At 64.6% G+C, this 56,793-nt stretch carries 52 protein-coding genes and 1 pseudogene (2 of these 53 cut by a window edge); 27 read left to right on the top strand and 26 right to left on the bottom strand.

The annotated features are described in order from the left end of the window. From XH90_RS32165 to XH90_RS32180, 4 genes are all read left to right on the top strand, one after another. Nucleotides 1-154, top strand: partial view of a GMC family oxidoreductase gene (locus XH90_RS32165; RefSeq protein WP_194478240.1) — the end only. 1,442 nt of this gene lie to the left of the window's left edge; only the last 154 of its 1,596 coding nucleotides appear in the window; its start codon lies off the left edge, out of view; its stop codon occupies nt 152-154. Nucleotides 155-350: 196 nt separating this feature from the next. After that, on the top strand, nt 351-863 hold the full coding sequence (locus XH90_RS32170) for a CvpA family protein (protein ID WP_194478241.1): 513 nt from the start codon (nt 351-353) through the stop codon (nt 861-863). A gap of 128 nt (nt 864-991) precedes the next feature. Continuing rightward, entirely contained in the window at nt 992-1,774 is a 783-nt protein-coding gene (locus XH90_RS32175; RefSeq protein WP_194478242.1) for an SDR family oxidoreductase, read from the top strand. After that, nucleotides 1,771-2,760: an NADPH:quinone reductase gene (locus XH90_RS32180; RefSeq protein ID WP_194478243.1), complete on the top strand. Its 990-nt coding sequence runs from the start codon at nt 1,771-1,773 to the stop codon at nt 2,758-2,760. The genes XH90_RS32175 and XH90_RS32180 overlap by 4 nt, the downstream gene beginning before the upstream one ends. Here XH90_RS32180 and XH90_RS32185 read toward each other — a convergent pair whose 3' ends face one another. Then, complete coding sequence (locus XH90_RS32185; RefSeq protein WP_194478244.1) at nt 2,761-3,192, bottom strand: DUF3775 domain-containing protein; 432 nt, start codon at nt 3,190-3,192, stop codon at nt 2,761-2,763. Nucleotides 3,193-3,386: 194 nt separating this feature from the next. On the opposite strand from XH90_RS32185, the gene XH90_RS32190 reads away from it, so the two are divergent. From XH90_RS32190 to XH90_RS32215, 6 genes are all read left to right on the top strand, one after another. Next, complete coding sequence (locus XH90_RS32190; RefSeq protein WP_194478245.1) at nt 3,387-4,238, top strand: MBL fold metallo-hydrolase; 852 nt, start codon at nt 3,387-3,389, stop codon at nt 4,236-4,238. A 126-nt stretch (nt 4,239-4,364) separates the two neighbouring features. Continuing rightward, entirely contained in the window at nt 4,365-5,207 is an 843-nt protein-coding gene (locus XH90_RS32195) for a fumarylacetoacetate hydrolase family protein (protein ID WP_194478246.1), read from the top strand. A 140-nt stretch (nt 5,208-5,347) separates the two neighbouring features. After that, nucleotides 5,348-5,959, top strand: a complete 612-nt coding sequence (locus tag XH90_RS32200; RefSeq protein ID WP_194478247.1) for a glutathione S-transferase family protein — start codon at nt 5,348-5,350, stop codon at nt 5,957-5,959. 14 nt (nt 5,960-5,973) lie between these two features. After that, the gene (locus XH90_RS32205; protein ID WP_194478248.1) at nt 5,974-6,843 is read left to right on the top strand and encodes an MBL fold metallo-hydrolase; all 870 of its coding nucleotides are present in this window, start codon (nt 5,974-5,976) and stop codon (nt 6,841-6,843) included. Between the two features lie 36 nt (nt 6,844-6,879). After that, nucleotides 6,880-8,031, top strand: coding sequence for an alpha/beta hydrolase (locus tag XH90_RS32210; RefSeq protein ID WP_194478249.1), 1,152 nt, complete (start codon nt 6,880-6,882; stop codon nt 8,029-8,031). 82 nt (nt 8,032-8,113) lie between these two features. Beyond that, nucleotides 8,114-8,479 (top strand): hypothetical protein, encoded by a 366-nt coding sequence (locus XH90_RS32215; protein WP_194478250.1) that lies wholly within the window; start codon nt 8,114-8,116, stop codon nt 8,477-8,479. Between the two features lie 59 nt (nt 8,480-8,538). Here XH90_RS32215 and XH90_RS32220 read toward each other — a convergent pair whose 3' ends face one another. Next, a complete protein-coding gene (locus XH90_RS32220; RefSeq protein ID WP_194478251.1) occupies nt 8,539-9,261 on the bottom strand; it encodes a hypothetical protein in 723 nt (240 codons plus the stop codon). A 155-nt stretch (nt 9,262-9,416) separates the two neighbouring features. Here XH90_RS32220 and mbfA point away from each other — a divergent pair, with 155 nt between their 5' ends. From mbfA to XH90_RS32245, 5 genes are all read left to right on the top strand, one after another. Further along, nucleotides 9,417-10,388: an iron exporter MbfA gene (gene mbfA / locus XH90_RS32225; protein WP_194478252.1), complete on the top strand. Its 972-nt coding sequence runs from the start codon at nt 9,417-9,419 to the stop codon at nt 10,386-10,388. A 9-nt stretch (nt 10,389-10,397) separates the two neighbouring features. After that, entirely contained in the window at nt 10,398-11,258 is an 861-nt protein-coding gene (locus tag XH90_RS32230) for a hypothetical protein (protein WP_194482882.1), read from the top strand. Between the two features lie 29 nt (nt 11,259-11,287). Beyond that, entirely contained in the window at nt 11,288-11,818 is a 531-nt protein-coding gene (locus XH90_RS32235) for a cytochrome b (RefSeq protein ID WP_194478253.1), read from the top strand. Between the two features lie 90 nt (nt 11,819-11,908). Next, on the top strand, nt 11,909-13,381 hold the full coding sequence (locus tag XH90_RS32240; protein ID WP_194478254.1) for an amidase: 1,473 nt from the start codon (nt 11,909-11,911) through the stop codon (nt 13,379-13,381). A gap of 28 nt (nt 13,382-13,409) precedes the next feature. Then, complete coding sequence (locus XH90_RS32245) at nt 13,410-13,763, top strand: nuclear transport factor 2 family protein (protein ID WP_194478255.1); 354 nt, start codon at nt 13,410-13,412, stop codon at nt 13,761-13,763. A 45-nt stretch (nt 13,764-13,808) separates the two neighbouring features. On the opposite strand, the gene XH90_RS32250 is transcribed toward XH90_RS32245, so the two are convergent. Both XH90_RS32250 and XH90_RS32255 read right to left on the bottom strand, forming a co-directional pair. Next, complete coding sequence (locus tag XH90_RS32250; RefSeq protein ID WP_194478256.1) at nt 13,809-14,897, bottom strand: Zn-dependent alcohol dehydrogenase; 1,089 nt, start codon at nt 14,895-14,897, stop codon at nt 13,809-13,811. Between the two features lie 44 nt (nt 14,898-14,941). Further along, nucleotides 14,942-16,726, bottom strand: a complete 1,785-nt coding sequence (locus tag XH90_RS32255) for an acyl-CoA dehydrogenase family protein (RefSeq protein WP_194482883.1) — start codon at nt 16,724-16,726, stop codon at nt 14,942-14,944. 233 nt (nt 16,727-16,959) lie between these two features. Here XH90_RS32255 and XH90_RS32260 point away from each other — a divergent pair, with 233 nt between their 5' ends. After that, nucleotides 16,960-17,661, top strand: a complete 702-nt coding sequence (locus XH90_RS32260) for an SDR family oxidoreductase (protein ID WP_194478257.1) — start codon at nt 16,960-16,962, stop codon at nt 17,659-17,661. A gap of 110 nt (nt 17,662-17,771) precedes the next feature. Further along, nucleotides 17,772-18,602 (top strand): enoyl-CoA hydratase, encoded by an 831-nt coding sequence (locus XH90_RS32265; protein WP_194478258.1) that lies wholly within the window; start codon nt 17,772-17,774, stop codon nt 18,600-18,602. Between the two features lie 60 nt (nt 18,603-18,662). On the opposite strand, the gene XH90_RS32270 is transcribed toward XH90_RS32265, so the two are convergent. Together XH90_RS32270 and XH90_RS32275 are read right to left on the bottom strand one after the other, a co-directional pair. After that, complete coding sequence (locus XH90_RS32270; protein WP_194478259.1) at nt 18,663-19,286, bottom strand: GNAT family N-acetyltransferase; 624 nt, start codon at nt 19,284-19,286, stop codon at nt 18,663-18,665. A 79-nt stretch (nt 19,287-19,365) separates the two neighbouring features. Further along, nucleotides 19,366-19,569: a DUF1127 domain-containing protein gene (locus XH90_RS32275; protein WP_194478260.1), complete on the bottom strand. Its 204-nt coding sequence runs from the start codon at nt 19,567-19,569 to the stop codon at nt 19,366-19,368. A gap of 110 nt (nt 19,570-19,679) precedes the next feature. Between XH90_RS32275 and XH90_RS32280 the strand changes: the two genes are divergently transcribed. Together XH90_RS32280 and XH90_RS32285 are read left to right on the top strand one after the other, a co-directional pair. Then, entirely contained in the window at nt 19,680-20,573 is an 894-nt protein-coding gene (locus XH90_RS32280) for a transcriptional regulator GcvA (RefSeq protein ID WP_194478261.1), read from the top strand. Between the two features lie 145 nt (nt 20,574-20,718). Further along, complete coding sequence (locus tag XH90_RS32285; protein WP_194478262.1) at nt 20,719-22,065, top strand: MFS transporter; 1,347 nt, start codon at nt 20,719-20,721, stop codon at nt 22,063-22,065. Nucleotides 22,066-22,137: 72 nt separating this feature from the next. On the opposite strand, the gene XH90_RS32290 is transcribed toward XH90_RS32285, so the two are convergent. From XH90_RS32290 to XH90_RS32300, 3 genes are read right to left on the bottom strand one after another with little or no spacing between them, the layout of a single operon-like run. Then, nucleotides 22,138-22,551 (bottom strand): Rieske (2Fe-2S) protein, encoded by a 414-nt coding sequence (locus XH90_RS32290; protein WP_194478263.1) that lies wholly within the window; start codon nt 22,549-22,551, stop codon nt 22,138-22,140. Beyond that, nucleotides 22,551-23,660, bottom strand: a complete 1,110-nt coding sequence (locus XH90_RS32295; RefSeq protein WP_194478264.1) for an amidohydrolase family protein — start codon at nt 23,658-23,660, stop codon at nt 22,551-22,553. The genes XH90_RS32290 and XH90_RS32295 overlap by 1 nt, the downstream gene beginning before the upstream one ends. Nucleotides 23,661-23,685: 25 nt before the next feature. Further along, the gene (locus tag XH90_RS32300; RefSeq protein WP_194478265.1) at nt 23,686-24,744 is read right to left on the bottom strand and encodes an amidohydrolase family protein; all 1,059 of its coding nucleotides are present in this window, start codon (nt 24,742-24,744) and stop codon (nt 23,686-23,688) included. 167 nt (nt 24,745-24,911) lie between these two features. Between XH90_RS32300 and XH90_RS32305 the strand changes: the two genes are divergently transcribed. Next, nucleotides 24,912-25,394: a CinA family protein gene (locus tag XH90_RS32305; protein ID WP_194478266.1), complete on the top strand. Its 483-nt coding sequence runs from the start codon at nt 24,912-24,914 to the stop codon at nt 25,392-25,394. A gap of 189 nt (nt 25,395-25,583) precedes the next feature. On the opposite strand, the gene XH90_RS32310 is transcribed toward XH90_RS32305, so the two are convergent. The 11 genes and pseudogenes from XH90_RS32310 to XH90_RS32355 all read right to left on the bottom strand — a co-directional run bounded on the left by XH90_RS32310 (nt 25,584) and on the right by XH90_RS32355 (nt 42,819). After that, nucleotides 25,584-25,859, bottom strand: a complete 276-nt coding sequence (locus XH90_RS32310) for a DUF1488 family protein (protein ID WP_194478267.1) — start codon at nt 25,857-25,859, stop codon at nt 25,584-25,586. Between the two features lie 125 nt (nt 25,860-25,984). After that, nucleotides 25,985-26,599: a M48 family metallopeptidase gene (locus tag XH90_RS32315; protein WP_194478268.1), complete on the bottom strand. Its 615-nt coding sequence runs from the start codon at nt 26,597-26,599 to the stop codon at nt 25,985-25,987. 120 nt (nt 26,600-26,719) lie between these two features. Then, a complete protein-coding gene (locus XH90_RS32320) occupies nt 26,720-28,189 on the bottom strand; it encodes an AMP nucleosidase (protein WP_194478269.1) in 1,470 nt (489 codons plus the stop codon). 110 nt (nt 28,190-28,299) lie between these two features. Further along, nucleotides 28,300-29,634 (bottom strand): HlyD family type I secretion periplasmic adaptor subunit, encoded by a 1,335-nt coding sequence (locus tag XH90_RS32325; protein ID WP_194478270.1) that lies wholly within the window; start codon nt 29,632-29,634, stop codon nt 28,300-28,302. After that, the gene (locus XH90_RS32330; RefSeq protein ID WP_194478271.1) at nt 29,631-31,379 is read right to left on the bottom strand and encodes a type I secretion system permease/ATPase; all 1,749 of its coding nucleotides are present in this window, start codon (nt 31,377-31,379) and stop codon (nt 29,631-29,633) included. Before XH90_RS32330 ends, XH90_RS32325 begins: the two co-directional genes overlap by 4 nt. A gap of 252 nt (nt 31,380-31,631) precedes the next feature. Then, complete coding sequence (locus XH90_RS32335) at nt 31,632-31,901, bottom strand: GlsB/YeaQ/YmgE family stress response membrane protein (protein WP_194478272.1); 270 nt, start codon at nt 31,899-31,901, stop codon at nt 31,632-31,634. Nucleotides 31,902-32,152: 251 nt separating this feature from the next. Beyond that, complete coding sequence (locus tag XH90_RS32340; protein ID WP_194478273.1) at nt 32,153-33,568, bottom strand: amidase; 1,416 nt, start codon at nt 33,566-33,568, stop codon at nt 32,153-32,155. Then, entirely contained in the window at nt 33,565-33,762 is a 198-nt protein-coding gene (locus XH90_RS32345; protein ID WP_194478274.1) for a hypothetical protein, read from the bottom strand. The genes XH90_RS32340 and XH90_RS32345 overlap by 4 nt, the downstream gene beginning before the upstream one ends. Then, nucleotides 33,759-33,899, bottom strand: a pseudogene (locus XH90_RS39205) (dipeptide/oligopeptide/nickel ABC transporter ATP-binding protein); the annotation flags it as partial. The gene XH90_RS32345 and the pseudogene XH90_RS39205, both read right to left, overlap by 4 nt. 65 nt (nt 33,900-33,964) lie before the next feature. Then, the gene (locus XH90_RS32350) at nt 33,965-36,196 is read right to left on the bottom strand and encodes a CHASE2 domain-containing protein (protein ID WP_194478275.1); all 2,232 of its coding nucleotides are present in this window, start codon (nt 36,194-36,196) and stop codon (nt 33,965-33,967) included. 155 nt (nt 36,197-36,351) lie between these two features. Beyond that, nucleotides 36,352-42,819 (bottom strand): FecR domain-containing protein, encoded by a 6,468-nt coding sequence (locus tag XH90_RS32355; RefSeq protein ID WP_194478276.1) that lies wholly within the window; start codon nt 42,817-42,819, stop codon nt 36,352-36,354. A 615-nt stretch (nt 42,820-43,434) separates the two neighbouring features. Between XH90_RS32355 and XH90_RS32360 the strand changes: the two genes are divergently transcribed. Both XH90_RS32360 and XH90_RS32365 read left to right on the top strand, forming a co-directional pair. After that, the gene (locus XH90_RS32360) at nt 43,435-44,166 is read left to right on the top strand and encodes a transglutaminase-like cysteine peptidase (RefSeq protein WP_194478277.1); all 732 of its coding nucleotides are present in this window, start codon (nt 43,435-43,437) and stop codon (nt 44,164-44,166) included. Between the two features lie 81 nt (nt 44,167-44,247). After that, on the top strand, nt 44,248-45,372 hold the full coding sequence (locus XH90_RS32365) for a lysozyme inhibitor LprI family protein (RefSeq protein ID WP_194478278.1): 1,125 nt from the start codon (nt 44,248-44,250) through the stop codon (nt 45,370-45,372). 87 nt (nt 45,373-45,459) lie between these two features. Here the strand turns inward: XH90_RS32365 and XH90_RS32370 are convergent, their stop codons facing one another. The 6 genes from XH90_RS32370 to XH90_RS32395 all read right to left on the bottom strand — a co-directional run bounded on the left by XH90_RS32370 (nt 45,460) and on the right by XH90_RS32395 (nt 52,234). After that, nucleotides 45,460-46,659 carry an ABC transporter substrate-binding protein gene (locus XH90_RS32370; protein WP_194478279.1) on the bottom strand — a complete coding sequence of 400 codons (1,200 nt, stop codon included), beginning with the start codon at nt 46,657-46,659 and terminating at the stop codon, nt 45,460-45,462. An 86-nt stretch (nt 46,660-46,745) separates the two neighbouring features. Beyond that, on the bottom strand, nt 46,746-48,584 hold the full coding sequence (locus XH90_RS32375) for a long-chain fatty acid--CoA ligase (protein WP_194478280.1): 1,839 nt from the start codon (nt 48,582-48,584) through the stop codon (nt 46,746-46,748). Nucleotides 48,585-48,654: 70 nt separating this feature from the next. Beyond that, nucleotides 48,655-49,443, bottom strand: a complete 789-nt coding sequence (locus XH90_RS32380) for an ABC transporter ATP-binding protein (RefSeq protein ID WP_194478281.1) — start codon at nt 49,441-49,443, stop codon at nt 48,655-48,657. Between the two features lie 4 nt (nt 49,444-49,447). Continuing rightward, nucleotides 49,448-50,206 carry an ABC transporter ATP-binding protein gene (locus tag XH90_RS32385; protein ID WP_194478282.1) on the bottom strand — a complete coding sequence of 253 codons (759 nt, stop codon included), beginning with the start codon at nt 50,204-50,206 and terminating at the stop codon, nt 49,448-49,450. Beyond that, nucleotides 50,203-51,354 (bottom strand): branched-chain amino acid ABC transporter permease, encoded by a 1,152-nt coding sequence (locus XH90_RS32390; protein WP_194478283.1) that lies wholly within the window; start codon nt 51,352-51,354, stop codon nt 50,203-50,205. Before XH90_RS32390 ends, XH90_RS32385 begins: the two co-directional genes overlap by 4 nt. Nucleotides 51,355-51,358: 4 nt before the next feature. Further along, nucleotides 51,359-52,234, bottom strand: a complete 876-nt coding sequence (locus tag XH90_RS32395; protein ID WP_194478284.1) for a branched-chain amino acid ABC transporter permease — start codon at nt 52,232-52,234, stop codon at nt 51,359-51,361. Nucleotides 52,235-52,493: 259 nt separating this feature from the next. Here XH90_RS32395 and XH90_RS32400 point away from each other — a divergent pair, with 259 nt between their 5' ends. From XH90_RS32400 to XH90_RS32420, 5 genes are all read left to right on the top strand, one after another. After that, nucleotides 52,494-53,243: an ABC transporter ATP-binding protein gene (locus XH90_RS32400; protein ID WP_194478285.1), complete on the top strand. Its 750-nt coding sequence runs from the start codon at nt 52,494-52,496 to the stop codon at nt 53,241-53,243. After that, nucleotides 53,240-54,766: a permease gene (locus tag XH90_RS32405; protein ID WP_194478286.1), complete on the top strand. Its 1,527-nt coding sequence runs from the start codon at nt 53,240-53,242 to the stop codon at nt 54,764-54,766. Before XH90_RS32400 ends, XH90_RS32405 begins: the two co-directional genes overlap by 4 nt. A 106-nt stretch (nt 54,767-54,872) precedes the next feature. Then, nucleotides 54,873-55,688, top strand: coding sequence for an MBL fold metallo-hydrolase (locus XH90_RS32410; RefSeq protein ID WP_194478287.1), 816 nt, complete (start codon nt 54,873-54,875; stop codon nt 55,686-55,688). A 66-nt stretch (nt 55,689-55,754) separates the two neighbouring features. Continuing rightward, entirely contained in the window at nt 55,755-56,276 is a 522-nt protein-coding gene (locus XH90_RS32415; RefSeq protein WP_194478288.1) for a hypothetical protein, read from the top strand. 112 nt (nt 56,277-56,388) lie between these two features. Then, nucleotides 56,389-56,793, top strand: the 5' portion of a protein-coding gene (locus tag XH90_RS32420) for an amidohydrolase (RefSeq protein WP_194478289.1). Its footprint extends 648 nt past the window's final position; 405 of the gene's 1,053 nt are visible here — the first part of the coding sequence; its start codon is at nt 56,389-56,391; its stop codon lies beyond the right edge, outside the window.

A 56,793-nucleotide genomic window follows, 5' to 3' on the forward strand; every position in this document is an offset into this window, starting at 1 on the left:
GGTCGATCCGAAGCTGAAAGTGCATGGCGTTGAGGCCTTGCGCGTCGTCGACGCCTCGATCATGCCGACGCTGATCGGCGGCAACACCAATGCGCCCGCCATCATGATCGGGGAGAAGGCGGCGGACATGATCCGGGCGGAGGTGCGGGCGTGAGGCGGCGCTGTCTCCACATTGTCGTCCCGGCCTTCGTCGGGCTGACAACCAAAAGTTGCCTTTATCGCTGACGTTGAATAGTCATGGAATGGGCGCAGTATTTGAGCCTCTGGAGCAAAAAATACAGACGATTTTAGCGATCTGAAACCGAACGACCGGTTCGCCGTTCATTCGTTCCATTGGCAGGGTTTCGCGCATGAACAGTTTCGATCTCGCCGTCTATGCGGCGCTCGCAATTGCGATCGGCTTCGGTTTCCGGACCGGTCTGCTCGGCAGCGCCATGACCATCCTCGCTTATCTGCTCGCCGCCCCCATCGCTGTCGCGCTGATGCCGCTGATCGTGCCCCAGGTCGCCGCCAATCCGAACGCGCCGCTGTTTCAGAACTGGATCTGGTTCTTCGGCATCTTCCTGGTCGTCGGCATGTTGTTCGGATATCTCGGCCGCCTCGCGCTGAGCGACACGATCCGCGACGCCGGGATCGGCGACCGCCTCGGCGGCGCCGCGCTCGGCGCCATCAGGGTCGGGCTCGTCGCCACGACGCTGGTGCTGGTGTTCGACCAGATCGTGCCGCCGAACCGGCAGCCGCCGTTCCTGGCCGGCTCGCATCTGCGGCCGCTGTTCTCGATGGTCGGGCAGATGGGCTTCAAATCGCTGCCGCCGGAGGCCGCGGCCGCGATCGACCGCCTGAAGCAGGAGCGGCGAATCTAACCCGCGCATTTGCATCGCCGCGCCGCGCGCCATGCATTTTGACGCGGGCCTGTCCCTTATCAGGGCCGCCGAGGTTGGCTAGAGTGCCGGCCATCCAAAACCTGCCTGCTATTTTCGGGAGTGAAACTGTGGATCTTGGGATCAAAGGCCGCCGCGCCATCGTCTGCGCATCCAGCAAGGGCTTGGGGCGCGCTTGCGCCATCTCGCTGGCCGAAGCCGGTGTCGACGTCACGCTGACCGCGCGCGGCGCCGAAGCGCTGAAGAAGACGGCCGACGACATCCGCAAGGCCTATCCCGGCGTGAAGGTCACCGAAATCGTCGGCGACATCACCACGCCCGCCGGCCGCGAGGCCGTGCTGAAAGCCTGCCCCGAGCCCGATATCCTGATCAACAACGCCGGCGGCCCGCCGCCCGGCGATTTCCGCAACTGGACCCGCGACGACTGGATCAAGGCGATCGATGCCAACATGCTGACGCCGATCGAGCTGATCAAGGCGACCGTCGACGGCATGATGGCGCGCAAGTTCGGCCGCATCGTCAACATCACCTCGGCCGCGGTGAAAGCGCCCATCGACATCCTCGGCCTCTCCAACGGCGCACGCGCCGGCCTCACCGGCTTCATCGCCGGCCTGTCGCGCAAGACCGTGATCAACAACGTCACCATCAACGGCCTCTTGCCGGGCCCGTTCGAGACCGACCGCCTGACCGGCACCGCGAAGGCCGAGGCCGACAAGCGCGGCACGACGCCCGAGCAGATTCTGGCCGAGCGCGCAAAACTCAATCCGGCCGGCCGCTTCGGCCAGCCCGACGAGTTCGGCTATGCCTGCGCATTCCTGTGCGGTGCCAAGGCGGGCTTCATCACCGGACAGAACATCTTGCTCGATGGTGGTGCGTTCCCGGGCACGCTGTGAAGGCAGTCTGGTACGAGCAGACAGGACCGGCGGCGGACGTTCTCACCTATGGTGAGATGCCAACGCCGGTCGCGGGTCCGGGCGAAGTCCGCATTCGCCTGGAGGCCTCCGGCGTCAATCCGGCCGATGTCGGTCGTCGCGGCGGAAGCTACCGCACGATGGAGTTTGCGCGCGTCATTCCGAACAGCGACGGCGCGGGATTCGTCGACCAGATCGGCGACGGCGTGACGCGCTTCAAGATCAGCGATCGGGTCTGGCTGTTCAACGGTCAGCGCAACGGCCGCGCCTTCGGCACGGCCGCGGAATATATCGCGCTCGCCGAGAAGCTGGTGACGCCGCTGCCGGACGATCTCTCCTTCGCGGAAGGCGCGACGCTCGGCATCCCGGGGATGACCGCGTGGTGCTCGCTGTTTGCGGGCGGGCCGCTCGTCGGCAAGACCGTGCTGGTCACCGGCGGCGCCGGTGCGGTCGGCCATTATGCGGTGCAGCTCGCCAAATGGGGCGGCGCCCGGGTGATCGCGACGGTCAGTTCGGCGATGAAGGGCGAGCAGGCCAGGCGCGCGGGCGCCGATCTCGTGATCAACTACAAGCACGAGGACGTCGTCGCCAAGGCGATGGCCTTCACCGGCGGGCGCGGGGTCGACCGCGTGGTCGAGGTCGATTTCGGCGGCAACATCGCGACGACGCTGAAGCTGATGGCGGTGAACTCCACCATTGCCGTCTACGCCACCAACGGCAATCGCACGCCAACGCTGCCAATGCGCGAGCTGATGGAAAAGTGTATCAACCTGCAATCGCTCGTGCTGTTCGCGCTGCCGCCGGCGCTGCTCGCAGCGGCACAAGCCGACATGACAAAGTGGCTATTGGCGGGTCAGCGGATTCACAATGTCGCGGCGCAGTTCGCGCTGTCGGATACTGCGCAGGCCCATCTTGCCGTGGAGAGGGGCGACAAGCTCGGTACCGTGATCGTCGACTGCGCTCGATAGCTACGACACAGGCGTGGTCCGCTCGCCGCTCCAGTCGATGCCGAGTTCGTCCATGCCGTCGGCGAGCAGATCGCCCAGCATCGGCTCGCCGAGCAGATATTGCACCACCTCGCGCCTCGGCGCCTTGTACTCGCTGCGCGCCTCGATGGCGCGGGCGCGCAGGTCGTCCCACTCGTCGACATCGCCGTCGCCGCGACCGAGCCACATCAGCGTGACCAGGTCGAGCTGCTCGTCCTCGTTCAGCGCCCGGATGAAGCCGGATAGCTCGGCCGCGACCGGATCGGAATTGGTGTCCTCCAGCACGTCGATCTCGTCGTCATCGGAGGGGTTGGAGCCTGAATCCGGATCCGATCCCGATTCCTTGACGTCGAATTCACGCGCCTTCTCGATGATGAAGGCGACCTTGTCGGCGGAAATCGCTAGCTCTGGCATGGGCTCCCCCTGCTCGTCGTTCGGGTTGGTCCGGGTTTCCTCGATAACGCAACATCGCGACAGATGATCCATTGCGCCCGGAGGCGGAAAGTGCGCATCTTTCGCCGCCAGTTATCCCGGTCATTCCGGGCGTGACGAAATCACGACCCCGGAATGACGGGGAGGACACAAGCAAGAAAATGGGGGCACGTCCCATGCATTGGAAGATCGGCAAGGTCAAAATCACCAAGGTGGTGGAGATGGAGACGGTCGGCTCGACCCGCTTCATTCTGCCTCTGGCGAGCAATGACGAGATCCGGAAGCTGCCCTGGCTGATCCCTCATTTCGCCACCGAGGAAGGCCGGCTGAAAATGTCGATCCATTCGCTGGTGGTGGAGACGCCCTCGCGCCGGATCGTGGTCGACACCGGGCTCGGCAACGACAAGCAGGGCCGCAACGTCCCGACCTGGAATAACCGCAACACACCGTTCCTGGAGATGATGGCGGCGGCGGGTTTTCCGCCTGAAAGCATCGACACCGTGCTGTGCACCCATCTTCACGTCGACCACGTCGGCTGGAATACGAAGCTCGTCGGCGGCAAATGGGTGCCGGCCTTCCCGAAGGCCCGTTACGTGTTCGGCCGCACCGAATACGAGCACTGGCGCGACCACTCGTCCGAGCCGGACAAGCTGGCCGTCTTCAGCGATTCCGTGAAGCCGATCGTCGATGCCGACCGTGCCGATCTGATCCCGAGCGATCACCGCCTCGGCGAGCACATCAGCATGATCCCGACGCCCGGCCACAGCCCGGGCCATATGAGCATTTTGATCCAGTCGGACGGCGAGCAGGGTCTCTTGACCGGCGACGTCGCCCATCACCCCTGCCAGATGGCGCATCTTGGCTGGTCCTCCACCGCGGATTCGGACCAGGCGCAGTCGGCCGCCACACGGCGCGAGCTGTTCGACCGGTTTGCCGATACGCCGACTCTGGTGGTCGGCGGGCATTTCTCGGCCGGGCATATCCGGCGGGAGGGCGATGCGTTCAGGTTTGTGGCGCTGCAATCATAGGGTTTGCGGGCCGTCACCTCACGGCGGAAGGGCTGCATTGCGCTCCTTTTTCGGCGGTTGAATTTCCCGCCGCGCTGTTCCATGAAGCTATTTAACCGATCAGTCCATCCCAAGGGAGAAACGAGAATGAAGCTTGTTCGTTACGGCGAAAAGGGTGCGGAAAAGCCCGGCCTGATCGACAAATCCGGCCAGTTGCGCGACCTCTCGGCGCATGTGAAGGACCTCACCGGCGAGGCCTATTCGCCGGAATCTCTAAAGAAGCTCGCGGCCATCGATCCGGCCTCGCTGCCGGCCGTCTCCGGCAAGCCGCGCTTCGGCGCCCCCGTCACCGGCATCTCGAAATTCGTCGCGATCGGCCTCAACTACAGCGACCACGCCAAGGAGACCGGCGCCGCCATTCCGACCGAGCCGATCATCTTCATGAAGGCCAACACGTCGCTGTCCGGCCCGAACGATAACGTCGAGAAGCCGCGCGGCTCGACCAAGCTCGACTGGGAAGTCGAGATCGCCGCGATCATCGGCACCCGCGCCAAGTACGTCTCGGAAGCCGATGCGCTGAACTACGTCGCCGGCTATTGCGTCTGCAACGACGTGTCCGAGCGCAACTTCCAGACCGAGCGCCTGGGCCAGTGGACCAAGGGCAAATCGCACGACACGTTCGGCCCGGTCGGACCTTGGCTTGCGACCAAGGACGAGATCAAGGACGTGCAGAACCTCTCGATGTGGCTCGACGTCAATGGTCAGCGCCGCCAGACGGGCTCGACCAAGACGATGATCTTCTCGATGGCCAAGTGCATCTCCTACGTCTCGCAGTTCATGACCCTGCTGCCGGGCGACATCATCACTACGGGCACCCCGCCCGGCGTCGGCCTCGGCATGAAGCCGCCGACCTTCCTCAACGTCGGCGACGTCGTGACGCTCGGCATCGAAGGCCTCGGCGAGCAACGCCAGGAGATCGTGGCGGCGTAAGCTGCCGCGACTTCCGCCCTCTCCCCGTCATTGCGAGCGAAGCGAGGCAATCTGGAGATCGTCCTGCGGAGACAGTCCGGATTGGCTTCGCTCCTCGCAATGACGAAAACCAACTTCCGGTCACCCCGTAGGACACTCCCATGAAACTCTCCTTCTCCGCTGCCTCGCCCTTCGCCCGCAAGGTGCGCATCGCCGCGATCGAGCTCGGGCTGATCGACAAGATCGAGTTCACGCCGGCGACCGTCGCTCCGGGCACGGTGAACGAGGACTATTCGAAGATCACGCCGCTGAAGAAGCTGCCGGTGCTGATCACCAATGACGGCGACGTGATTTTGGACTCCTACGTCATCGTCGAATATCTCAACGAGATGGCCGGCGGCAGCCTTATCCCGGACTACGGTCCGCGGCGCTGGAAGGCGAAGACCAATCATTCGCTCATCAATGGCATGCTCGATTCCATGCTGCTGTGCCGCTACGAAAAGATGGTGCGACCGCAGGGCCTGCAATGGCAGGCGTGGTCGGACGACCACTGGAACCGGGCATGGACCGGCATGGCGCGGTTCGAGAACATGCCTGAGGTGCTGAACGGCCCGTTCGACATCTCGCAGATCGGCCTCGTCTGCGTGCTCGGCTATGCGGACTTCCGCTTCGCCGATTGCGGCTGGCGCAAGGCCTATCCGAAACTCGACGCCTTCCATCAGAAGATGCTCGAGCGGCCCTCGGTCAAGATCTCGGTGCCACCAGCCGCATAACAACTGGAGTTCTCATGAGCCTGAAGTTCTCGGTCGGCGATCTCATCATCCATCGCGTCATCGAGCAGGAAACCTCGTTCGTCCCGGCACTGGAGATGCTGCCGGGACTGACGCCGGAGGTGCTGGCCGAGAACCGGGACTGGATGCGGCAAGCCAAGGCACTGGACGATCAGGACGTGTTGATGCTGGCGTTCCAGTCCTATGTGGTGAAGACGCCGCACCACACCATTTTGATCGACAGTTGCATCGGCAACGACAAGCCGCGCCCCAATCGCCCGAAATGGAACATGAAGACCGACGATACTTATCTGCGCGCGCTCAATGGCGCCGGCGTCTCGGTCGACGACATCGACTTCGTGATGTGCACGCATCTGCATGTCGATCACGTCGGCTGGAACACGCGGCTGGAGAACGGCCGCTGGGTGCCGACCTTCCCCAAGGCACGTTACGTGTTCACCAGGCAGGAATACGACCACTGGTTCTCGGAGAATGCAAAGACGGAGATCCCGCCTTTCGCCGACAGCGTGCTGCCGGTCGTCGAGGCCAACAGGCACGAGCTCGTCGGCAACGATCACCAGATCGGCGATCATGTCCGCATCGTGCCGACGCCGGGCCACACGCCGGGTCACGTCGCCATCGCGATGGGACGCGGCAAGGACGACGCGGTGTTTTCCGGCGATCTGATGCACTCGCCGCTGCAGACGCTTTATCCTGAGCTGTCGATCAAGTTCGACGTCGATCCGGCCAAGGCGGCGACGACACGCCGCGGCTTTCTCGAACGCTATTGCGGCACCGACACGCTGTGCTGCACCGCGCATTTCCCTTCGCCCTCGGTGGGGAAGATCAAGCGCAAGGGCAGCGCATTCGTGTGTGCGGCCGTTTAGTGAGATGTCGTAGATTCCCTCGAATAGAGCGACACGATGGCATCACTCACCGACATCCCCCTTCCCGCCGGCATCCGCTCACGATATGTCGACGGCATCAACGGCTTGCGCATGCATGTGCTGGAGGCCGGTTTCGAGACCAATGGGCGCCCCTGCATCCTGCTGCTGCACGGGTTTCCCGAGCTCGCCTTCTCCTGGCGCAAAGTGATGCCGGCGCTCGCGGCTGCGGGCTATCACGTGCTCGCACCCGACCAGCGCGGCTATGGCCGCACCACGGGATGGACCGCTGACTACGACGGCGATCTCACGCCATTCTCGCTGCTCAATCTGGTTCGCGATGCGCTCGCGCTGGTGTCGGCATTCGGCTACAGGCAGGTCGACCTCGCCGGACATGATTTCGGCAGCCCGGTCGCCGCCTGGTGCGCCCTGATCCGGCCCGACGTGTTTCGTTCGGTGACGTTGATGAGCGCGCCGTTCGGCGGGGCGCCGCCGCTGCCGTTCAATACGGTCGATGCGCCGGCAACGCCGCCAGCCGAAGACCCTGTCCATCGCGAGCTCGCCGCGCTGCCGCGCCCGCGCAAGCACTATCAATGGTACTATTCGACACGGCCGGCCAATGCCGACATGGTCGACGCGCCGCAGGGCCTGCATGATTTCCTGCGCGCCTATTATCATCACAAGAGCGCGGACTGGACCGACAACAACCCCACTCCGCTGAAATCCTGGTCGGCGGGCGAGCTCGCAAAACTGCCGACCTATTACGTGATGGACCTCGACGAGACCATGGCCGAGACGGTCGCGAAGGAGATGCCGTCGGCCGCCGCGATCGCCGCCAACCAATGGCTGCCGGACAGCGATCTCGCCTATTACGCCGCCGAATATGGCCGCACCGGATTCCAGGGCGGGTTGCAATGGTATCGCTACGGCACGACGGGCATTCTCAACAGCGAGATGCAGTTGTTCTCGGGCCGCAGCATCGACGTGCCCTCGTGCTTCATCTCGGGCAAGCAGGATTGGGGCACCTACCAGCGGCCCGGCGTGTTCGAGGCGATGCAGGGGGGCGGCTGCACCAACATGCTCGGCTGCCATCTCGTCGACCGCGCCGGCCATTGGGTGCAGCAGGAGCAGCCTGCCGAGGTCAGCCGGTTGCTGCTCGGCTTTCTCGAACAGGCTGCACGGCATCGGTAGCATCAGGCCGGAAGGCAGGAACGTTCCTCCCTGCGACGCGTTGCCGCCATTGGGCAATGTGCACATAGGAGGAGATTCCCTGATGGAGAAGAAGATCGCCGGACTGTTGGGAGCGGTGGCGGCGCTCGGCACATTGGCCGGCGCGCAAGCCACGCCGTCGGACGTGCTGAAGGCAAGTTCCTACGCAGATTTGCTGGAACCCATTCCGAATGCAGCTCGTACGCTGCAGGCGCTCGATGAGCAGGCTCCGGCGAATTCAGCCGAAGCCAACGTCCAGGTGGCCCAATTCTACTACCACCATCACCACCATCATCATCATCACGGCTACTGGCACCATCACCATCATCATGGCTATTGGCGCGGTGGCGTCGTGGTGGTTCCGCGGCGGCGGTATCACCACCATCACCACCATCATCACCACCACCATGGTTTATATTACTATCGGTAGCGGTTACCGAGGATCACGTTGAAGCGCCGGGCGCCCCGCCCGGCGTTTCTCTTTGACCTTCAGCCTTGTCTGGCTTTGTCCTTGGCTGCGCGATGCAGGTGCCTGTAGGTGCCATCGAACACCGTGTCGGTCGATGAGGTCCATTCGGTCCCGGCCGAGAGCGCAGGCCGATTCGCATGGATCCGGCGCGACTGGAGCTCCCGCTCGGCCGCCTCTTCCTCACTCATCGGCTCGAGTTCGAACTTCGCCTCTTCGGGAATGACGATGATCTGGGCGAACGGCTCGCCCGGCCGGAAGATGTGCGTGCGTCCCTCGGCCGGCGACTTGAACACGCAAAAGAAGACCATCGGCCACCAGTTGCGGATCAAGGCCGGCACGGCAACCGGAACGGTGTCCGTCCGGTCAACGTAGAAGCGCGGATGCGGCTCGGTGCGGATCGCCATGCCCTTCTCAACCTTGAGGTCGAGCAGGAGCTGATAGGTGTAGAAGCCGTCGCCGAAGTTGCGAAACGGCGGCCACTGCACCCCACTCTCGGGCGCCGGTCCCCAATCACCCTCCAGCTCGAGCTTGCCGTCGCGGGTGCTGACATGCAGCTCATTGTCGTAGGGATAGAACAGCTCGATGCCGTACTGCGCGCCTTCCGAGAACGGCACGCAGTGCCAGACCTGTTCATGCGAACCGTTTGCACGCGGCTCGCGCGGCCCCGCCCATCCGGGAATCTCGAGCTTTGTCCTCCGCGGGGCCAGGCGCGGTGCATTGAAGCGATATTTGACCTTGTCCATGGCACTCCCCTCCGCGTCTCGGCACGGTCATTCGAACGGCTGTTCCCGGACTTCGGTTCCATCCAAGTCGCCGCATTGCGGGGGCGAATTGACCTGCTCTGACGGATACCCTATGTAATTTAGAACCGTTCTAAGTTACGTTGATGGGGCTCTCCGTGAAGAACTTTGCCGATTTGACCGAGCGCGAGGTGCTTGCGGTCGCGATCTCCTCCGAGGAGCAGGACAGCCGCATCTACATGACCTTCGCCGAGGATTTGCGAGAGCGCTATCCGGATACGGCCAAGATCTTCGAGGAGATGGCGGAGGAGGAGCGCGGCCACCGGCATCGCCTGCTCCAGCTCTTTGAAGAGCGTTTCGGCCCGCATCTGCCGCCGATCCGCCGCGAGGACGTCAAGGGCTTTCTGCGCCGGCGCCCGATCTGGCTGACCAAGAACCTGCCACTCGACACGATCCGGAAAGAAGTCGAGACCATGGAGCTCGAGGCTGAGCGCTTTTACGCGCGCGCCGCCGAGCAGGCAAAGGATGTCGGCGTGCGCCGCCTGCTGGGCGATCTCGCCGAGGAAGAAAAGCATCACGAGAACCGCGCAGTCGCTCTGACCGACGAGATCCTCAAGCCCGACGTGCGCGAGGAAGAAGACCGCACGCGTCGGCGGATGTTCGTGCTTCAATATGTGCAACCCGGCCTCGCCGGCCTGATGGACGGCTCGGTCTCGACGCTGGCGCCGCTGTTCGCGGCGGCGTTCGCCACCCACCAGAACTGGCAGACTTTTCTCGTCGGCCTTGCCGCCTCGATCGGCGCCGGCATCAGCATGGGCTTTGCAGAGGCGCTGTCCGACGACGGCTCGCTGACGGGGCGCGGCTCGCCCTGGCTGCGCGGCATCACCTGTGGCGCGATGACGACGCTGGGCGGCCTCGGCCACACCATGCCCTATCTCGTACCAGACGCATGGCCCAACGCCTTCTGGATCGCGACCGGTATCGCCGGCCTCGTCGTGTTCTTCGAATTGTGGGCGATCGCCTTCATCCGCGCCCGCTACATGGACACGCCGTTCCTCCAGGCGGTGTTCCAGATCGTGCTCGGTGGCGCGATCGTGCTGGCGGTGGGAATATTGATCGGGGCGGCGTAGGTGGCGGCGATGAAGGAACGTCGCTCGCTCGCCGCAGCAGGCCTTGGGGCTGCATTGAGCCTCGCGGCCGTCGGCAGAGCCGCGCATGCGACCGACGAAATTCAAGTCTACAACGCCGGGATCGCCGAGGTGGGCCAATTCACGATCCAGCAGCATCTGAACGACGTCGCGCTCGGTCAGAAGAATCCGCCCTTTCCCGGGGGGCTCGCCTCACATCACAGCCTGAACGGCACCCCGGAATTCGCCTACGGCGTGACCGACTGGTGGGAGGTCGGGCTGTATCTACCGTTCTCGGTCCAGGACGAGCGCTTCTATTCGGACGCCTTCAAGCTGCGAACGCTGTTCGTTTCGCCGCACGCCGAACAACGCAATTTTTTCTACGGCGTGAACTTCGAATTCAGCAACGAGACACCGCCATTCTCCCAGTCCCGCTTCTCGATGGAGATTCGCCCGATCATCGGGATGCGAAACAGCGACTACGAGTTCATCGTCAATCCGATCGTCGACATCCATTTCGGGAAATTTGCTGAACAGCACTTCACGCCGGCGGCGCGTATCGCACGCAGGTTCGGGGACGACCTGTTCGCAGGATTCGAGTACTACAGCGACCTCGGCCAGATCGGCAGTTTCGACAAGCTTGCGGACCAGCAGCACACGTTGTTTGCCGTCACCGACTTCAAGGCCGGTGTGTTCGATGTGAACTTTGGCGTCGGCTACGGGTTAACGCCGGCGTCCGACCGGCTGGTGGTGAAGACCATCATCGGCTACGCCTTCCCCGTGCCGGGACAGAAGCCGGACGGCAACACGCGCATGGGCAGCGGGCCCGTCAATCCGTTCACCCATGCCGCGACGCGGGGCTTCCAGCCCTGATCGGCACGGCATTCAATGGCAGGAGCCTCATGACCAACCGTCTTCAATACGGCACGCCAGCCAAGATCTTCCACTGGCTCATCGTCGCGCTGCTTGCCGTGCAATATCCGATCGGCTGGCTGATGCCGGATCTCCACCGCGACATGCGTCCGGGTGCCGGCATGACGTTTCATGTCTCGATCGGGATCACGGTTCTGGCGCTGACGGCACTCCGCCTCGCCTGGCGTGTCACCCATCCCGTCGCGCCCGAGAGCTCGCTGCCCGCCTGGCAGCGCATCTCGTCGGAGGCCATTCACTGGCTGCTCTACGCGCTGGTGCTGGCGACGACGATTTCGGGTTGGCTGTTTGCGTCCTTTCGCGGATGGTCGCTGTCTTTCTTCTATCTCGTGCCGCTGCCAATGCTGGCATCTGGCAACGCAGCGGCCGGCAGAACCATCGACGGCCTCCACCAGGCGATGGAATGGGCGCTGCTCGTCACCATCGCGGTTCATGTCGCCGCCGCGCTCGCGCATATCTTCGTCTATCGCGACCGTGTGATGCAGCGAATGCTACCCGGATAAAGACCAGGGCAGATCAACCGCGATCAAACGGCGGTTGCGGCATCGGCTAAAACTGCGCATCATCCCACAAGTGAAGCGCAGGAGCATGTCGTGGCGAAGTCGGAATGGAGTTTCAAGAGCGCGGTCGAGCTGTCGGCCGCGTTGACGGCAAGGAAGGTCTCCGCCGTCGAGCTCGCGCAGGATGCGATCGACCGCATCGAGCGTCACGACGACAAGATCAACGCGATCTGCGTCCGGGATTTCGATCGTGCGCTGAGCGCCGCCCGTGACGCGGATGCGGCATTGGCCCGCGGCGAGCGCAGGCCGCTGCTCGGCCTGCCGATGACGGTGAAGGAATCCTACAACATCGCCGGCCTGCCCACGACCTGGGGCAATCCTGCGCAGAGAGATTTCATCGCCAAGGACGACTCGCTGCCGGTGGCGCGGGTGAAGGACGCCGGCACCGTCGTGCTCGGCAAGACCAACGTGCCGCTCGCGCTCGCCGACTGGCAGAGCTACAACGACATCTACGGCACCACCAACAATCCCTATGATCTCGGCCGCACGCCGGGCGGCTCGTCCGGCGGCTCTTCCGCGGCGCTCGCCGCGGGCTATGGCCCGCTGTCGATCGGCTCGGACATCGGCGGCTCGCTGCGCGTGCCGGCGTTCCATTGCGGCGTCTATGCGCACAAGCCGACCTTCAACTTGGTCGCCATGCGCGGGCATGTCGCGCCGCCGGCGCCGCCGCTGCCGTTCGAGCGCGATCTCTCGGTGATCGGTCCGATGGCGCGGAGCGCTGCCGACCTCGCGCTGCTGCTCGAGGTCATGGCCGGCCCCGATCCGATCGAGGCGGGCGTCGCCTACAGGCTCGATCTCCCCGCGGCGCGACATGCCGCGTTCAGGGATTTTCGTGTGCTGGTGATCGACACCGATCCGCTGCTGCCGACCGACACGGCCGTGCGTGGCACCATCAACACGCTCGCCGACAATCTGGCCAAGGCTGGCGTCAAGATCGAACGCAGCAGCCCGCTGCTGCCTGACTTCGCGGCCTCGTCGCGGCTCTATATGCGCATGCTGCTGTCGTTCCTGGCGGCCAGCTTTGCACCTGATGTCTATGCCGGCGCCAAGGCGGCCGCCGCGGCCCTGCCGGAAGGCGACAACAGCCTCGCCGCGGAAAGATTGCGCGGCATCTCGCTGAGCCATCGCGACTGGGTGGTGGCGAACGCCGGACGCACCCGGTTGCGCGCGCAATGGCGCGAGCTGTTCAAGACGTATGACGCGGTGATCTGCCCGGTCATGCCGACGCCGGCCTATCCCCACGATCACTCGGACGACCAGGAGCAGCGCCGCATCAAGATCGACGGCGAGGAGTATGTCTATCCCGACCAGCTCGCCTGGCCCGGCATCGCGACGCTCCCCGGCCTGCCCTCGACCGCGATCCCATCAGGCTTCGCACCCGATGGGTTGCCGGTCGGCGTACAGATCGTCGGCCCGTGGCTGGAGGACCGCACGCCGCTCAAGCTTGCCGAGCTGATCGAGCGCGAATTCGGCGGATTCGTGCCGCCGAAGATGTTTGACGATTGAAGGCCTCATCCCAGGGAGAGGAAGCACCATGAACCAGGACCTCGAACAGCTCACCGCACTCAACCGCGACTACGTCGCATCCGTGCAGAACTGCGACGTCAAGCGCTTCGACGAGATCCTGGCGCCGGAATTCTATTGCTCCAATCCCGACAAGACACTGGTCGACCGCGCCGCCTTCCTGGAGCAGACGGCACGGCCGATCGCGATCCGCAATCTGCACGCATTCGACGTCGTCATCCGCATCATGGGCGATTTCGCCATCATCCACGCGGCGACGAGCTACACCACCGCGGACGGCCAACAGGCGACCGGGCGCTATACCGATTGCTGGGCGAAGAAGAACGGGACGTGGCTGACCGTGTCGGCGCACGTGTCGCGGTGAGGCTTCCTGCCTCTCCTCGCAAAGGGCGGGGAGAGGCGAAAACGCTCAGCTATCAAACACGATTACACTGCGCAGCGTCTTGCCGGCTTTCATGTTGGCAAAACCCTCGTTGATCTCGCTGAGCTTCAGCTTGGCCGAGATCCAATCCTCCAGATGCAGCCGGCCACGCAGGTAGAAATCGACCAGGCGCGGCATGTCGACGCGGAAATGGTTCGAGCCCATCGACGAGCCCTGGATCCGCCGCTCGCGCAGGAAGTCGAAGCCGTGCAGCTCGATCTTCTGCCCGAACGGGATCATGCCGACGATGGTGGCGGTGCCGCCCGAGGTGAGCATGGCGAAGGCCTGCTCCGCCGTCTCCTTGCGGCCAAGCACCTCGAACGAATGCTGCACGCCGCCATTGGTGAGATCGCGCACCTGCTTCACGACGTCGCCGTCGGCGGGGTTGATGATGTCGGTCGCGCCCAGCTTGGTTGCGAGCTGGAGCTTTGCCGGATTGGTGTCGATGGCGATGATGCGGCCGGCGCCGGCGATCTGCGCGCCGTTGATCGCGGCCATGCCGACGCCGCCGCAGCCGATCACCGCCACGGTCTCGCCCGCCGTCACCTTCGCCGTGTTCACGACTGCGCCATAACCGGTGATGACGCCGCAACCGATCAGCGCCGCGAGATCGAGCGGCATTTCCTTGCGGATTTTGACGATGGCGTTTTCGTGCACCAGCATCTGCTCGGCAAAGGACGAGAGGTTGAGAAACTGGTTCAGCTTCTCCGGCCTGTTCCACTGCATCCGGTTGGATGCACCCGGCAGCATCTTCACCGTCGTGTCGGTGCAGAGCACGGTGCGGCCCGTGGTGCAATTGTCGCAGGTGCCGCAGAACACTGAGAGACACGTCACGACGTGGTCACCCGGCTTCACGTAGGTGACGTCGGAGCCGACCTGCTCGACGATGCCGGCGGACTCGTGCCCGAGCACCGCGGGCAGCGGATGCGGATAGAGGCCTTCCATGAAGTGCAGGTCGGAGTGGCAGAGGCCGGCCACCGCGGTGCGGATCAGGACCTCGCGCGGGCCGGGTTTGGGCAGGCTGACATCCTCAATGACCAGCGGCTTGTTGACTTCATGGAGGACGGCGGCCTTCATCGAGCACTCCCTATCACGTTTTTTGTTCGAGCGTGGCGCGCAGCCTACGCTGCCAGAACCAGTTCGCCAACCTCGCTCATGCCGGCGGCGCGATCGCCGAGCAGCAGCACTGCGATCCTTGCCTGCACGGCATTTTCCGTCAGCCGGAACGGATCGCTCGGCGACACCCGGTGATCGATCACCAGCCGCGACAGCAGCAGCCGGCGCGCATCGCCGCGCATCTCGTGGATGCGGTGCGCCTCCCAGGCCAGCGCGACCGCACTGGCGACATGATAGAGCAAGCTCGTCGCGCGGCGCGCATCGGCCTCATTCTCGGACCTGCCGGCGACCTCGCGCGCGAATCCGACCGCCCGATCCACGAGGCCGCGCAGATTGTCGCGCCAGGCCTGCGGCACCGACGCGCTGTCATCCAGCCGGGCATGCAGATCGGCAGCGAGCGCGGACTCGGCACCGTGGCGACCAACGGCACGCCTGAGCGCATCGATGGCCACGATGTTGCCGGTGCCTTCCCAGACCGAGCCGAGATGCGCGTCGCGCAGCAGGCGCGGGGTCGCGAATTCTTCGATATAACCGATGCCGCCCCGCATCTCGAGCGCATCTCCGCAGACCTTTCGCGCATCGCGCGTGGCGCGGAATTTCAGCGTCGGTGTCAGGATGCGCAGCAGCGCCGCCGCATCCTGGCTGCCCGCCTCCGCGCGGTCGAGCGCATCGGCGGTGAGAAAGCTCATCGAGAGCGCCTGCTCGACCGGCAACATGATCTTCAGCATCTGCCTTCGGCCGAGCGGCAAATCGATGATGCGGTTGCCGAACACGACGCGGTTCTTCGCCACCGTCATCGCGTCGTGATAGGCGCGGCGCATCAGCGCGGTGGATTTGACGCCGTTGGACAGCCGCGACGAGTTCACCATCTCGGCCATCTGCACGAAGCCGCGATCGAGCTTGCCGACGGCATAGGCGATCGCGCCTTCGAGCTTGATCTCGCCCGAGGCCATCGAGCGGGTGCCGAGCTTGTCCTTCAGGCGCACGATCCGGTAGTGGTTCTGCGAGCCGTCGTCGAGGAAGCGCGGCATCAGGAACAGGCCGACGCCGCGCGTGCCGGGGCCGGCGCCTTCAGGACGCGCCAGCAGCATCACGACTTTCGCATCGGCATTCGAGCAGAACCATTTTTCGCCGTAAAGGCGCCAATGGTCGCCCTCCTGCACCGCGCGCGTGGTCAGCGTGCCGACGTCGGAGCCACCTTCCTTCTCGGTCATGAACTGGCCGCCTTGCGTCAGCCTGCTCATGTCGGTCGAGGTCAGGCCCTCGAGATATTTCGCCTTCAGCGCCTCACTACCGAAATTCGCCAGCAGCTTGGCGCAACCGTCGGTGACGTTGATCGGACAGCCCATGCCGAATTCGGTCTGGTTGAACAGGAAGGTGAAGGCGTGTTTTGCCACGACCGGATATTTGTCGGGCCAGCCCATGATGCCCTTGCGGATCGAGAGCGCGTGGATGCCGAACTCGCCGAACGCGGCGTTCTCCAGCTCGCGATAGGCCGGGTGATATTCGACCGACTGCACGTCGCGGCCGAACTTGTCGCGCTGGTGCAGCACCGGCGTGTGCCGGTCGGCGAGGCGCGCGCATTCGTCGAGCCGGCCGCCGGCGAGTTCGCCGAGACGATCGAGATGCGGCTCGATGTGGCGGAACAGCGTGTCGGACAGATGAATGCGCAGGAGGTCCGTCAGCGCCTGATCGGCGCGGTAGAAATTCATGCCCGACGTATCCGGGGCCAGCAGACCTGAAGGTGCGGCAGCGACATCTTTGGGCTGCGCTGTGACCGGCTTGTGCATCATCGTCCTCTTCGTTTCCGCCCGACGGCAATTCTTAGCGCTTGCCGGTTGAGATGATGTCGATCATGCTCCCATCGCGAGACGCGTTAAAGCCGCAAATTGTCAGGGAGGCATGATCGCCGTGAAGGTGCAATTCGCTCTGCGGAATTCTGATCGGCAGGCCATGTATCCCGGCTGGTTGTCCGCGCCGCGGATGCCTAGATCAACGGTTTCCCGTCCTAAGAGATCTCCCCATGGAACATCCGAAATACAAGATCGCCCTCATCGTCGGCGCCGGCGAAGGCCTGAGCGCCTCGCTGGCGCGGCTGCTTTCCAAGCAAGGTATCCGCGTCGCGCTGGCCGCGCGCAAGATCGAGAAGCTGGGCGCGCTCTGCAGCGAGGCAGGCGCCAAGGCCTATGCCTGCAACGCCACCGATCCTGAGGAGGTCGAGCGGCTGTTTGGCCTCGTCGAGCGCGAGATCGGCACGCCCGACCTCGTCGTCTACAACGCCAGCGGCCGTTCGCGCGGGCCGCTCGTCGACCTGGTCCCGGCCGATGTCGCCAATGCAATCGCGGTCAGCGCCTATGGCGGCTTCCTGGTCGCACAGCAGGCGGCAAGGCGCATGCTGCCGAACCAGCACGGCGCGATCCTGTTCACCGGCGCGTCAGCGAGCGTCAAGGGCTATGCGCAGTCCGCTCCGTTCGCGATGGGCAAGTTCGCGCTGCGCGGGCTGGCGCAAAGCATGGCGCGCGAATTGTCGCCGCAGGGCATCCATGTCGCACATTTCGTCATCGACGGCGGCATCCGCAGCGCAGTACGGACCGAACCTGGCGATAAGCCGGATTCGATGCTCGATCCCGATGCGATCGCGGAGAGCTATTGGAACGTATTGCAGCAGCCGCGCAGCGCGTGGAGCTGGGAGCTGGAGCTACGGCCCTGGGTGGAGAAGTTTTGAGTTAAGTCCGTCGTTCCGGGGCGGCTCGAAGAGCCGAACCCGGAATCTCGAGATTCCGGGGTCGATGCTTCGCATCGCCCCGGAATGACAACAAGAACCGAGGAGCGAGCATGACCACGGAAACCACCGTCGATACCGGCACCAATGAACTGCTCTGCGTCATCCGCGACCGGGTCGCCGTCATCACGCTGAACCGGCCGGAGGCGCGCAATTCGCTTTCTGACACGCTGACGCCGGCGCTGCGCACGATGATCCGCAGCTGCGGCGAGAGCCGCGACGTCGGCGCGCTCTTGATCACCGGCGCGGGCGAAGCTTTTTGCGCCGGCGGCAACGTCAAGGGCATGGGCGCACATCGCGATCCCAAAAAGCTGGAGATGTCGCTCGAAGACCGCGTCGCCGATCTCCAGGAACGACAGCGGCTGCTCACCGGCGCGCTGGTATCGGTGCGCAAGCCGACCATCGCCGCTCTCCCCGGCCCCGCGGTCGGTGCGGGGCTTGCCCTTGCCATGGCCTGCGATATCCGCATCGCCGCGCAATCGGCTTTCGTTGCCACCGGCTATGCCCGCATCGCGTTGTCCGGCGATTACGGCATCGCCTGGCTGCTGACCCGCCTCATCGGCACTGCGCGGGCGCGCGAGCTGCTGTTCACCGGCGACCGCGTCGATGCGGCGCGCGCCGAAGCCATCGGCCTCGTCAACCGCGTCGTGCCCGACGACAAGCTGCAGGCCGAAGCTTTCGCGCTAGCAAAATCACTTGCCGAAGGTCCGCGCCTGGCGCTGCGATACATGAAGGATAATCTCGACGAGGCCTTGCAATTCGACTTCGAGACCGCCAGGGACCACGAGGCCGAGCGGCTGGTCCGCCTGACCACGACAGCGGATCACAAGGAGGCTGTGCAGGCCTTCATCGAGAAGCGGAAAGCCGTGTTCACCGGGAAGTAGGCGCGCGGCTCGTGAAGGCAAAAAAAGCCCGGCACTGGTTTGGCCGGGCTTGGAGTGGTGTCAGGCCGAGGCTGAGGGGCTATCGGCCTGACGGGAAAGGGCGGCGAGGCGCCAGCTCGCACAGGGAATGTCCTTTGGTGCGACGTGGATCTCCTTGTCGAAGCGGATCAGCTTCCAGTCGTCTGGATGGTTCACGAAGGCGAAGCCCGACTTGCGTGCAAGCGAGATCATGGTTTCGTTGGAGCGCAGCGTGTCGCCGAAGATGTGCTCGGCGCCGAGCGCAGCGGCGCGGCATTCGAGATTCTTCATCAGCGCAGTCGCGATGCCGTGGCCTTGCCAGCGATCGTCGACCGACAGGCCGAATTCGAGCGTCGAGGTCTCCGCGTGGAAAGCGTAGCGCGCCTCGGCAACGATGGTCTCGAAGCCATCGACCATCTTGGTCGCGACCACGGTAAAACGCTCGCGCTCGCCGACCGCGAGGAAATCGCTCAGCAGTGCTTTCGGCAACTCGCTGAGGGCGCCGAAGAAACGGTTGTAGCGGGAGCGGGTCGTGAGCGAGCGGAAATAGTGTTGAAGCTCCTCGGTGTAACCAGGCTCGACGAAGCGAACGTTGACCGCCTCTCCGCCGCGGGTGCGCAGCATATCGGAATATTGCTTGAGGTCTTCGAGCCGATAGGTGCTCATGACACGAGCCCAATAGAGTGCAATGGAACAAGGGACCGCCGGCGCCCCTGTGATCAGGCGGCGCCGGCCTGGCGGCCTATCAGGCCCGCCAGAAGGGTTTGTCAGCCTCGTAGGCAATGTCGGTCCAGGACAGGCCGACGTCGTGGAGATCGCGGGCGGTCCAGTTGGTCAATTCGCGCCTGGTCCGGTAGCGCTCGTGCCAGATATGGAGGGTCTCGCCGATCTGCTGGATCAGGCCCGGTGCATGATGATTTGTCATCGAATTGTGGGTCAAAGTAGACATATTCAGCTCCTTGAGCTAAGTTGGGAGCTAATATCTGCTTCGAAGTGCACTGCGACAAACGACAAATTGTACCATTTCGCATGAAATAAACTCATGCACTCTGCTGCCAAATGACTGCCAGATTGCCCTCTCTAAACGGATTGCGGGCGTTTGAGGCCGCCGCGCGCCATCTCAGCTTCACGCTGGCCGCATCCGAGCTGAACGTGACGCAGACCGCGATCAGCCATCAGATCCGCAGGCTCGAGGAGGAGCTTGGCATCCGCCTGTTCATCCGGCAGAACCGCGCGCTGGCGCTGACGCCGGAGGCGCGCGACTATTTGCCGGGCATCCGCGCAGCCTTCAACGACCTCCGTCTCGCGACCGACCGCCTCCTGCGCAAGGACGACGACAAGGTGCTGACGGTCTCGACGATCGCCTCGCTCGCCGCAAAATGGCTGCTGCCGCGGCTGACCGATTTCCAGGAAAGTCATCCCGGCATCGACGTCCGCATCACGACGTCGACGAGCCTCGTCGATTTCCAGCGCGACAAAGTCGATGCCGCAATCCGCTACGGCCGCGGTCAGTGGCCGGGCCTGCGCGCCGACTGGCTGATGGCGGACGAGCTGTTTCCGGTGTGCAGCCCTTCACTGCTTCGCGGCGACAGGTCGCTTCGCACGCCTGAGGATTTGAAGGGCCACGTGCTGCTGCATACCAACAACAGCGATGACTGGCGGCTGTGGTTGACGGCTGCGGGGCTTGCGACCGGCATCTCCCGCCAGCCCGGCCTCACCTTCGACATGACCTTGATGACGGTGCAGGCGGCCATCGACGGGATGGGCGTAGCGATGGGACGGACGTCCTACGTCCAGGACGACATCGCCAAGGGCCGGCTGGTGGTTCCCTTCAAGATCACGTTGCCGGCGGATGCCGGCTTTTACCTGGTCTCTCCGGAAGGCCGCCGCGAGGCGCCCAAGCTTGCCGCATTCCGCCAATGGGTGGTGGCTGCGACGCGAAATAAAGCCTGAAAAATCATCAGCTTCGGCGGTAAAATTGGTTGACTCGCCGCGCCCCGCGCGGGATGGGGTAGGTGGACAAATTGTCGCAGCAACAATCCGTCGCCTGCCGCGAAGTGAGTTCCGGTCCGGCCGCACCTTCAAGGGGATTAACGTCATGGCTGGACCAGCAGCATCAACCAATCCGCCCGCCATCAAGTCGCGCATCGGCGCGATCCTGCGCGCCACATCAGGCAATTTCCTCGAGCAGTTCGACTTCTTCCTGTTCGGCTTCTATGCGCAGGACATCGCAAAGGCGTTTTTCCCCGCGGCAGACGACACCGCTGCACTGCTCAACGCGTATGGCGTGTTCTGGCTCGGCGCGCTGATGCGCCCGGTGGGCGCCATCGTGCTCGGCGCCTATATCGACCGCATCGGCCGCCGCCAGGGCCTGATCTTGACACTGGCACTCATGGCGCTCGGCACCGTGGTCATCGCCTTCTGTCCGTCATATGCAGCGATCGGTGTAGCAGCCCCGGTCATCGTCCTGATTGGCCGATTGATCCAGGGGTTCTCGGCCGGTGTGGAACTGGGTGGCGTCTCCGTTTACCTGTCGGAGATCGCGACACCAGGCAATCGCGGTTTCTACACCTCGTTCCAGTCTTCCAGCCAGCAGGTCGCGATCTTTGTCGCAGCGATCATCGGTTTCATCCTGAGAGAAGCCATGCCGAGCGACACCTTCCTGGATGTCTTCGGTGGCGTCGCGAAGTGGCGCATCCCGTTCTTCGTCGGCTGCATCATCATCCCCGTCATCTTCTTCCTGCGGCGTTCGCTCGAGGAAACACCGGCGTTCCTCGCCATGAAGAGGCATCCGACCGCGCGCGAGGTGTTTGCATCGGCGATCGCGAACTGGCGCATCGTCATCCTCGGCATGATGATTGCCGTGCTGACCACAACGACCTTCTACTTCATCACGGTCTACGCCCCGGGCTTCGGCAAGCAGCTCAACCTATCGGCGACGGGAACGCTGCTTGTGACGCTTCTCGTCGCGGTGACCAACTTCATCTGGAATCCGGTCGGAGGCGCGCTATCCGACCGGATCGGTCGCAAGCCCGTACTGGTGACGATCGCGGCCCTGTCATTCCTGACTGCTTACCCCGCGCTGTCCTGGCTCGCGGCAGCTCCCAGCCTCGGAAAGCTGCTGGCAGTCCAGATGATGTTCTCGTTCTACTTTGGCGTTTACAGCGGCACGATGCTGGGTTGTCTGGTCGAGATCGTGCCGGCCCATGTCCGGACCACCTGCTTCTCGATCGCTTTCGCATTGGCCGCAGGCATCTTCGGCACGTCGACGCCCGCCGTAGCGACCAAGTTGATCAGCATGACCAACGGCGACAAGGCCTCGCCAGCGTACTGGCTCATGTTCGGTGCAGCGCTCGGCATCGTCGCCGCGCTGATCGTCTATCGCGGCGGCAGCAAAGCCGTTCCGACCTATGATACGGCGGCGGAGCCGGCGACGGGGCACTGAGACGGGAGTCTCACACTTCAACCCTCTCCCCGTAAGAACGGGGCGAGGGATCGGAGTCCCGGCGCGGCTGACTTACAGCTCCACCACCACGTAGTCGCTCTCGACCTTCACCGTGACAGTCTCCGCGACATACGGCCCCTTCACCACGCTTGCGCCCGGTTCGACATGAGCCGGATAGGCCTTCACGCGAAAGCGGCGGGGGTCGCAATAGGACTGGCCGGTGCGGATGTCGAATTCCCAGCCATGCCAGGGGCAGCGGATGATCTCACCCAACTTGGTGTATTCGATCTCGCCGGGATTCGATGACTGCGCCAGGCCAATCAGCGGCCCCTCGCAGAGCGCCGCGCCCTGATGCGGGCAGCGGTTCATCAGACCGAAATACTCGCCCTTGATGTTGAAGACCGCGATCGGCCGTCCTTCGATCTCCAGAAATTTTCGCGTGCCGGGCGGAAGCTCATCCACGGGCGCAATCACATGACGCGCCATCAAGCAATTCCATACAGCTTCTTTGCGTTGTCGAGATAGAATGCCGCGCGATTGGCTTCGCTGACGCCCGCCGGCAGGACGCGCGACGGCTCGTCGTAGTCCCAATGCGGATAGTCGGTGGCGAACAGCAGCCGGTCCCAGCCGATCCAGTTGATCACGTCGAACAGATCCTCGCGGCGTTCAGGATCTTCCATCGGCTGCGTCGTCCACCACACCTGCTCGCGGATATATTCCGACGGCGGTCGCTTCACATCCGGTACCTCGCTGCGCAGCCGCTGCCAGACCTTGTCGAGCCGCCACGCCAACGACGGCGCCCAGCCGAAGCCGGCCTCGATCATCACCATCTTCAATTTTGGGAAGCGCTCGAACACGCCCTCCAGAACGAGACTTGCCAGCGCCGATTGCTGGCACTGCGAATGCCCCACCATCTCCTCGATGTAATAAGACGGCCAGCCCGACGGCGTGATCGGATTGCCGCCGAAACCGAAGGCGTGCACGCCGACCGGCAGGCCCGCCTCTTCCGCGGCCTGATAGATCGGCCAATAGCGGCGCTGGCCGAGCGGCTCGACATTGCGGCTGAGCAGCAGCACCTGCACGAAATTCTTGTCGCCGGCACGCTCGCGGATTTCTGCGGCGGCCGCCAGCCCATCCTCATTGCCGACGACGATCGACGCTTTGAGTCGCTTGTCCTTGCTGGTCCATTTGTCGATCTGCCAGTCGTTGATCGCGGAACACAGCGCAGCCGAGAGATCGTGATTGCGGATGCCCTGCCCGGTATTGAGCGGATTCAGCACGCCGAGTTGCACGTTGTTGGGATCGAGCAGCTGCTTCTGCATGAAGGAGAGCGAGGAACCCTGCGGGCCGCCTTCCGGCGGATAGGCATCTCGCCGCGAAGCGTTGGGCTGCGCCTTCGGATAGGGTGGGCCTTCCATCATGCCCTGATAGGCGTGGACACCGTAGACTTCGAGGTGATGCTGCCAGCGTTTGGCGAGATAGGGATAAAGCTCGGTCCGGGTCGCGCGCGCCGGATGGATGTCGCAGTCCGCAATCGCGGTCTTGGTCGTCGGATGGGAAGCGGCCTCTGGGCTTTCGCGGAACTGGATATTCATCGCCTTGCCTCCTTTGGCAGCGGGCTCACGTCAGGCGGGGATAGGTTGCATGCGGATTGTCGATCATGATCTTGCGCACGAGATCGGGGGTGAGACCTTCGGGCAGCGCGTCCTGACCGTCGAACTGCCAGTGCGGATAGTCCGTGGAGAATAAGACCAATTCGTCGGACTGCATATGATCAAACAGGCGAATTAATGTCTCAGCGTCCGGCGGCGCATCAAATGGCTGTAATGAGAAGCGGATGTTGCTACGCACAATCTCAAGCGGCGCGCGATCGACCCATGGCGTTTCCATCCTAACGCCGCGCCAGAACTTATGCAGGCGCCAGAGATAGGGTGAGATCCAGGACACGCCGGATTCCAGCATCACCATTTTCAGCCGCGGATACTTTGCGAACACGCCCTCGACGATGAGGCTGGTGAGCTGGGTCTGGAACGCCTGGGCCTGACCGACATAGTCCTCGATGTGATAGGAACCCCAGCCCACCGCGGTCGGCGGATTGTGATAGGCGGAACCGGCGTGGACGCCGACCGGCAGGTCGAGCCGTTCGGCAGCCTCGTAGATCGGCCACAGCGCACGCTTGCCGAGCGGCGTGTCCCCCATCACAAGCACCAACACCTGCACGAAGCGCTTGTCCGGCGCACATCGCTCGATCTCGGCGACTGATTTCTCGACGCTTTGAGTCGGGATCACGATCGAGCCGCGCAGCCGGGAATCGCGATCGAGCCATTCCGTGGCGAGCCAATCATTCAACGCACGGCAGAACGCGGCCTGCATGTCCTCGGAAAACACCATTTGCACGCCGTAGAGCGGATTGCAGATAGCGTACTTGAGCTGGAAGGGATCGAGCACATGGCGCTGCATGCCCTCGAGGCTCTCACCCGGTTTGCCGGTTTCCGGACGCCAATCGGGCCGCGCCACGATCGGCGAGTTCTTCGGATAGGATTGCGAGATGAGATCGACCATGCCGCGCGTGGTCACCTGATCGCGCCAATAGTCGTTCAGGTAGGGCAGCAGGCTGGTCAGATGCGGCACGGCCGGATGCACGTCGCAATCCACTCCGCCGGCGATCAGGGACGCCATCACGTCTCTCTTCTCACGTTTCCTCGTCGAATCTTCTCGCGGATACCGCTTCGGCGCTCCGCCTTGGTTGCCATTCAAGCAGGCCTGCCCCTCGCCCGCAACTCGGCCAAGGCTTCTGTCATATGCTAGGAAGGCTGAGCTCGGTTGCGAAGGAACAGGGGATAGGGATGAAAGAGCTCGTCGGCATTGCGGAACAGGTCGCAGCGAAACTGATCGCGCGCAAACAGACCATTGCGGTTGCGGAATCGTCGGCTGGCGGCCTGATCGCGGCAAGCCTGCTCGCGGTGCCCGGCGCGTCGGCCTATTTCCTCGGCGGCGCGGTGGTCTACACCCGCGATGCCAGGCGCGTGCTGATGGATATTTCGGACGAAGGAATGAAGGGCTTTCGCTCATCGTCGGAGCCCTACGCGAAGCTCCTCGCCGAGCAGATGCGCAGCCGCTTCAGTTCCGACTGGGGCCTGTCGGAGACCGGCGCTGCCGGCCCCACCGGCAACCGCTACGGCGATGCCGCCGGCCATAGCTGCATGGCGGTCGCGGGACCTGCGGTCGAGGTTATGACGCTGGAGACGGCGAGCGGCGACCGGTTCGCCAACATGCAGGTGTTCGCGGCGACGGCGCTGAAGCTGTTGCTGAGGAAGCTGGAGGTGTGAGCGCCTGCTGCCGTGTGAGTGAGTCGCAATGATCTCACCACAAACACGACTGTCATCGCCCGGCTTGACCGGGCGATCCAGTATTCCAGAGACACTCGTTGTCGAATCGATAGGCCGCAGCGTACTGGATGCCCCGGTCAAGCCGGGGCATGACAGCGGTGGGTAGGACGACCACATCGTGAGACATCACTACCTTTCCAAATGCCGGATAAAGATCCGCACCACATAACCCTTGAATCGCGGCGCCTCGTCGTAGAGGTCCGAAGCGATCCGTTCGATGGTCTCGCGCAGCGAGGTGAACTGCGCCTGCCGCGCGCTGCTCTCGGTGCCCTGCATGCCTGCAAGCTCATCCATCGCCGCATCGCTGATCTGGCACTGCACGACCTCACCATCGTTCAGCATGGTGAAGCGGAAGGCCAGCCGTTCAAGGTCATGGCCGATGATCCTGTCACGCGTCAGCGGCATGCAATTGTCCCGTTCGCGCCCCCGAGCGGGACAATGCTGAAAATCCGGCGCCTTGTCACCATCCGCGCCAGGAAGACGGGGTCGTCATGCGGAGCCTGGCAACGGCGCCGGGCGCCTCTCCGGCGTCAATAGGCGAACGCCGTCCCGGTCGGCTTGTCGAGTGCTGCCGCCAGCGATCGATACTCCTCGCAATCCGTCCCGCAGATGGCTGCAATCCGGCTGAGGTGATAGAGCGCCTGCTCGCGATTGCCCCGCTCGAGTTGCCACAGCCCGTAATACTGCCACGTCAGGACATGGTTCGGGTCGGCCTTCAATGCACGCTCGTACCAGACCTGCGACTGCTCGTAGTCACCGAGCTTTCGGTAGGAGTAGCCGATGAGGTTGGCGACGTTCGGATGGTCGTCATGGCCAAGCGACTTCAGTTGCGAGATCGCGGTCGCGTAGTCGTTGCGCTGGTAGATGGTGTCGTAGGCCACGCGGTAACCGGCCGCGAATGCCGGATCGTCGATACTGGACTGGTTGTTCGGCTTCTTCCCTTTCTGGGTTGCCTTGGTACCCGTCCGCTTCGGATAGACTGGCTGCGGTTGCGACTGCGACGATGACGAGGCAAAGGGATCCATGGATCCCCCTCCGCCTCCGCCGCCCCCACCACCGCCTCCGCCCGCGGCAAACGCGGGCGCGCCCAACAAACCTGCCGCCAACATGCCCAGCGTGACGAACCTGATCGTTGTCGTGAACATCTCCGCCTCCTGTGAGGTTTCAAGCGGCCCCGGACCATCTGATAACCCTGCCCCGGCAGCAATATTCCGGGACGCCGTCGACGCGGAGACGTCGGCGTTCGTATGACAGCTCTGTTGCCCTTACTGGAAGGCCACCTCGGCGAAGCTGCGGAGCTTGCGCGAATGCAGTCGTTCCGACTCCTGCTGCTTGAGCCGTTCCAGCGCCTTGAGGCCGATCTCGAGATGCTGGCCGACGCGGCGACGGTAGAATTCGCTGGCCATGCCGGCGAGCTTGATCTCGCCATGCAGGGGCTTGTCGGAGACGCAGAGCAACGTGCCGTAGGGGACGCGGAAGCGATAGCCGTTGGCGGCGATCGCTGCCGATTCCATGTCGAGCGCGACCGCGCGTGATTGCGACATGCGGCGGATCACTTCTGGCCCGGATATCTCCCAGTTGCGGTTGTCGACGCTGGCAACGGTGCCCGTACGCATCAGGCGCTTGAGCTCGAAGCCCTCCAGGCCCGTGACGTCCTCCACTGCCTGCTCCAGCGCGACCTGCATCTCGGCCAATGCCGGGATCGGCACCCACAGCGGCAACTCGCGGTCGAGCACGTGGTCCTCGCGCACATAGCCATGGGCGAGCACGTAGTCGCCGAGCCGCTGCGTGTTGCGGAGGCCCGCGCAATGCCCGAGCATCAGCCAGGCATGCGGCCGCAGCACCGCGACGTGGTCGGTGACATTGCGCGCGTTCGACGGACCGGTGCCGATGTTGATCAGGCTGATGCCACGATAGCCTGGCATGACCAGATGAAAGGCCGGCATCTGCGGCGAGCGCACGGGTGCATCGCCCGTCGTCGCACCGCCGCTGCGCGTAATCACGTTGCCCGGCGCGACGAAGGCGTCGAGGCCGGCTTCGCCGGACTGAAGACGCTGCTGACACGATTGCGCGAACGCATCGACGTAAAACTGGTAGTTGGTGAAAATGACAAAGTTCTGGAAGTGCTCGGGATCGGTGCCGGTGTAGTGATAGAGTCGGCGCAGCGAGTAATCGACGCGGGCGGCACGGAACAGTGACAGCGGCTCGGGCGTGCCCGGCCGAAGTTCGAAGGTGCCGTCGGCGATGGAATCGTCCATGGTGGCAAGATCAGGTACGTCGAACGCATCGCGCAGCGACCGCGTGACCGGCGAATTCTCGCTGGTGGTGATGGCCGCTTCGATGTTGATGTCGCGGCGATAGGCGAAATGGATCGGAATCGGCTCGGCGGATTCGCCGATCTCGACGGGCACGCCGTGGTTCTGGATCAACAGGCCGATTTGCTCGGTGAGATAGGCGCGAAACAGGTCGGGTCGAGTCACGCTGGTCTCGTGCACGCCGGGTCCGGCGACGAAGCCGTAGGAAAGACGCGAATCCAGCCGCGCATGTGTCGCGGTGGTGAGGCGGACGAAGGGATAATAGGCGCGCACCCGCGTCGTGATCGCCTCGCCCGAGACATAGGCCTCGAACCGGTCGCGCAGGAATTTGGTGTTGCGCTCGTAGATTTTCTCGAGACGGGCGACGGCGAGGCCCGCATCGGAGAAGGATTTCGTGGCGATGGAGGGGGGAGATTGCATGGTTCGACCGCCGGGCTGTTTGCGTGAGTCGAACTATAGCAAAGAAGAAGGTGCCGTAGGGTGGGTTAGCCTTGGCGCAACCCACCCTACGAGATCGAATTTGCCGCGCATCACTTCTCGCGGAAGGCCCGCATGAATTGGTCGTGCAGCGGCTTCAACAGGTACGACAGCATGGTGCGGTCGCCGGTCTGCACAAACGCTTCCACCGGCATGCCGGGGATCAGCTTGGAGTCGCCGAGGCGGGCGACCTCCTCGGGGGACATCGAGACGCGGATGGTATAGTAGCTCTGGCCGGTGCGCTGGTCGGTGGTGACGTCCGGCGACACGCGGCTGACGACGCCGTTCAGTTCGGGCGTGGTGCGCTGGTTGAAGGCGGAGAGACGCAGCAACGTCTTCTGGCCGATCTGCAGCTTGTCGATATCGACAGGATTGACCTTGGCCTCGACCTGGAGGTCGTCGGTCTGGGGCACGATCAGCATCAGGGTGTCGCCGGCGGTAACGACGCCGCCGACGGTATGCACCGTCGATTGCAGCACCATGCCGTCCTGCGGCGCGCGGATGTCGACGCGACGGAGCTGGTCTTCGGCCGCGACCTTGCGCTCGATCAGCTCGCCGCTCTTGTCATTGGTTTCGCGCAGATCCTTGGAGACCTCGCTCACCATGTCCTTGTCGACCTGGATGATCTGAAGCTCGGTCTCGGTGATCTTGCCCTTGGCCTGCGCCCGCGAGGCGATGTACTGCGCGCGCTCGCCATTGAGGCGGGCGCTGTCGCGCTCCAGCGTGGTCAGGCGCGAGAGCTGCACCAGATGCTTGTCATAGAGATCGCGCACGCCGGTGAGCTCCTGCTGCACCAGCGCGATCTCCTTGTCCTTGGCTTTCTCCTGCGCCTGGAGGCCCTCGATCTCCTCGTTGAGCTGCTGGATGCGCTCGCGAAGCTGCGCCTTCTGGCCGGCACGGCCGTTGACGCGGACGTCGAACAGCTTGCTTTCGCTGTCGAGCAGCGCCTTGACGTCGGGATCGCTGACGCGATCGAGCAGCGATGAAGGGAACACGATCTTGTCGAGACCGCGCTGCTCGGCCTGGAGCCGCGCCGCGCGCGCCAGTGCAGCGTCGAGATTCTTGGTGACGATGGCGAGATTGGCCTTGGTGACGGTGTCGTCGAGCCGGACCAGGATGTCTCCGGCCTTGACCACGTCGCCGTCGCGCGCGCGCACCTCGCCGACCACGCCGCCGGTCGGGTGCTGCACCTTCTTGACGTTGGATTCGACCACGATCTGGCCCGGCGCGATCAGCGCGCCAGAGATCAGCACCGTCGAGGCCCAGCCGCCGAGACCGACGGCGAGGAACAGCACGATTCCCAGCCCGAGGATCAGGTGAAACCGGATCGATTCCCGCACGGTCCTGTTCGCGGCGGGCTTTGTCCCGTCAACCGTCACCGTGCTCATGGTTTGGCCACTCCGCCTTCGCTGACGATCTTGATCGGCGCCGGCGGCGCAACGCGGGGCTGGAGCACCTGGGCGAGCACCTGCTCCTTCGGACCGAAGGCCTGCATGCGGCCGTCACGCAGCACCAGGATCTGGTCGACCGCCTCGACGCCGATGGGCCGGTGCGCGACCACGATGACGATGGCGCCGCGTCCGCGCGCGCTGCGGATCGCACGGGTCAGGGCCTCGTCACCTTCGGTGTCGAGGTTGGAGTTGGGCTCGTCCAGCACGATCAGGAACGGATTGCCGTAGAGCGCGCGCGCCAGCGCCACGCGCTGGGCCTGGCCTGCGGAGAGCGATCCGCCCTGCTCGCCGACCTGCGTGTTGTAGCCCTCGCGCATCTTGATGATCATCTCGTGCACGCCGGCCTCCTTGGCCGCGGAGATGATGCCGTCGGAGGTGGCCTCGGGATCGAAGCGGCCGATGTTCTGCGCGATGGTGCCGGCGAACAGCTCGACGTCCTGCGGCAGGTAGCCGATGTGACGGCCGAGCACGTCCGACGACCACTGGTCGAGCGCCGCGCCGTCGAGCCGGACCTTGCCGCGGACCGGCTGCCAGACGCCGACTAGCGCGCGGATCAGGGAGGATTTGCCGGAGCCGCTGGGGCCGATCACGCCGAGGCCATTGCCGGCTTCGAGCGCGAAGGTGACGTCCTGGACGATGAGCCGCTGGTCACCCGGCGCCACCATGGCGAGGGCCTCGACCGCGAGGCGGCTGGTCGGCGCCTGCAGCTGGGTCGGTATCGCCTGCGCCGGCATCTGTTCCAGCAGACGGCTGAGGCGATGCCAGCTCTGACGGGCCGCGACGAAGGATTTCCAATGCGCGATCGCGAGATCGACCGGCGCCAATGCGCGGGCGGAGAGGATCGAGCCCGCGATGATGATGCCGGCAGTCGCCTCCTGGCGGATGACGAGCGTGGCGCCGACCGCGAGCACCGCCGATTGCAGCATCATGCGCAGCACCTTGGCGATCGCACCGAGGCCGCCGGCGACATCGCTCGCACGCTGATTGCCGGCGAGATATTTTTCGTTGGCCGCGCTCCAGCGCGCGTTCAGCCGGCCGGCCATCCCCATCGACACCAGAACTTCGGCGTTGCGGCGGCTGGACTGGGCGAGGTCGTTGCGCTGGGCGGCAAGGCCCATCGCCTCCTTCGCCGGCTGGCGGGACAGGAATTCGGTGACCAGCGTGAGGCCGACCAGGATGACGGCGCCGATCAGCGCGGTCACGCCGATCCAGACGTGGAAGGCGAAGCAGATGCCGAGATAGAGCGGCAGCCATGGCAGGTCGAAGAACGCACTCGGGCCCATGCTGCCCAGGAAGGAGCGGACATTGTCGAGGTCGCGCAGCGGCTGAAGTCCCTCGTTGCGGTTGCCGACCAGCAGCGGCAGCCGCACGATGGTGTCGAACACGCGCTTGTTCAGCGCTTCGTCGAGCGCGGTGCCGACCCGTCCCAGGATGCGGCTGCGGATCATGTCGAGCACGCCCTGCGCCATGTAGAGGCCGCCGGCGAGCACGATCAGGCCGACGAGGGTCGGAATGCTGCGGCTCGGCAGCACGCGGTCGTAAACCTCCAGCATGAAGAGCGACCCGGTCAGATAGAGCAGGTTGATCATGCAGCTCATGAAGCCGACGCCGACGAACGCGGTGCGGCAGGCACGCAGCGCGTCACCGAGCTCTGAACGGCGGAGGCCGGGAACGGCTGCCATCAGTCTGATCTCTTTCGGGTAAGGGGGAGGCCCCCCGAATTCACAGGCAAATCGAGGCGTACCCGCCCCGGATTAATATCGGGTTCTTCCCGCGGGCAACGCAATCGAATTTATCCGGGCCCGCATCACATCTACCCCGGACGGCTCGATCCGCAAGTCCGGTATTTCACAGTCTTTGCGGCTTTTTCTAGCAAAGACAAGCGCCTCCCCCCAGGGTTGGGGAGAGGCGGAGGTTCCGGTCGATCGAGACGGCTAGAGCCGGCCGCCGCCGCGCACCAGCCGCACCACCAGCAGCAGGATGACGGCGCCGATGGCGGAAAAGATGATCTCCGAGACCAGCCCGACACCGATATGGATGCCGAGCTTCGGGAACAGGAAGCTCGCGACGAACGCGCCGGCGATGCCGATCACGATGTCGCCGATGATGCCGAACCCGCTCCCCCGCACCACCTTGCCGGCGAGCCAGCCGGCGACCAGGCCGACGAACAGGATGACGATGAGGCTTTGACCAGAAATGTACATAAGTTGAAGTCCCTCTCCGTGAACGCGGCCATGGAACCGGAACCGGGATGAATGGGGTCTGAATGGTGCCCAGGGCGGGACCGGTCAGACACGAATCGCGAAAACAACCCCATGCACAGTAGAACTGGCCCATCGGGATGCGCTCGGTGGGTTGTCATAGTCCGATGTTCGCGCAGGAGAATCCTGCGAGCATGACGAGAGAGGTGTAACCGCAGCTCGGTGCTCGCTTCGGTCGCCCCCTCGCCCGCCCCTCATGACGGCAGTTTCGGGACCCGGTCGTGATGGTCGGTGACGCGCTGGAAGGCGGCGCCGACGGTGAGCAGGGTCGCTTCATCGAAGGAGCGGCCGATCAGCTGCATGCCGACAGGCAGCCCGCTCCTGGTGAAGCCCGAGGGCACCGTGAGCGACGGCAGGCCGAGGAAGTTCACCGGGCGGGTGAACAGCGTCAGCCGCTGCAGCAGCGCCGGCGCGTTCGGTCCGCCGCCGACATCGCTCTCCTCGATGGTCGGCGCCGGGATCGGCGAGGCCGGTGCGATGATGGCGTCGACGCCCGCGGCGGCCGCGTTGTGCGCAGCGAGGGCCGGGCCGCGCCAGCGCATCGCCTCGAGATAGGTGACGGCGGGAACGGAAAGGCCGTTCTGCAGCCGCATCAGCGTCTGCGCGCCGTAATCCTGCGGCCGCTCGATCATCCAGCGCTTGTGGAAGGCGGCGGCTTCGGCCGCGAGCACGAGCTGGCTTGCGGACGACAATTGCCGCTGGTCCGGCAGCTCGACCTTGACGATGTCGGCGCCTTCGCGCTTGAGCACCGCGATGGTCTCGTCCAGCACGCGCGCGACCTCGCCGTCGAGATCGTCGACATAGAAGGACGCGGGCACGCCGATCTTCAAGCCTTTCAGCGAGCCTTTGGTGGCGGCGACGTAATCCGACAGCGGTTCGCGGCTGGTCGTCGAGTCCTCCGGATCGGCACCAGCCATCAGCGCCAGCAGCAGCGCGCAGTCTTCCGCCGTGCGCGCAAGCGGACCGACCGTGTCGAGCGATTGCGACAGCGGCATCGCCCCGGCGCGGCTGACGCGGCCGACGGTCGTCTTTAGCCCCGTGACGCCGCAGAAATGCGCGGGCATGCGGATCGAGCCGCCGGTGTCGGAGCCGAGCGCCGCATAGGTCAGCCGCGCGGCGACCGACGCGCCGGAGCCCGAGGATGAACCGCCGGTGATATGCGCGACGTTCCAGGGATTGCGCACCGGGCCGTAATGGGCGTTGTGCCCGGTCGGGCCATAGGCGAATTCGGCCAGTTGCAGCGTGCCAAGGCGGACCTGGCCGGCATCCTTCAGCCGCTGCAGCGCGGTGGACGTCACCGTCGGCACGAAGTCGCGGCGGATCAGCGAGCCGCAGGTCGCGACCTTGCCGGCGTCGTAATACATGTCCTTGTGCGCGAGCGGAACGCCGTGCAGCGGACCACGCACCTCGCCTTTGGCGAGGTCGGCGTCGGCGGCATCGGCTGCCCTCAGCGCCGCTTCCGACTCGATCGACATGAAGGCGTTGAGATGCGGCTGCCATTGCGCGATGCGGTGCAGCAGGGCGCGCGTCACCTCATGGGAGGAGACCTGCCTCATCGCGATCGCACGCGCGACCTCGGTGAGCGTCATCAAGGCGGGCTCAGCGCTCATTTCGACACCTTCGCGGCTTGCGCGAGCGGATAGAGCGCGGGCTCGAGGTCGAACGGCAGCGTGCCGGCGATGACCGCAAAGCCTTCGAAGGCAGGCCCGATGGAGTTGGAAATGCGGGTCGCGATCTCGTCGTCCACGGGAATGCCGGCGATCCGTGCCGTCGCCTGGATCTCTTTTGTCGTTGGTCTCGTCATGCGGTTTCCTCTTTGGCCGCTCGGCCATGGCCTGATCCCGAAGTGGCCATGGAGCAGGCGGCCTCGTGACCCATATTACCGAGCACCGTGAGATTTGGTGCCGCATTTGCGCAGGGCGGCTCCGCAAATGGGCGGCGTCGCGATGTCCCCGCCTGCGCGGGGGCGACACTTTCGTCGTGGGACGAGCGTAAAGCCTCGCCCTCTATTTCGTCAGCAGCGCATACGCTCCGGTCCAGCCTTCCGGCGGCGGGTTGATCCTGAACTCCTTGATGCGCGCCTCGTACAGCTTGAACAGCTTTTCCAGCGTATCGGCATCCTCGCTGCGGCGGCCGCGCTCGATGGCGTCCAGCGCGCCCTGCCAATCGCAGCTGCGGTAGCAGCCGAGCATCTCGATGGTGATGTTGCGCAGGCGCTGGAACGCGGCCGAATGCATCACGTCCTCGCGGCCGGCGATCGCATAGATCACTTCCGGCTCGGTCTTGCCCTTGACCATGATGAAGTCGAGCTCGAGGATCGCGAACCTGTCCTTGGCGGCGAGCGCGGTGCGGGAGCCGACGATGATCGGGAAGCCGTATTCCTTGGTCTGGCCTTCGAGGCGTGACGCCAGGTTGACGCTGTCGCCGAGCACCGAATAGTTCTTCTTCAGATCGGAGCCCATGTTGCCGACCACGCCGATGCCGGTGTTGAGACCGATGCCGACATTGAGCGGGATGTAGATGCGGCCGCCGTCGGCGGCCTCCTGCTCGCGCTCCTTGTTGACCACGTCGATCTTCTCGAGCATCTGGACCGCGGCCTCGCAGGCGTTGACCTGGTGGTTGGCATCGTCGAGCGGTGCATTCCAGAACGCCATGATGGCGTCGCCCATGTATTTGTCGACGTAGCCCTTCTCTTCGATGATCACGTCGGTGAGCGGCGTCAGGAAGCGGTTCATCAGCACGATGAGCCCTTGCGGATCGTGCTTGTAGCTCTCCGAAATCGTGGTGAAGCCGCGCACGTCGGAGAACATGATCGTCATCTCGCGCTCCTCGCCGCCGAGCACGACCTTCTCCGGCGACTGCGCCATCTGCTCGACCAGGACGGGCGACATGTATTGCGCGAAGATGCCGCGGATCTCCTTCCGCTGCCGCTGCTCGCGCACGAAGCTCGCGAAGATGAAGGTCAGGTAGATCGCGGTCGTCGACAGCAGCGGATAGGTGAAGTCGATGATATAGCGGTACTGCGAGTAGAAGAACCAGGACGTGCCGATCAGGATGGCGGCGAACATCGCGCCCGCAACCACCAGCCTGACCGGGCCGAGATTCGGCGTGAAGATGATGACGAGAATGCCGATGATCATCGCTGCGAGCAATTCGATGCCGAGCGCGTAGTTCGGCCGGGAGATCGTTGCGCCCGTCAATATGCTTTCGAGCACCTGGGCGTGAATCTCGACACCCGGCATGGCGCGCGACACCGGCGTGGTCTTGATGTCGTTCAGGCCGACCGCGGAGGTACCGATCAGCACCAGCTTGCCGTTGATCTTGCTCGGCGGCACGGTGTTGTCGAGCACGTCGGCCGCCGAGACGTAGATCGAGGGATCGTGACGGGCATAGTGCACCCAGATTTGACCGTTCTCGTCGGTCGGGATCTCGACACCCTTGAGGCGGACGGCGCGGACGCCGGCCTTGTCGGTCCGCACCAGCAGCGTCGGAGTCCCCGTGACGACCCGCAGGATCTCGAGGCTGAGCGAGGGCATGATGTTGCCCTGCGCGAGCATGACCGTCGGCACGCGCCGGATCAGGCCGTCGCGCTCGGTCCTGATCGTGAACAGGCCGCGACCGGCGGCGACCTTCTCGATGACGGGCACGTTGCGCAGGAGGCCCGGGAATTCGAACAGAAAGCGCTCGGCCCCGGCTTCACCGACCGTCGCCACGCCGGTGAAGGGAAGCTCCTTGTCGATCTCCGACGTGATCGTCGACTGCCCGGTCTCGCCCAGCACCACGCGCGAGCGCCTGATCGCTTCGGAGAGGACCTGGTCGTTGCTCGGCAGTTCGCGCAGCCTGGTGCGGGTGGCGTCGTCCAGATAGCGCATCTGGCTCGCAACCAGATCCGGATTGAGCCGGTCGGGCTCGGAGAACACCACGTCGAAGCCGATCGCCACCGCGCCGTTGCTGGTGAGGTTGATGATCATGTCCGCGATGCGCGTGCGCGACCATGGCCACTGGCCGAACCTGGCAAGGCTCTTGTCGTCGATGTCGACGATGGTGACCGGCCGCACCGTCTTGTGCCGGGGATCGATCAGTTGGAACATGTCGAAGGTGCGGAGCCGCAGTTCCTGGACCGGCGGCGGATCCCAGAGCCGAAGGGCTGCAAACACGATCAGCAGCCCAAGGCACAGCAGCCGCGCGAAGCCGAATTTTTGCGCGAACCACCGGCGCCAGATTTTGAGACGTTTCATGTCAGTCGAGCTTCCTGCCGCGCGCCACGTCCTCGGAGGCCGATCATGGAACTTCAGTGCGCGGTTGGCTATTCCCTGGGGCGAAGGATTGTCGATTTTTTGCCGGGGTCAGGCTGGGCGTTCGCCGCGGGCCAGCCGGCCGGATCCGGCGCTCGTCAGGTCACGTGGAAGATGAAATCGCTGGCCTTGAGATTGGCGGCAATCACGTTCTTCAGCAGGAGCTGTTCGTTCTCCGTGACCGGCGGTCCGGCCGAATGACTGATCTGCTGACTCCATGTGACCAGCGTGTCGGCAGAGGTCTGCTGCTGGACGATGGTCAGATTGCCGATGGAGCTGACACCGGAGAACTGGCGCAGGTCGATCGTGTCGAGGCCTTCGATGAAATCGGTGACGGTGTGCGTGGCGTCGCCCCCGCTCGAGCCCGGCGCGAACACGAACTGGTCCTTGCCGTCACCGCCCGTCAGCGTGTCGCCGGTCGTCGTCGCGAAGATGACGTCCTTGCCGCTGGTGCCGGTCAGCGTGACGCCGTTGCTGGCGTCGCCCTCGTTGAAGATAAAGTTGACGGTGTCGTAGAGACCGGTGGTCTTGTCCGTCACCGTCACCGCGATCTGGTCGGTATCAGGCGGCGTGACGCCGCCACTGTAGGTGACACCGTCCGTGAAGGCCGTGTTGATGTCGGCGAGCGACCCCGACGTCGGCGACAGATCGACGCTGCTGCCCGGCGCATGCGCGGTGGTTGCCGTGACCGTGAAGTCATCCGTCGAAGCGCCGGAATCGGTGTCTGTGACCGAGAGATTGAAGATGGTGTCGGTGCCGAGCTCGCCGTCATGCACGACGTAGAAATGAGTGGTGTCGATCACGGGCCCGCCGACGGGGGCGGTCACGCTCGTGCCGATCGTGGCGGCCTGGTGCGAGACCGAGGCCGTGCCGTCTGCATCCATCACCGTGATATCGGTCGTCACCGGCGAGGCGGAGCTCGTGATGCCGCCAGTATAGGTGTCGTCGAGGGCGTGGACACCGAGCGGATCCGGGGTGCCGGTGAAGCCGTTGGCCGGGACGAATCGCACCAGCGTGCCGGGGTCCAGCACCAGCGCATGGGTGTCGCTGACCGAGCCGATGTCGACCCACTGGCCGGTGTCTGCGAGCTCGTATTGCCAGACGCCCTGGCTCGATGACGCCGTGTCCGACGTCACCGCGATGGCCTGAAGGCTGCCGCCGTCGTCGACGTCGGCGAACTTGCCCTGGAACAGATCGCTGAAGCTGTGCCCGGCCGGGTCGCCCTGGTTGCCGGCGACGGACGGCAGCGTCGTGTCGGCGAGCGTCGGCGCGTCGTTGGCGCCGGCGACCGTGACCGTCACCTGCGCCGTATCGCTCCCGCCGTGATGGTCGTCGAGCGTGATGGTCGAGATCACCGTCGCGGTCTGGCCCCGCGCGAGGAAATCCAGCGCGCTGTCGGCGATCGAATAGCTCCAGTCGGCGGTGCCGTTGTTCTTGCCCGACGTCAGGACCGAAAGCGCATTTTCCAACGCACTTGCCTGTCCCGAGGTCAGCGTGAGCTGGGTATGGCCGCCGGCAGCGAGCCAGGTGGCCGACCCGTCCGTGATCGTCGCCGTCGGGCGGTCGGTCAGGTCGATGTCGGTGAAAGCGATCGAGCCCGTCGCGGCCGGCGACGGGTCGAGCGTCGGAGAATTGGTGGTATCGGCGAGCTCGGAGACGTTCGCCGTCAAGGTCGCACCATCCGTGGTCAATGCCGGTGCGTCGTCGTCGGCGTGGATGGTGATCAGCGTGTGGCCGCTCTCGTCGCTGCCGGCGAAATGTGCGTCGCGATAGTCGCCGACCAGGGTCAGGCTGATGGTCGCACCATCGTCGCCGGTAACCGTCAGCACACCGCCGCTGGCGGGATCGTCGGCATTGGGGACATAGTCCGCGGTGGTGCCGAGCCCCCACTTGATCATCGTCAGGTCGATCTTGTCGTTCGCGGTCAGGTCCGCGATCGCGCCGCCGAAATGCTGCGTGTCGATCTCGAGCTCGGCGCCGTCGCCGGCGAGCGTGACCGTTTGCGATACCGCGCCCTTGACCTCGAGCGTGGCACCGGCATCGACGACGACCGCGCCCGACGTCGAGCCCGTCAGCGAGCCGAACAGCGTCAGCGTCCCGGCGTGAACCTCGATCAGGCCGGTGTCGGCATTGGTGATATCGCCCGCGATCGACGCAGCGCCCCAGCTGTCGATGCCGCCGTCATTCTCGACGCTCAGCCCGGTGCCGGAGATCGAGGCGCCGTGCAGATCGATGTCGCCGTGATTGACGATCGACGACGCATCGCCGAACACGCCGCTGCCGGCGACCGTCCAGGTGCCGCCCGCCTCGTTGTTGAACGTGGCGGAGGCGACAGAGATGTTGCCGTTGATGTGGCCGGTGTTGTTGATGGTGACGGCGCCGCCGGCCTCGACGATCGCATAGGTCGTCGAGGTCACCGTGTCCGCATCAGCGGGTCCGATGATGCCGGAATTGTCGATCACGGCCGCGTTGGCGTCGTTTTCCTGGATGGAGATTGCCGCAACACCGTCGGCGCCGACCACGTTGCCGTGATTGACGACGTGCGTCGCGCCGGCCGCGCCCGAATCGTTCTGGTCGACATCGATGCCGAACGAGGCCGTGCCGGTGATGTCACCGTTGTTCGTGATGGTGACGTCGCCGTCGCCATGGGACACGACATCGAGGCCGACGGCGCCGGTGACGCCGCCGCCGATCGTCGCCGTGATGCCGCCGGCCCCGTTGACGCCGTCGTGCAGCACGATGCCGCTGCCGGTCTGGCCCGTGATATCGCCGACCGTCGTGAGCGAGATATCGCCGATGCCGTCCTGGGTGACGACGATGCCGTTGTCGTGACCGGCCAGCGTGCCGGTCGGTGTCAGCACGATGTTGCCACCGCCGCCATCGCTCGTCCCGCCCGAGGCCGTGAAGTCGAGCGCGTCGCCCAGCGATGTCGAGATATCGGCCGTTCCGGTGATCGTGAAGGTGCCGTCCTGCGACGAGGTACCCGCGATCGTGCCGGTGAAGCTCTGGCCGGCCACCTTGTCGAGCTGAAGCGTGCTGGTGCCGCCGGCAAAGCTGATGGCCTGCGCGTCAGCGCCGGCCAGCTCGAGCGTCGCCTCGTCGTCGATGATGATCTGCTTGCCGGCGCCGGTGAGGCCGCCGGACAGGTTCAGCGTGCCGCCCTGAACCTCGATGACACCGGTGTTGGTGACGCCGCCTGTCACCGTGTCGAGACCGGCGCTGTAGAGATTGCCGGCGTTGGTAAGGCTGCCGCCGTTGATCGAGACGTCGGTCAGAAAGAGCTTCGACGTGCCGTCAACCGAGATCGTGCCGTCGGCATTGCCGATCGTGGCAGTCGTCAGATTCAGCGTGCCGCCGGTCACCGCTTCGATCAGGCCGTGATTGGTGATGGCGTGCAGCGTTCCAGGGTCGATCGTCAGCGTGCCGCTGGTGACGGAGATCGTTCCGGTCGTGGCTACGGTGGTGTCGGCGCTGTCGATGGCGCTGGTGCCGGTCGTTTCAAGCGTGCCCGTGATCGCCAGCGTGCCGCCGGTCAGGGTGGCGCCGGCAAACGTCAGCGTCTCGTCGGCTTCGACCTCGACGGTGCCGCCATTGTCGATGGCGCCTGTCGACACCGTCGCATCGCCGAATGTCAGCGTGGCGTCGCTTTCGACCGTCACGGCGCTCGCGCTCAGCGTCGCGCCGCCGTCGATCCGGCTGGCGCCGGTGACGTCGATGCTGCCGTCGCCCTCGACGGCGCCGCCGCTGATCGTGACGCCGTTCAGGGTCAGCGTGTCGTTCGCCCAGATCTCGATCGTGCCGCCGACGTTGTCGACGATTTCGTTGGCGAACTCCGCCGCACCCTTGACGTTGACCGCACCGGAATTGTTCAGCGTGCCGTTCTCGATCAGGCTGGTGCCGTCGAGCTCCAGCGTGCCGAGAATGGTGAGGGTGCCGCCGTCGACCGTCACGGTGTCCGCAACCAGCGTCGCAACGGAATCGACCTGCACGCCACCGCCATCATTGGCGATGCTGGTGTTCAGCGCCAGCGTGCCGCCGGAAAGTTCGATCGTGCCGGAATTGGCGATGGTGGTCAGGGAGGCGATCTTGCCGCCTGCGGCCAGCGTGAGCGTGCCCGCATTGGCAATCGCCGCGGTGTTGACGACGACATCGCCGTTCTTCCGGGTGATCGTCTCGACATCGATCGCGCCGCCGACGAAGACGGTGCCGTGCGCAGCATTGGTCAACTTCGCGTCGGCATTGAGCGTGAGCGTGCCCGCGAGCGTGAGCGTGCTGTGGTTGATCACCTCCGGCGCGGTGTGGTCGGCCGTCGTGTCGTAATCATCCATCGTCAGCGACTTGCCGAACGCCGGGAGGTCGATCGTGACGGGATAGGAGGGCGTCAGCCCATGCAGCTGATCGGTGATGACGATGACGTCGTCATTGATCGTCGGAACGGTGCCGGTTTCCCAGTTGGCACCGTCCTTCCAGAAACCGCCCGAGGGCGCGTTCGTCGCGATCCACACCACGGCAGGAGCGTCGGTGCCGGTGATCGTGACCGTGATGGTCTGGTTCGAGGTCGCGCCCTGCGAATCCGTGACCGTCACCGTGTAGGTCAGCGTCAGCACTTCATCCTGCGGAATGAAGTCCGCGAGGTAGACCGGAATGTCCTTCAGCGACCAGGTGACCGTCCCCGTGCCGGTTCCGGTACTGTCATCGCCGGATCCGATCGAGACCAGCAAGGCACCCGCGAGGAAGTCGGAGATGGCCGTGGGAACAGTGCCACCGGGCAGGACCGCACTGAAATCCGACACCGACACCGTATGCGCGTCGGTGAGGTCGACATCGTTGAAAGTCAGCGTGCCCGACGTCGGCACGTCGCTGGTGAGCGGCCCGCCGGGGACGCTGGTGCCGCCCGCGAACGTGATGGTCGGGACGCTGGTGGCGATCACGGGCTTGTCGTTGGTGCCGGTGATCGTGATGGTGATCGGGATGGTCTTGGCTTCGGGCTGGACCGCGAAATTGTTGTTGACGCTGACATTGTAGGTCAGCGTCAGCGTTTCGCCGGCCGCCAGAAAGTCGAAGACGTGGTCGGGGACCGTGTAGGTCAGGACCGCCGAACCGTTGTTGTTGTTGCCGCCGTCGGCGGCGACGGCGATCTGGACCTGCGTCGCCGCGATGTCCTGCTTCTGCAGAGCAGTGAGCGAGGCGGTGACGTCGTGATCACCGGCGTCCTTATAGGTGTAGTTTGATGCGTCGAGGCTCACCGACACCGTTGGCCGGTCGCCCAGGTTTTGGTCGACGAACGTGACCCGGATGGTGATCGTGTCGGAAGGCACGGGCGCGCCGGTCGCGTCTGCGCGGTCGCCGGTCGCCGCGGCGTGCTCGGTCGTGGCGAACGCCGTCGTGACATTACCGTTGGCATCGAGGGTGCGCGCGTCGGGCGGTCCAGGAAAACGATCGGCCCCCTTGTCCGTCCCGCCCTGCCCGGGGCCGGTGCCATTGTTGACGGTATTGGTGAAGGTCGCGGTCGCGGTCGCACCAGTGTCCGTCTTGATGATGACGATGTTGCCGTTCTGCGTGATGGTGTCGGTGAAGTTCGTGGTGAGCTTGGTGTTGGTGTTGTTGTCCGTGAACTTCAGCGTGAACACGTCCGTGATCAGCTTCTGCACATCGGGCGACAGCAGCGCATTGGTGACCGAGACGTTGCCGCCGCTGATCTGGATCATCTGGCCGGCCTGATTGACCGTCGCGATCGGCAGCAGCGTCAGCTTGTCGAACAGGATGTAGGAGCCGGTGGTGCCGTTCGGCTCGACCAGCACCTGGAAATTCGCCTGCGGCTGCGGATCACCGCCGCCCGGGGGAACGACGAAGTTGATCTCCGTCAGCACCGCGGTGCCGCGGATGCCCATGGTGGCGACCGGCGTGTCGATCTTCATGTCGCCGTGCTTGGCGGTGTCGCCGGCGACGAAGGTGATGGTGCCCGCGACCAGGCTGAGCAGCGAGGAATTGTTCGACCCGTTGGGGTCGTAGACCATCTCGTTCAGCACCATCCGCGCGTTGGAGGACAGGCCGAACACGGTGCCGTCGATGAAGGTGATGCCGAGCGTCGAGTCCGAACCGGTCGAAACCACGTCGCCCTTTTCGACATTGTCGCCGTTGTTCAGGATGACCGAGACGCCGTTGCGGATCGCGGTCGCGCTGCCGGTGAGCTTGGTGACGTGGCCGATCACCTGCGCCGTGGCGGCGCCGGGCGCGGCCTGCGCGACCTGAACGTAGCCCGTGAGCGCGCTGACGATGTCGCCGGTGAGATGGGCGCCGTCGGGCGAGGCGATCGCCGCGCGCTTGTCGCCCCTGAAATAATCGTGAACGACGAAGTCATGGCCGTCACGGGACAGCACGAGATCGACACCGGTGCGCTTGAACTCGCCGTGGAAGATCAGATTGGGATCGGCAATGACGATCGCGCCGTCAGGCACGTGGCCATGCGCCTTGGCGGTAAAGGAATCGACATGGTCGGAGGCGGGCGTGCGAAAACCCTGGCCATCCAAAGAGAGCGCGGCGTCAAATTTGCCAGCGTAGTTCAACCGGGCACCGAAAAAGGGTTAATATTTAAGAAAGTATCCACCGCCTAAGCTTGCATATCATTACCAAGTCATTAGCGAAACCATCTATTGCTTGTGTGATTCAGCGTGACTCGGCGCGCAACGACTATGCTCAGGACGACATCGATGGAGAAGCTGAAGTCATCCCCACGATCTTGATATGTATAGTTTTGTCTATTTGCGCATGCTCTTCTGGTCCCCATGTATTCAGAAGTAATCATCCAGCAGCAGATACTCGTGTCATCTCTTCTTCGTGGTGCCCCGCAACATCCTGCGGCAAATACGGAGCCAAATCTGTGACCCAACTAACAAAACCCGTAAAATAGCGGGTCGTTAGCCATAGGCGCATAATCGCCCGGCCTGCAACCTCCGCATGCAATCGATTCGATTTCGCGGCAGCCGGGCCTCTCCCCGCCCCGATTCGTAAAACTTTACGCAATTTGGGCAGGCCCGGTTGAGCCTGCCCCGCGGTTTCGGCACCCTGCCTCGGCGCGTTAAGCAGAACAAAACGGCCCGTCTCGCACTATCTCCGCGAAAGCAACAAGCCCGGCACGTGCAGGTCGAAGGGGACCCGGCGAAGCTGGAAGGGGATGTCAGATGGAGACCGCTGCTCGCTCGCGCGCCTGGCGCGCTATCCTTGTCCTGTGCGGATTGTTCCTGTTCGGATCCGCCGCCGATCTTCGTGCCGGCACCTTGCTGTCGCCGGGTGCGGGCGTGCTCGTGCGCAAATCGGCCGAGCCGTTCGGCGTGTTCGCCTTCGCCATTTCCACCGGCGGCCTGCGTCGGAAATGGCTCGCATTGAAGGACCAGTTCGACGACGACATGGTGCAGCTCGCGCTGTGCGACGGCGACCGCGACCACTGCGCCTCGCCCGCGGCGCTGAAGCTGCTCGCCATCGTCGACCAGGCCCGCACGCGCGACGGCCGCGCGCGGCTCGGCGAGACCAACCGGGCCATCAACCTCGGCATCCGCGCCGCCGATGACGGCGCCGACGACGTCTGGAGCTCGCCGCTCGCGACCTTCGCGCGCGGCGCCGGCGACTGCGAAGACTATGCCATCGCCAAGCTCGCCGCGCTGCGGCTTGCCGGCGTCGCCGCGGAAGACCTCCGCCTCGTCGTGGTGCGCGACGTCAGGGTCGGCGAAGACCATGCGGTCGTCGCGGCAAAGCTCGACGGTCACTGGCTGATGCTGGACAACCGCCGCATGGCGATGGTCGAGGACGACGACGCACGCACCTACCAGCCGCTGTTCGTGCTCTACCAGTCGGCCGTGCTGAAATATGCCGTCGAGCCCGTGCGGTTCTCGATGATCGCCCCCGCGGCGCATTGATCTCGCCGTAACCCTACAAACCCATTTCGCCGCGCGATCCGAGACGCTAGCATGGCCACGGCAATGCTGGGGACATCCGGAATGCGGTCGATCGTGGTGACTGTGCTTGCGCTGCTGGCCTGGCCCGCGGCGCCAGGCTTCGCTCAGTCCGGCACATCCGCTCCCGCCATCGCCGACAGGCTGCCGCTGTTCGCCAGGAACGACTGCCAGCAGATTCGCGATCCCGGCAACCAATTGTTCTGCGGTGACGCCGAGCTGTCCGCGGCCGCCGAGAAGCTGTCTGCGGCCATCGAGGCGCGGCTCGCCCGCCTGCCCGATCGCCTGCCCGCGATCGAGGAGAACGCGATCTGGAATCGCCAGCGCAATCTCGGCTGCGGCATCGTCGGCCAGGCCGCGATCCGCGATGACGATTTCGACCGGGTGAAGGCCTGCCTGCTCAAGGTGACGAAGGACCGCGCCGCGATCGTGCGCGATCCCGATTTCGACTGTCTCGCGGCCAACACGGCGGCCGGCGCGCTGATCTGCGCGGACCCGTCCCTGGCGCTGACCGAGACCGAGCTCAACAGCCAGGTGCTCGGCCTGATCGGCAAGCTCGACCCAACCGCCGCACGCTTTGCCTTCGCCGAATACGGCCGCTGGACGCGCGAGCGCGATCGCAAGTGCAATCTGGTCGGCAAGGAGAACGTGCCGCTCGAGGAGCTCGGCTCCGCGGAAGACTGCCTCGCCGAATATCTGAAGCAAAAGACCGACGAGATCGCGGCCGCCAAGGGCGATCCGAAGCAGGTGTTCGGCCGCCAGGTCGCAGCCCGGGAGCCCGACACCGACGCCGTCGACTTCTGCGCCGCGCGCATTCACGCGGCCAATTCGTGCGGCAATTTCCTGCGCATCAACCGCGTCTACGCGCTCGACAGCAAGGTGACCGATCAGGAGGCGCAGGTCACCGGCGAGATCGAGATGGTGGTGCTGGCACCGTTCACCACCTGCAGCAAGGTCGCCTCGACCTGTACCGGCACCTGCTGGGACGCCGGCACCGGCCGGCCGCAGCCGGCCGCGACCGGCAAGGAGCGCTCCGCGGCAGCCTTCAACGTCACGCGCCGGCTGAGGATCCAGCGCATCTTTGCCTTCGTCAAAGCCGCCGACGGCTGGCGCTGCCGCGAGGACGAGCTGGCGCCGGTGAATTCGGGGACGGCGGGCGGGGGTTCGTAGACGACCCTGTCTCCCTCTCCCCGTTCTTGCGGGGAGAGAGTTGTGGCGAGGCTGCTTCCTCCCCCCGCAAGCGAGGAGAGGCGCACATCAAAACATCAGATTGTCCTTCACCAGCACCCAGCGGCCGCCCTTGACCTGCTGCACCTGGGTGATGGTGTTGGCAAGGTGGTCGGTCTTGGAGAACTTGGTCGGCGGCGAGTTGAAGATGTCGAGGAACTTGTCGCCCGACTCCAGCGAATCGAGCATCTTCTGCCCGGTCAGATCCTTGCCGGCCTTGTCCGCGTAGAACGCAAACGTCATCACCGCGTTGTAGCCGATGATCGCCTGCGTGTTCGCATCGGTGTTGAACATCTTCTTGTAGTTGATCAGCCAGTCGTGGACCTTGCCCTTGGCGGTGTCTTCGTAGGGGATCTCGAAGCCCGAGGCCGCATAGAGCCCTTCGACCGCCTCCTTGCCGAGCATCGGCACCTCCAGCACGTTGGTGGGCGTGGCACCGAGGAAGGTCACGTCCCAGCCGAGCTTCCTGGCCTCAGTCATCGCGCCGATGGTCTCGCGGATGATGGTGCCGAGCACGACGAGATCGCAGCCGTCGGACTTCATCTTGGCGATCTGCGCACTGAAGTCGGAGGCGCCGCGCTTGAAGCTCGTGATCGCGGCCGGTTGCACCTTCATCGCGGCGAGCTGCTGGTTGAAGCCGTCGAGCACGTTCTTCCCGTACTCGTCGTCCTGGTGCATGATGCAGGGCTTCTTGAAGTTCTTCCACTCCATCATGTATTTCAGCGCGGCGCGCGTGCTCTCGACGTAAGGCAGCAGATTGTTGAACTTCAGCCGCTCCTGCGGCTTGGCGGGATCGAACTTGAAGGTGAACTCGGCCGCGGTCAGCGGGAAGAGCTGGAGCACGCCGGCGTCGAACAGGATGTCCTGCGCGGCGAGCACGGTCGGCGAGCCCATCGGGCCGATCATGGCGAAGATCTTGTCGCGCTCGACCATCTTCTGCGAGGCCAGCACCGCCTTCTTCGGATCGTAGCCGTTGTCCTCGAGGATCATCCTGATCTTGCGGCCGTGGATGCCGCCAGCCGCGTTGATCTCCTCGACCGCCATCTTCATGCCGTTGGACACGGGCACGCCCCAGACCTTGATCGGACCCGACAGATCCTGATGGGTGCCGATCACGATCTCGCTGGCCGAGATGCCTTCATTGGTGACCTTGGTTTGCGCTGCGGCCGGCAGACAGGTGAGCGCCACCACGCCCACAGCAAGGCCGAACGCTTTCAACGATTTCGACATTGACGTCTCCTCTCCTTGGGGCCCGTATGACGCGAAGGGCGGGGCCATCACCGCTTCGCCTTCTTGTTTGCACGCGCGTGCGCGCGCTAAGCCACCGCGCGCTCGCGATACATCGCGTCGATCTCGGCGGCATAGCGCTTGTTCACGAAGCCGCGCTTCAGCTTCATGGTCGGCGTCAGCTCCTCGTCCTCCGGGGTGAGCTGGCGTTCGATCAGGTAGAATTTCTTGACGGTCTCGACGCGGGCGAAATTCGCGTTGACGCCTTCGATCTCGCGCCAGATCAGGTCCTGGATTTCGCTGGCCCGGCACAGGCTGGCGTAGTTGGTGAAGGGGATGTCGTGGTCCTGGGCGAATTTCTCGACGTTCTCCTGGTCGATCATCACGAGGCAGGTGAGATACGGCCGCTTGTCGCCGATCACGACGGCGTCCGAAATGTAGGGCGAGAATTTCAGCTGGTTCTCGATCTCCGACGGCGTGATGTTCTTGCCGCCCGAGGTGATGATGATGTCCTTCATCCGGTCGGTGATGCGGACGAAGCCTTCGTTGTCGATGGTGCCGACGTCACCGGTGTGCAGCCAGCCTCTGGTATCGATGGTCTCCGCCGTTTTCTCCGGCTGGTTCAGATAGCCCATGAACAGGAAGTCGCCCTTGATCAGGATCTCGCCGTCGGGCGACAGCGCGACCTCTCCCCAGGGCACCGCCGTACCGACCGAGCCGAGCTTGACGCGCTTTCCCGGCATCATGGTCGCAACCCCGCAATTCTCGGTCTGGCCGTAGACCTCGTGCATGTCGATGCCGAGCGCGAGGTACCAGCGGATCAGGTCCGGCGCGATCGGTGCCGCGCCGGTGAAGGCGATGCGGCAGCGATCGAGCCCGATCATGCGGCGGATGTTGCGGAAGGCCAGCCGGTACGCGACGCCGTTGGCGATGCGCAGGCCCAGCGGCGGCGCCTTGCCTTCGATCCGGCAGTCGACCATGCGATAACCGATCGCGATGGCGCGGCGATAGACCCATTGCTGGAGCGGCGTCGCGTCCTTCAGCGCGATCGTGATGGCCGAATAGAATTTCTCCCAGATCCGCGGCACCGCGAGGAACACGGTCGGCTGTACCTCGCGCAGATTGTCCGGCACGGTCTCGGGGCTCTCGGCAAAGTTCATGACCGAGCCGAGCGCGACCGAGATGTAGTAGCCGCCGACGCGCTCGGCGACGTGGCAGAGCGGCAGGAAGATCAACCGGTCTTCGTCCTCGCGCGCAGGGATGAAGTCGTTGGCATGCCGCATCTGGTGCGTGACGCTGCGGTTGGCGTGCATCGCGCCCTTGGGCGGACCTGTCGTGCCCGAGGTGTAGACGAGCACGGCGAGATCGCTCGCGCTGCGGCTGTCGACCATCTCCTGCCAGAGCGCTTCGCGGCCGACCATGTGGTTGCGGCCGAGCGCGCGGAACTCCTCGAACGACATCACCATGTCGTCCGAGAAGCCGCTGAGGCCCTCCATGTCGAACACGACGATCCGCTGCAGGCTGGGACAGCGGGCGCGGCAGGCGAGGATCTTGTCGAGTTGCTCTTCGTCCTCGGCGAAGATCACCCGCGTCGTGGAATCGTTGATGAGGTATTCGACCTGGGCCGATGCGTCGGTCGGGTAGATGCCGGAGGAGACGCCGCCGGCGCAGAGGATACCCATGTCGGCGTAGATCCATTCCGGGACCGCATTGGCGATGATGGAAGCGACGTCGCCCGGCATGAAGTTGATGGCGCGAAGGCCGTAGGCGATTTCCCTGGAGATCTGCAGCCATTCGCGCCAGCTCGTCGGCTGCCAGATGCCGAATTTCTTCTCGCGGATCGCTGGCCTGTCGCCGCGCACTTCTGCCGCGCGCAAAAAGCTCTTTGCGATCGTATCAGCGACCGTCAGCACCGCCGGTCGGGCCATGCGTCTCTCCTCGTTGCCGCTTCAGCGCTTCATCGACGTCTTTCACCGCCAAGTTTCACCGCAAAGTCTTTCATCGCCAGGTCTTTTTCTTCTTCCAGCGCCGTTCGCCTCGCGCGCCGGCTTCCTTGGCGCCAAGGTAGAATTCCTGGATGTCCTGGGAATGCATCAAGCGGTCGCAGCTGTCGTTCATCACGACGCGCCCGATCTCCAGCACATAGCCATAATGCGCGGTCTCCAGCGCCACGCGTGCATTCTGCTCGACCAGCAGGATCGACATGCCCTGCTCCTCGTTGACGCGGCGGATGATGGTGAAGATCTCCTTCACCAGGATCGGCGACAGGCCGAGCGAGGGCTCGTCGAGCAGCAGCAGCGTCGGACGGTTCATCAGCGCGCGCCCGATCGCGAGCATCTGCTGCTCGCCGCCGGAGAGCTGGCCAGCCGGCTGGTTGATGCGCTCCTTCAGTCGCGGGAAATAGCCATAGACCCGCTCCAGATCGTCCGCCACGCCGTCGCGGTCGCTGCGCGGATAGGCGCCCATCATCAGGTTCTCGCGCACCGAGAGGAACGGGAACACCTCGCGTCCTTCGGGGACATGGCTGAGGCCGAGCCGCACGATGCGATCGGCTTCCATCCGCTGGATCGGCTTGCCCATGAACTCGATCGAGCCCTTCTGCGGGTCGAGAATGCCGGAGATGGTCTTGAGCACCGTGGTCTTGCCGGCGCCGTTGGCGCCCAGCAGCGTGACGATACGGCCGCGCGGCACCTCCAGCGAGATGCCGCGGATCGCCATGATCGGCCCGTAGTAGCTCTCGATGTTGGAGAGCTTCAGGATGATGTCGGGCGCAACGGTCGCATCCATCGCATCACGCTCCCAGATACGCAGCGACGACGTCGGGGTGCTGCTGGACTTCGGTGGGCGAGCCCATCGCCAGCACGCGGCCGTAGTTCAGCGCGATCACCCGATCGGAGACGCGGTTGACCAACGACATGTCGTGCTCGACCATCAGCACGGTGACGCCGAGCTCGCTCTTCATGTCGCGGATCCAGAACGACATGTCGTCGGTCTCCTCGACATTGAGGCCGGAGGACGGCTCGTCGAGCAGAATCAGCTTCGGCTCCGTGCACAACGCGCGCGCAAGCTCGATCACCTTGCGGACACCGTAAGGCAGGCCCGAGATCAGCTTGTCGCGATAGGCCTCGAGGTCGAGGAACTCGATCACCTGCTCGACCCGGCGGCGGTGCACCTTCTCATTGGCGCGCACGCTCGGCAGGAATAGCAATTCCTGCCAGAGCTGCGTGGAGGAATGGCGGTGGCGTCCGACCAGGAGGTTCGACAGCACGGTCGCATTCTCGAACAGCTCGATGTTCTGGAAGGTGCGGGCGATGCCGAGCTTGGCGATGTCGTAGGGCGGCTGTTCGGTGATGTCCTGGTCCTCGAAGAAGATGCGGCCCGAGGTCGGCCGGTAGATGCGCGAGATCAGGTTGAAGATAGAGCTCTTGCCGGCGCCGTTGGGCCCGATGATCGAGAGGATCTCGCCCCTCTCGACCGCGAAGGACACTGCGTCGACGGCCTTCAGGCCCCCGAAATGCAGCGACAGGTTTTCGGCGCGGAAATAGCTCATCGGTTCCGCTCCGACTTCACGTAGATCTTCTGCCGCTTGAAGGTCGAGCGCTTGTAGAGCGGGAACAGCTGGAAGAAGAGTTTGATCTTGAGCCAGCGGCCGTAGAGCCCGAGCGGTTCGAACAGCACGAACAGCACGATGATGATGCCGTAGATCGCACCCTTCAGCCCGTTGAGCGAGGCGAAGGCCGCGGCCTTCGACTGGATATTCTCCGCCGCGGCCGTGCCCGCTCCAAAGGTCGCGGCGATGCCGGCGATGATTCCGGGCATGTCGTCCTTGAGGTATGTCAGGAACGGATCGATCATCACGATGAAGATCGCGCCCAGCACCGCGCCGTGCAGGCTGAATGTGCCGCCGATCAGGATCACGATGATGAACTCGATCGAGAGCTGGAGCGTGAACATCTCCGGCGAGATGAAGGAGAGCTTGTGCGCGAACAGCACGCCGGCAAAGCCGGTGATCGCCGCCGAGATCGCGAAGGATTTCACCTTGTAGAGCGCGACGTTGACGCCCATGCTGCGTGCAGCGGTCTCGGAGTCCCGGATGGCAACGAAGGCCCGCCCCGTCGGCGAACGCAACAGGTTGAGCGTGCCGACGATGGTCAGCACCAGCACCGCCAGGCAGACGAAATAGAAGGTGGGGCTGTCGCGCGAGACCGTCACGCCGAGCAGCGTCAGCGCCTTGACCCGCATGCCCTCGTTGCCGTTGGTGACGCTCTCCCAGCGCGCCAGGATCTCCTCGACGATGAAAGCGAAGGAGATGGTGGCGATGACGAGATAGATGCCCTGGAGCCGCAGCGCGGGAAAGCCGACCAGCGCGCCGATGCAGCCGGTCAGGACGCCTGCGGCGAGGAAGTAGACCGGAAACGGTACGTTGTACTTCTGCAGGTAGGCCGCCGTGTAGGCACCGATCGCGAGGAACGCGGCGTGCCCGAGCGAAGCCTGTCCGGTAAAGCCCGTCAAAATCAACAGCGCCACGCCCACGGTCGCGTAGATGCAGACGAAGACGAGCTGGCTCATCAGATAGCTGGAAAGCACGTAGGGCGCGATCAGCAGCACCGCGAGCAGCAGGCCGTAGGAGACGACATAGCCCGAATGCGGAAACAGCCTGATGTCGTCCTCATAGTCGGTCTTGAACAGGAAGCGCATGCGTTCAGACCTTCTTGCGGGCATGAAGGCCGAACAGGCCTTCGGGCTTGAGCAACAGCACGGCCAGCAGCACGACGTAGGGCGCGACGTCCTTCCATCCCTCCGGCAGATAGAACCCGGCCATGCTCTCGATCACGCCGATCAGGACGCCACCGACGACCGCGCCGGGGATCGAGCCGAAGCCGCCGAGCACTGCGGCCGGAAATGCCTTGAGCCCGAGCACGAGCCCGACGTTGGAATGGATGAAGGTTATCGGCGCCAGCAGCACGCCGGCGCAGGTCGCAACCGCCGCGCTGATCGCCCAGACGATCGACACGACGCGCTTGACCGGGATGCCCATGTAGTAGGCTGCCAGCATGTTCTCGGAGCTGGCGCGCATCGCGGTGCCGAGCGTGGTCTTGTTGAAGAACAGCCAGAGCAGCGTGCAGAGGATGATCGTTGCCGCGATCACCGACAGCTTGTCATGCGCGAGCACCAGCGAGCCGATGCGCAGCACGCCCTGGCTGAACGGCGTCTCGATCTTGAAATCGTCGGTGCCCCAGATCATGCCGGCGACCGAGCGCAGGAAATAGCCGAGGCCGATGGTGGCCATGATGATGGAGAATTGCGGATAGCCGAGGATCGGCCGCACCACGATCCGCTCCGCGAGCATGCCGAACAGCGCCATCGCCGCCACGGCGCCGGCGAAGCCGACCCAGTAGTTCAGGCCCATCATGCCGATGAAGGTGAAGGCGAAGAAGCCGCCCAGCATCATCAGATCGCCCTGGGCGAAGTTGACGACCTCGGTGGCCTTGTAGACGAGCACGAAGCCGAGCGCGATCAGGCCGTAGACGCAGCCGAGCGCAATGCCGCTGACCAGCTGCTGAACGAAATCCAGCATCGCCGCGCATCCTCCCGACGCGACCGGCGGTTCTTTGACCGCCTTGCCGCATCTTGTGTCCAGTCGCTACGCAGTCGTTCTGCCGCGTTAGCGCATTTGCCCGGCGCCAATTCAGCCTGAAGGCCCGCGCGCTGTCAACAAACGGTGACTTGCCTTTAGTCCAAGGTGAATGACGGAATTTGCGGCGGCGCGATTCACGGGGCCGAAACATCTTCGGGTCATGGTCGCGGGCTATGCAAAACCTCATGGTGTGGCCGTCATGAAGCCGGACAGCTCGGCACTGGAAGTCCGAGGGTTAACGAAGCGTTTTGACCGTTTGGCGGTCGACAGCCTCGATCTCACCATTCATGCCGGCGAATTCTATGCGCTGGTCGGCCCCAACGGCGCCGGCAAGACCACCACTTTGCGCATGGTTGCGGGCCTGCTCAGGCCCGACGATGGCGGTGTCTCGATCTTCGGCGTCGATGCGCTCGCTCATCCGGTCGCCGCCAAGCAAGTCATGGCATGGGTCTCCGACGAGCCCATGATCTATGACAAGCTCACCCCACTCGAATATCTCGAATTCGTCGCCGGCCTCTGGGGCATCGCGCCCTCGGCCTCGAAGCCGGTCGCCGAGGAGCTCCTGACTTCGCTCGGGCTCGAGCCGCACCGGCACGAACGCTGCGAAGGTTTTTCCAAGGGCATGCGTCAGAAGGTGGCTCTTGCCGGCGCGCTGGTGCACGATCCCCGTCTCATCATTCTCGACGAGCCGCTGACGGGCCTCGATGCCGTCTCCGCCCGCCACGTGAAGGGATTGCTCGGCGAGCGGGTCCGCGCCGGTTGCACCGTCATCATGACGACGCATATTCTCGAGGTGGCCGAGCGGATGGCCGATCGCATCGGCGTTATCGCCGCGGGCCGCCTCGTTGCCGAAGGCACGCTGACGGAGCTGCGTCAGCAGAACGGCCATGCCGACACCAGCCTGGAGGATCTCTTCATCGCCCTGGTGACGCTCCAGGAAGCCGCATGAGCTCGGCGACCGCCCTTTCGTGGTTTGCCCGTCACGAGCTCCGCCTCGCCTGGCGCGAATGGTTCGCCATGATGACGGGCGGCCGGCGCCGGCGCGCGCGCGCCGCTATGATCGGCCTCGTCTTCTTCGCCGCGCTGCTGCACGTGCCGGCCTGGGCGGTGATCGGCCGCTTCGCCAATCTGCAACTGCCGCTCGACAAATCGTCGCTGATCGTGATCTCGGCGACGATCTTCCTCGCCTGGACCTTGATGCTGTCGCAGGCGATCGAATCCGTGACGCGGGTGTTTTACGCCCGCGCCGATCTCGACCTGATCATGTCCTCGCCGGCGACGCTGGCGAACCTGTTCTCGGTCCGCATCGCCGCAATCGCGCTCACCGTCACGGCGATGGCGCTGTTGTTCTCGACGCCCTTCATCGACGTGCTCGTCATCGGCGGCGGCGCGCGGTGGCTTGCCGCATTCGGCGTGGTCGTCGCGATGGGCCTGTCGGCCGCGGCCATCGCCATTGCCGTCACCATTCTCCTGTTCCGCCTGATCGGCCCGGCGCGGACGCGCTTCGTTGCCCAGATCCTGGCTGCGATCATCGGCGCCGGTTTCGTGATCGCGCTCCAGGTCGCAGCGATCATATCCTACGGCACGCTGTCGCGCTTCACCATCCTGACGTCGGGCACTCTCGCCGCCCACGCGCCCGACATCGACAGCATCTGGTGGTGGCCGGCACGTGCGACCATGGGCGACAGCGAGGCGCTGCTGTCGCTCCTCGCGCTCGGGTTGGTGCTGCTGGGATGCGTCATGGCGATCTTCTCGGGCCGTTTCGCCGACACCGCGATCGACGCCGCCGCCTATGGCACGTCCAACCGCAAGCGCGCGAAGGAACGTCCATTCCGTGGCGGATCGCGGCAGCAGGCGCTGCGGCGCAAGGAATTCATGCTGCTCTGGCGCGATCCCTGGCTGATCTCGCAGACATTGATGCAACTGCTCTATCTGGTGCCGCCGGCCCTGCTGCTCTGGCGCAGCTTTGGCGACAGTTCCGCGGCGCTGACTCTCATCTCGCCTGTCATCGTGATGGCGGCAGGGCAACTCGCCGGCGGGCTCGCCTGGCTGACGATATCAGGCGAAGACGCGCCCGATCTGGTCGCGACCGCGCCACTCACACCCACGAGCGTCATCCGCGCCAAGATCGAGGTGGTGCTGATCGCGATCGCCGCGATCTTCAGCCCGCTGGTTGCTGCACTGGTATTCGCCTCGCCTTTCCAGGCTGCGATCACGGCGGCCATGATCATCGCCAGCGCAGCCTGCGCCACCGCGATCCAGCTCTGGTTCCGCGTCCAGGCCCGGCGCAGCCAATTCCGCCGTCGCCAGACCTCGTCGCGGCTTGCCACCTTCGCCGAAGCCTTCTCCTCGATCGGCTGGGCCGCTACCTCCGCGCTGCTGCTCACGCTGCCGACCGCAGGCATCGTCAGCGGCCTGATCACCGCGGGCCTGGTCGCGATGACCTGGAAGTTCAGCCCGAGGCGCGACTAAAGGCAGGGACTGAAGGTGCGACACTGACGCGCTGTTGATCGCGTCCTGTTGGCGACACGCTGCGTTGCACGCTAGACTTTCCCCTGAAGTCATCGGGGACCGGTTCATGCGGCGATTCATTTCGGCGGCATTTGCGCTGTTGGGCGCTTGTCTCTCTCCTGCCCTCGCCCAGCAGCCGTCTCAACGCAGCGAATGCCTGGCGATGGCGAACGCCGCGCCCCGCGCCATGCCGGTCGCCTTCCGGCAGGCGGCTACCGCGGCCGAGGTCGAGATCACCTATGCCGGCCACTCCACCTATTTCATCGACACGCCCGGCGGCGTGCGCATCGCGACCGATTACAGCGGCGCCTATCAGGTCGGCCGGCTGCCCGACGTCGTCACCATGAACCGGGCGCACAGCACCCACTATTCTCTCAATCCCGACAAGCGCATTCCCCATGTGCTGCACGGCTGGGGCGAGGACGGCAAGCCGGCCATCGTGTCGGAGCGCATCGGCGACACCTTCATCCGCAACGTCACCACCGACATCCGCCGCTATTTCGGTGACGATTCCGGCGCGGACATGATCCGTGACGGCAATTCGATCTTCATCTTCGAGGTGGCGGGCCTCTGCATCGGTCATCTCGGCCATCTCCACCACAAGCTCGACGACAGCCATTTCGCCCAGATCGGCCGGCTCGACATCGTGATGGTGCCGATCGACGGCACCTACACCATGTCGCTCGACGGTGTCTCCGAGATCACCAGGCGGCTGCGCGCCTCCGTGGTGCTGCCGATGCACCGCTTCGCGACCCCGCTCGACGAGTTCATGCGCCGCATTGGCCGGCAGTTCGAGATCGACCGCCGCACCGAGCGCTCCTTGCGGATCTCGCGAGACACGCTGCCGACGACGCCGACCGTGATCATCCTCGACGGCGTCTAACGCGCAATTTTCTCCAAGTCGGCCGCCGGCCGGTCGTGCTGATCTCCCTGGCAGCAGGAGATCGACATGACCGACTTCGAGAGATTGCTGCACGCGGATGGCCCCAACCCCGAGCATGCGGCGGCGCTTCAGCTCTATGGCCGCTTCGTCGGCGATTGGGACGCCGGGATCACCGCCCACGGCGCTGATGGAACGAAACACACCGCGCCAGGTGAAATCCATTTCGGCTGGGTGCTGGAAGGACGCGCCGTTCAGGACGTCTGGATCATTCCGCGCCCAGCGGGCAGCTCCGCCTTTCCCATCGCGGGCAATTGGTACGGCACGACGCTGCGGGTCTACGACCCCACCATTTCCGCGTGGCGGATTTCCTGGTCCGATCCAGCGCGCTCGGTGTTCCGTCACCAGATCGGTCGTCCACGCGGCGAGGACATCGTGCAGGAGGGCACAACCGAAGCCGGTGACCTCACGCGGTGGAGTTTTGTCGAAATCACGGACGATTCCTTTCGCTGGCTGGGCGAGGTCAAGCCCGCCGCGGCAACCGACTGGCGACTGGTGGTCGATGTGAGGGCGCGGCGGCGTAAGAGGTGATGGGGAGCCCACCTCCTCCGCCGCTGCGATGGTGCTCTGAGCCACGCGCGCTGCTACGCAACCAGATCAGGTGCTAGGCTCCCGCCATAAAAACATGAGGGAGCGAACGTCGATGGCTGCAAGCGGTCTGCCTGCCAACACCAGCGGACTCTTCGTCGAACCGCGCGAGGACTGGCTCGCGCAATATCAGGAAGAGATCATCGATCCCCTCAGGCCGATCGTCGATCCGCATCATCATCTCTGGAATCGCGGACATCGCTATCTGATCGAGGAGATGGCTGCCGATATCGCCTCCGGCCACAACATCATCGCCACCGTCTATGTCGATTGCCGCTCGATGTACCGTGCGCACGGGCCCGAAGCGTTCCGGCCCGTGGGTGAGGTCGAGTTCGCCAACGGCGTCGCCGCGATGAGCGCGAGCGGCGGCTACGGCAAGGCCGCGATCTGCGCCGGCATCGTCAGCCACGCCAATCTGCTGCTGGGCGATGCCGCAAAGCCGGTGCTCGAGGCGGAGATC

The organism is Bradyrhizobium sp. CCBAU 53338, from assembly GCF_015291665.1.
Taxonomy (GTDB): Bacteria; Pseudomonadota; Alphaproteobacteria; order Rhizobiales; family Xanthobacteraceae; genus Bradyrhizobium.

What these genes read in the sequence shown, in the direction of transcription:
- XH90_RS32170 (WP_194478241.1), top strand. Translation starts at nt 351, where the DNA reads ATGAACAGTTTCGATCTCGCCGTCTATGCGGCGCTCGCAATTGCGATC.
- XH90_RS32185 (WP_194478244.1), bottom strand. Translation starts at nt 3,192, where the DNA reads ATGCCAGAGCTAGCGATTTCCGCCGACAAGGTCGCCTTCATCATCGAG.
- XH90_RS32190 (WP_194478245.1), top strand. Translation starts at nt 3,387, where the DNA reads ATGCATTGGAAGATCGGCAAGGTCAAAATCACCAAGGTGGTGGAGATG.
- XH90_RS32195 (WP_194478246.1), top strand. Translation starts at nt 4,365, where the DNA reads ATGAAGCTTGTTCGTTACGGCGAAAAGGGTGCGGAAAAGCCCGGCCTG.
- XH90_RS32200 (WP_194478247.1), top strand. Translation starts at nt 5,348, where the DNA reads ATGAAACTCTCCTTCTCCGCTGCCTCGCCCTTCGCCCGCAAGGTGCGC.
- XH90_RS32205 (WP_194478248.1), top strand. Translation starts at nt 5,974, where the DNA reads ATGAGCCTGAAGTTCTCGGTCGGCGATCTCATCATCCATCGCGTCATC.
- XH90_RS32210 (WP_194478249.1), top strand. Translation starts at nt 6,880, where the DNA reads ATGGCATCACTCACCGACATCCCCCTTCCCGCCGGCATCCGCTCACGA.
- XH90_RS32215 (WP_194478250.1), top strand. Translation starts at nt 8,114, where the DNA reads ATGGAGAAGAAGATCGCCGGACTGTTGGGAGCGGTGGCGGCGCTCGGC.
- XH90_RS32220 (WP_194478251.1), bottom strand. Translation starts at nt 9,261, where the DNA reads ATGGACAAGGTCAAATATCGCTTCAATGCACCGCGCCTGGCCCCGCGG.
- XH90_RS32230 (WP_194482882.1), top strand. Translation starts at nt 10,398, where the DNA reads ATGAAGGAACGTCGCTCGCTCGCCGCAGCAGGCCTTGGGGCTGCATTG.
- XH90_RS32235 (WP_194478253.1), top strand. Translation starts at nt 11,288, where the DNA reads ATGACCAACCGTCTTCAATACGGCACGCCAGCCAAGATCTTCCACTGG.
- XH90_RS32245 (WP_194478255.1), top strand. Translation starts at nt 13,410, where the DNA reads ATGAACCAGGACCTCGAACAGCTCACCGCACTCAACCGCGACTACGTC.
- XH90_RS32250 (WP_194478256.1), bottom strand. Translation starts at nt 14,897, where the DNA reads ATGAAGGCCGCCGTCCTCCATGAAGTCAACAAGCCGCTGGTCATTGAG.
- XH90_RS32255 (WP_194482883.1), bottom strand. Translation starts at nt 16,726, where the DNA reads ATGCACAAGCCGGTCACAGCGCAGCCCAAAGATGTCGCTGCCGCACCT.
- XH90_RS32260 (WP_194478257.1), top strand. Translation starts at nt 16,960, where the DNA reads ATGGAACATCCGAAATACAAGATCGCCCTCATCGTCGGCGCCGGCGAA.
- XH90_RS32265 (WP_194478258.1), top strand. Translation starts at nt 17,772, where the DNA reads ATGACCACGGAAACCACCGTCGATACCGGCACCAATGAACTGCTCTGC.
- XH90_RS32270 (WP_194478259.1), bottom strand. Translation starts at nt 19,286, where the DNA reads ATGAGCACCTATCGGCTCGAAGACCTCAAGCAATATTCCGATATGCTG.
- XH90_RS32275 (WP_194478260.1), bottom strand. Translation starts at nt 19,569, where the DNA reads ATGTCTACTTTGACCCACAATTCGATGACAAATCATCATGCACCGGGC.
- XH90_RS32280 (WP_194478261.1), top strand. Translation starts at nt 19,680, where the DNA reads ATGACTGCCAGATTGCCCTCTCTAAACGGATTGCGGGCGTTTGAGGCC.
- XH90_RS32285 (WP_194478262.1), top strand. Translation starts at nt 20,719, where the DNA reads ATGGCTGGACCAGCAGCATCAACCAATCCGCCCGCCATCAAGTCGCGC.
- XH90_RS32290 (WP_194478263.1), bottom strand. Translation starts at nt 22,551, where the DNA reads ATGGCGCGTCATGTGATTGCGCCCGTGGATGAGCTTCCGCCCGGCACG.
- XH90_RS32295 (WP_194478264.1), bottom strand. Translation starts at nt 23,660, where the DNA reads ATGAATATCCAGTTCCGCGAAAGCCCAGAGGCCGCTTCCCATCCGACG.
- XH90_RS32300 (WP_194478265.1), bottom strand. Translation starts at nt 24,744, where the DNA reads ATGGCGTCCCTGATCGCCGGCGGAGTGGATTGCGACGTGCATCCGGCC.
- XH90_RS32305 (WP_194478266.1), top strand. Translation starts at nt 24,912, where the DNA reads ATGAAAGAGCTCGTCGGCATTGCGGAACAGGTCGCAGCGAAACTGATC.
- XH90_RS32310 (WP_194478267.1), bottom strand. Translation starts at nt 25,859, where the DNA reads ATGCCGCTGACGCGTGACAGGATCATCGGCCATGACCTTGAACGGCTG.
- XH90_RS32315 (WP_194478268.1), bottom strand. Translation starts at nt 26,599, where the DNA reads ATGTTCACGACAACGATCAGGTTCGTCACGCTGGGCATGTTGGCGGCA.
- XH90_RS32320 (WP_194478269.1), bottom strand. Translation starts at nt 28,189, where the DNA reads ATGCAATCTCCCCCCTCCATCGCCACGAAATCCTTCTCCGATGCGGGC.
- XH90_RS32325 (WP_194478270.1), bottom strand. Translation starts at nt 29,634, where the DNA reads ATGAGCACGGTGACGGTTGACGGGACAAAGCCCGCCGCGAACAGGACC.
- XH90_RS32330 (WP_194478271.1), bottom strand. Translation starts at nt 31,379, where the DNA reads ATGGCAGCCGTTCCCGGCCTCCGCCGTTCAGAGCTCGGTGACGCGCTG.
- XH90_RS32335 (WP_194478272.1), bottom strand. Translation starts at nt 31,901, where the DNA reads ATGTACATTTCTGGTCAAAGCCTCATCGTCATCCTGTTCGTCGGCCTG.
- XH90_RS32340 (WP_194478273.1), bottom strand. Translation starts at nt 33,568, where the DNA reads ATGAGCGCTGAGCCCGCCTTGATGACGCTCACCGAGGTCGCGCGTGCG.
- XH90_RS32345 (WP_194478274.1), bottom strand. Translation starts at nt 33,762, where the DNA reads ATGACGAGACCAACGACAAAAGAGATCCAGGCGACGGCACGGATCGCC.
- XH90_RS32350 (WP_194478275.1), bottom strand. Translation starts at nt 36,196, where the DNA reads ATGAAACGTCTCAAAATCTGGCGCCGGTGGTTCGCGCAAAAATTCGGC.
- XH90_RS32360 (WP_194478277.1), top strand. Translation starts at nt 43,435, where the DNA reads ATGGAGACCGCTGCTCGCTCGCGCGCCTGGCGCGCTATCCTTGTCCTG.
- XH90_RS32365 (WP_194478278.1), top strand. Translation starts at nt 44,248, where the DNA reads ATGCGGTCGATCGTGGTGACTGTGCTTGCGCTGCTGGCCTGGCCCGCG.
- XH90_RS32370 (WP_194478279.1), bottom strand. Translation starts at nt 46,659, where the DNA reads ATGTCGAAATCGTTGAAAGCGTTCGGCCTTGCTGTGGGCGTGGTGGCG.
- XH90_RS32375 (WP_194478280.1), bottom strand. Translation starts at nt 48,584, where the DNA reads ATGGCCCGACCGGCGGTGCTGACGGTCGCTGATACGATCGCAAAGAGC.
- XH90_RS32380 (WP_194478281.1), bottom strand. Translation starts at nt 49,443, where the DNA reads ATGGATGCGACCGTTGCGCCCGACATCATCCTGAAGCTCTCCAACATC.
- XH90_RS32385 (WP_194478282.1), bottom strand. Translation starts at nt 50,206, where the DNA reads ATGAGCTATTTCCGCGCCGAAAACCTGTCGCTGCATTTCGGGGGCCTG.
- XH90_RS32390 (WP_194478283.1), bottom strand. Translation starts at nt 51,354, where the DNA reads ATGCGCTTCCTGTTCAAGACCGACTATGAGGACGACATCAGGCTGTTT.
- XH90_RS32395 (WP_194478284.1), bottom strand. Translation starts at nt 52,234, where the DNA reads ATGCTGGATTTCGTTCAGCAGCTGGTCAGCGGCATTGCGCTCGGCTGC.
- XH90_RS32400 (WP_194478285.1), top strand. Translation starts at nt 52,494, where the DNA reads ATGAAGCCGGACAGCTCGGCACTGGAAGTCCGAGGGTTAACGAAGCGT.
- XH90_RS32405 (WP_194478286.1), top strand. Translation starts at nt 53,240, where the DNA reads ATGAGCTCGGCGACCGCCCTTTCGTGGTTTGCCCGTCACGAGCTCCGC.
- XH90_RS32410 (WP_194478287.1), top strand. Translation starts at nt 54,873, where the DNA reads ATGCGGCGATTCATTTCGGCGGCATTTGCGCTGTTGGGCGCTTGTCTC.
- XH90_RS32415 (WP_194478288.1), top strand. Translation starts at nt 55,755, where the DNA reads ATGACCGACTTCGAGAGATTGCTGCACGCGGATGGCCCCAACCCCGAG.